Annotated in this window: 30 protein-coding genes; 20 read left to right on the top strand and 10 right to left on the bottom strand. The window is 63.3% G+C overall.

Annotated elements, in window-relative coordinates; genetic code table 11:
* Positions 1-324 precede the first annotated feature (324 nt).
* Positions 325-3,312, bottom strand: a complete 2,988-nt coding sequence (locus GE027_RS18230; RefSeq protein ID WP_202617461.1) for an FAD-binding and (Fe-S)-binding domain-containing protein — start codon at positions 3,310-3,312, stop codon at positions 325-327.
* Positions 3,313-3,617: 305 nt separating this feature from the next.
* On the opposite strand from GE027_RS18230, the gene GE027_RS18235 reads away from it, so the two are divergent.
* Positions 3,618-7,073 (top strand): PSD1 and planctomycete cytochrome C domain-containing protein, encoded by a 3,456-nt coding sequence (locus GE027_RS18235; RefSeq protein ID WP_237607636.1) that lies wholly within the window; start codon positions 3,618-3,620, stop codon positions 7,071-7,073.
* A gap of 49 nt (positions 7,074-7,122) precedes the next feature.
* Positions 7,123-8,571 (top strand): DUF1501 domain-containing protein, encoded by a 1,449-nt coding sequence (locus GE027_RS18240; RefSeq protein ID WP_153558657.1) that lies wholly within the window; start codon positions 7,123-7,125, stop codon positions 8,569-8,571.
* 416 nt (positions 8,572-8,987) lie between these two features.
* On the opposite strand, the gene GE027_RS18245 is transcribed toward GE027_RS18240, so the two are convergent.
* On the bottom strand, positions 8,988-10,190 hold the full coding sequence (locus GE027_RS18245) for a ribonuclease D (protein ID WP_237607637.1): 1,203 nt from the start codon (positions 10,188-10,190) through the stop codon (positions 8,988-8,990).
* A 250-nt stretch (positions 10,191-10,440) separates the two neighbouring features.
* Between GE027_RS18245 and GE027_RS18250 the strand changes: the two genes are divergently transcribed.
* The 4 genes from GE027_RS18250 (at position 10,441) to GE027_RS18265 (ending at position 14,284) form a co-directional block, all read left to right on the top strand.
* On the top strand, positions 10,441-11,181 hold the full coding sequence (locus GE027_RS18250; protein ID WP_153558658.1) for a (5-formylfuran-3-yl)methyl phosphate synthase: 741 nt from the start codon (positions 10,441-10,443) through the stop codon (positions 11,179-11,181).
* Between the two features lie 98 nt (positions 11,182-11,279).
* Positions 11,280-11,510 (top strand): hypothetical protein, encoded by a 231-nt coding sequence (locus GE027_RS18255; RefSeq protein WP_153558659.1) that lies wholly within the window; start codon positions 11,280-11,282, stop codon positions 11,508-11,510.
* 4 nt (positions 11,511-11,514) lie between these two features.
* Positions 11,515-12,975 (top strand): succinylglutamate-semialdehyde dehydrogenase, encoded by a 1,461-nt coding sequence (locus GE027_RS18260; RefSeq protein WP_153558660.1) that lies wholly within the window; start codon positions 11,515-11,517, stop codon positions 12,973-12,975.
* Positions 12,956-14,284: an N-succinylarginine dihydrolase gene (locus GE027_RS18265; RefSeq protein WP_153558661.1), complete on the top strand. Its 1,329-nt coding sequence runs from the start codon at positions 12,956-12,958 to the stop codon at positions 14,282-14,284. The genes GE027_RS18260 and GE027_RS18265 overlap by 20 nt, the downstream gene beginning before the upstream one ends.
* Before the next feature lie 482 nt (positions 14,285-14,766).
* Here the strand turns inward: GE027_RS18265 and panD are convergent, their stop codons facing one another.
* From panD to GE027_RS18290, 5 genes are all read right to left on the bottom strand, one after another.
* Positions 14,767-15,183, bottom strand: a complete 417-nt coding sequence (panD, locus tag GE027_RS18270) for an aspartate 1-decarboxylase (RefSeq protein ID WP_153558662.1) — start codon at positions 15,181-15,183, stop codon at positions 14,767-14,769.
* Positions 15,184-15,230: 47 nt separating this feature from the next.
* Positions 15,231-15,602 (bottom strand): response regulator, encoded by a 372-nt coding sequence (locus GE027_RS18275; protein ID WP_153558663.1) that lies wholly within the window; start codon positions 15,600-15,602, stop codon positions 15,231-15,233.
* Positions 15,603-15,813: 211 nt separating this feature from the next.
* Positions 15,814-17,838: an outer membrane protein assembly factor BamB family protein gene (locus GE027_RS18280; protein WP_153558684.1), complete on the bottom strand. Its 2,025-nt coding sequence runs from the start codon at positions 17,836-17,838 to the stop codon at positions 15,814-15,816.
* 780 nt (positions 17,839-18,618) lie between these two features.
* A complete protein-coding gene (locus GE027_RS18285; RefSeq protein WP_153558664.1) occupies positions 18,619-20,832 on the bottom strand; it encodes an outer membrane protein assembly factor BamB family protein in 2,214 nt (737 codons plus the stop codon).
* Positions 20,833-20,908: 76 nt separating this feature from the next.
* Positions 20,909-21,292, bottom strand: a complete 384-nt coding sequence (locus GE027_RS18290) for a cupin domain-containing protein (protein ID WP_153558665.1) — start codon at positions 21,290-21,292, stop codon at positions 20,909-20,911.
* Positions 21,293-21,856: 564 nt separating this feature from the next.
* On the opposite strand from GE027_RS18290, the gene GE027_RS18295 reads away from it, so the two are divergent.
* From GE027_RS18295 to leuD, 7 genes are all read left to right on the top strand, one after another.
* Complete coding sequence (locus GE027_RS18295; protein WP_153558666.1) at positions 21,857-22,738, top strand: hypothetical protein; 882 nt, start codon at positions 21,857-21,859, stop codon at positions 22,736-22,738.
* Between the two features lie 168 nt (positions 22,739-22,906).
* On the top strand, positions 22,907-23,857 hold the full coding sequence (gene arsM / locus GE027_RS18300) for an arsenite methyltransferase (protein WP_153558667.1): 951 nt from the start codon (positions 22,907-22,909) through the stop codon (positions 23,855-23,857).
* A gap of 151 nt (positions 23,858-24,008) precedes the next feature.
* Positions 24,009-25,865, top strand: a complete 1,857-nt coding sequence (gene glmS / locus GE027_RS18305) for a glutamine--fructose-6-phosphate transaminase (isomerizing) (RefSeq protein ID WP_153558668.1) — start codon at positions 24,009-24,011, stop codon at positions 25,863-25,865.
* Between the two features lie 65 nt (positions 25,866-25,930).
* On the top strand, positions 25,931-26,122 hold the full coding sequence (locus tag GE027_RS18310) for a hypothetical protein (protein WP_153558669.1): 192 nt from the start codon (positions 25,931-25,933) through the stop codon (positions 26,120-26,122).
* A 12-nt stretch (positions 26,123-26,134) separates the two neighbouring features.
* Positions 26,135-27,145, top strand: coding sequence for an NAD-dependent epimerase (locus GE027_RS18315; protein ID WP_153558670.1), 1,011 nt, complete (start codon positions 26,135-26,137; stop codon positions 27,143-27,145).
* A 342-nt stretch (positions 27,146-27,487) separates the two neighbouring features.
* On the top strand, positions 27,488-28,897 hold the full coding sequence (gene leuC, locus GE027_RS18320) for a 3-isopropylmalate dehydratase large subunit (protein WP_153558671.1): 1,410 nt from the start codon (positions 27,488-27,490) through the stop codon (positions 28,895-28,897).
* Positions 28,898-28,958: 61 nt separating this feature from the next.
* Complete coding sequence (gene leuD, locus GE027_RS18325; protein ID WP_153558672.1) at positions 28,959-29,558, top strand: 3-isopropylmalate dehydratase small subunit; 600 nt, start codon at positions 28,959-28,961, stop codon at positions 29,556-29,558.
* Between the two features lie 467 nt (positions 29,559-30,025).
* Here the strand turns inward: leuD and GE027_RS18330 are convergent, their stop codons facing one another.
* Complete coding sequence (locus GE027_RS18330) at positions 30,026-32,986, bottom strand: PVC-type heme-binding CxxCH protein (protein WP_162006806.1); 2,961 nt, start codon at positions 32,984-32,986, stop codon at positions 30,026-30,028.
* A 182-nt stretch (positions 32,987-33,168) separates the two neighbouring features.
* On the opposite strand from GE027_RS18330, the gene dprA reads away from it, so the two are divergent.
* The 5 genes from dprA (at position 33,169) to GE027_RS18355 (ending at position 37,722) form a co-directional block, all read left to right on the top strand.
* A complete protein-coding gene (dprA, locus tag GE027_RS18335; protein WP_162006807.1) occupies positions 33,169-34,260 on the top strand; it encodes a DNA-processing protein DprA in 1,092 nt (363 codons plus the stop codon).
* A gap of 14 nt (positions 34,261-34,274) precedes the next feature.
* Positions 34,275-36,341, top strand: coding sequence for an ATP-dependent DNA helicase (locus GE027_RS18340; protein ID WP_153558685.1), 2,067 nt, complete (start codon positions 34,275-34,277; stop codon positions 36,339-36,341).
* Between the two features lie 74 nt (positions 36,342-36,415).
* Positions 36,416-36,580 carry a hypothetical protein gene (locus GE027_RS18345; protein WP_153558675.1) on the top strand — a complete coding sequence of 55 codons (165 nt, stop codon included), beginning with the start codon at positions 36,416-36,418 and terminating at the stop codon, positions 36,578-36,580.
* A gap of 3 nt (positions 36,581-36,583) precedes the next feature.
* Positions 36,584-36,898, top strand: coding sequence for a hypothetical protein (locus GE027_RS18350; protein WP_162006808.1), 315 nt, complete (start codon positions 36,584-36,586; stop codon positions 36,896-36,898).
* 311 nt (positions 36,899-37,209) lie between these two features.
* Positions 37,210-37,722, top strand: coding sequence for a hypothetical protein (locus GE027_RS18355; protein ID WP_153558677.1), 513 nt, complete (start codon positions 37,210-37,212; stop codon positions 37,720-37,722).
* Between the two features lie 911 nt (positions 37,723-38,633).
* Here GE027_RS18355 and lnt read toward each other — a convergent pair.
* Positions 38,634-40,400 carry an apolipoprotein N-acyltransferase gene (gene lnt / locus GE027_RS18360; RefSeq protein ID WP_153558678.1) on the bottom strand — a complete coding sequence of 589 codons (1,767 nt, stop codon included), beginning with the start codon at positions 40,398-40,400 and terminating at the stop codon, positions 38,634-38,636.
* Between the two features lie 42 nt (positions 40,401-40,442).
* A complete protein-coding gene (locus GE027_RS18365; protein ID WP_153558679.1) occupies positions 40,443-42,278 on the bottom strand; it encodes a phospho-sugar mutase in 1,836 nt (611 codons plus the stop codon).
* Between the two features lie 228 nt (positions 42,279-42,506).
* Between GE027_RS18365 and glmM the strand changes: the two genes are divergently transcribed.
* Positions 42,507-43,862, top strand: a complete 1,356-nt coding sequence (glmM, locus tag GE027_RS18370) for a phosphoglucosamine mutase (protein ID WP_153558680.1) — start codon at positions 42,507-42,509, stop codon at positions 43,860-43,862.
* Between the two features lie 2 nt (positions 43,863-43,864).
* Positions 43,865-45,580, top strand: a complete 1,716-nt coding sequence (locus tag GE027_RS18375; RefSeq protein ID WP_153558681.1) for a leucine-rich repeat domain-containing protein — start codon at positions 43,865-43,867, stop codon at positions 45,578-45,580.
* Positions 45,581-45,712: the final 132 nt, after the last annotated feature.

A 45,712-nucleotide genomic window follows, 5' to 3' on the forward strand; every position in this document is an offset into this window, starting at 1 on the left:
GCGGTACGGAAGCGGATCGTTGCAGCGGTCCAGCAGCGTCTCGACTCAGACTGACTCCCCCTCACCCCCAGCCCCTCTCCCCCAAAGCTTGACTCGCTAAAGCTCGCCGCGCTTCGGGGGAGAGGGGAGCAAGAGAGTGCGTGGGGAGGACGCGGCGAAGCGCGTCGCGATTCGGGGGAGAGAGAAGCAAGAGAGAGCGCGGGTGCGGGCCCCCAAAACACCCCTTTCTCCCCTCTCCCCGGGGCGCGGCGAGCCTAAGCGAGTCCAAGATCCGGGGAGAGGGGAGCAAGAGAGAGAGCGCGGGATGGGAGTGGGAGGTGGTTCTTACTCTTTCACCACGCGGACGACTTCCACAAAATGTTTGGCTTCGACATCGAGACAGTCTTTTAATTGATGCCGGCAGCTGATCCCGCTGGCGACGATCGTTTCGCCTCGATCGGTCGCTTCACGCACCGCCGGGAATAATCGGTCCTCGCCGATCTGCCGGGACAGGTCGTAGTGCTCGTAGCCAAACGAACCGGCCATGCCACAGCACCCCGAGTCGACTTCCTGGCACTCGCTGCCGGTCATCTGATCGAATAACTGATGCGTCGCGGCGGTCCCGAACAACGCTTTCTGGTGACAGTGACCGTGTAACAATACGCGCTCGGAGTCACTCTCCAGCTGCACGCCTTCCCGCGCCAAGAAGACGTCGATCATCACGATCTGACCGGCCACGCGCTGAGCGACCACTTGGTCGTCGATCAAGTCCGCCAGATCGTCTACCAGCGCCGACGCGCAGGACGGCTCGAGGCAAACGATCGGTAGGCCTTCGCGAGCGAACACGTCCAGGTTCTCGAAGACGCGTTCACCCAGCTGCTTGGCTTCGCGCACCAGTCCTTTGGACAGGCGTGGACGCTGGCAGCAACCGGCCCGCGCCAAACGCACTTCAAAGCCGGCGGATTCCAGCAATTCGATGGCTGATCGGCCCACGCCCGGTTCAAAATAATTGGCGTAGGTGTCGTCGAACAAAACCACCGGACCACGGTTGCGAGGACCTGGCTGCAGAGGTTCCCGCTGGAGCGACTGCTCCAGCGTCTCGCTGGCAAACGCGGGCAGGGGACGGCGGCGATCGATCCCGGTCAGGCGCTCGAGCACCGCTCGGCCACCGGGGAAGCGGCCGGCGAAACTGGTCAGCTTGGCCGTGCGTCCGGCAAAGCGCCGGGCGGCATCGGGCATCCGGCCGAGCAGCTTCGCGGCCAAAGAGATGCCTTTGCGATCGTGCCGCATCTGCAAGGCTTCGCTCTTCAGCTTGGCCATGTCCACGGCGTTGGGACATTCACTCTTGCAGGCTTTGCAGGACAGGCACAGCGACAGCACGTCGTGAATGCCGTCGGAGCCGAGGGCCGCGACCGGATCCGACCCCAGCTGACCGGACATGGCCAACCGCAGGGCGTTTGCTCGTCCGCGCGTGCTGTGTTGTTCGTCGCGGGTGGCCATGTACGAGGGACACATCGTGCCGGAGCCGATCTTGCGACAGGCGCCCACGCCGTTGCACTGTTCGATCGCAAGCTGCAATCCGCCCTGGTCGGCGTAACGATACAGCGAGGCCGCTTCGGCTTCGGCCGCGTGAGCCTCGTAACCGGGTTGTTGGTAGCGGAGGTTCTCGGTCAACTTCTGGGTGTCGATCACTTTGCCCGGGTTCATCAGTCCGGCCGGATCGAACAGCTGCTTGACTTCGCGGAACGCCTGGTACAGGTCGGGGCCGAACATTTGCGGCAGGTATTGTCCGCGGAGCTGGCCGTCGCCATGCTCGCCGGACCACGACCCGCCGTACTGCATCACCCACTGGAATGCCTGGTCGGCAATCTGCTGCATGGTGCGGGCCTGCTGGGGATCGTGCAGGTCCAGGGCCGGCACCACGTGCACCACGCCGACCGAGGCGTGGGCGTACAGGCTGACCCGATCGATCTCGTGCTCGGCGCACAGCTTCCGGATCTTGGCGATGTACTCGGCCAGATGTTTGGTGGGAACGCAGGCATCCTCGATAAAGTCGCGTCCCTTGTTGGCACCGCGAACATTGGAGATCAGTCCCAGCCCCAGCTTGCGAGTCTCCCAGACGTCGCGCATGCCCTTGGCGTCGGAGAACACGGGCCAGGAGTAACCGATGCGTTTTTCGCGCATCGCCGTGGCGAATTGTTCGCAGCGTTGGCGTGCCTCCGCCGCGTCCCGGCCAAAGAACTCGACGATTTGCACCGCATGCGGATCGCCGCTGACAAAGTAGGCCATGTCCCGTGTGGCGGGATTAATTTTCGCCTCCCGCATCACGGTCGCGTCCAGCAGTTCCACCGTCGACGGGTGAAACTGCAGCATCGTATCGACCGACTGCAGGGCGGTGACAAGATCATCAAAATGCACCACGCACAGGGCGGTGGCGGAGGGCAGGGGAGTCAGCCGCACTTTGGCGTCCAGCACCAGCGCCAGCGTGCCTTCGCTGCCGACGATCAGATTCGAAAGGTTCCAGCGGCGTTGGCCTTGGTTGTGTTCGCGTCGCGGACCGATGTCGCCGGTGTAGCCCGCTCCGTCGACGAACTCATCCAAGTTGTACCCCGACACGCGGCGGAGCACCTTGGGATAGCGGCGGAGGATCTCGTCGTGATGGGCGTCGATGATCTCGCCCACACCGCGGTACAGTTCGGCTTCGCGCGGGCCGGTGTTTTCGCCCGCAGCCCGCCGCTGCCACTGTTCCGCGTCGACCTCGTCCAGCTCGCACACCGTCCCATCGCTCAGCATCACGCGGCAGGACAGCACGTGATCGATCGTCTTGCCGTAGACGACGCTGCGTGTGCCGCAGGTGTTGTTGCCGATCATCCCGCCGATGGTGGCTCGAGAACCGGTGGCCGGGTCCGGGGCAAAGTGCAAGCCGTGCGCGGCGACCGCCGCGTTCAACTGGTCGCGTACCACGCCGGGCTGGACGCGAGCCCACTGGCCCTGGACGTCCACCTCGAGGATCTGGTTCAGGTACTTTGAAACGTCCAGCACGATGCCCGGACCATAGGTCTGTCCGGACAACGACGTCGCTCCGCCGCGGGGCGTGATCGGCACACCACGGCGGTGGGCCAAGCGCATCGTTTGCAGGATGTCCTGTTCGTCGCGCGGCACGACGACACAGGCGGGCATGACTTGAAACAGCGAAGCATCGGTGGCGTAGACGCCGCGCAGCACGTCGTCGACGTAGACTTCGCCTCGCACACAAGCGGACAGATCACGTTTCAGTTCGTCCAGCTGGTGGCGTTCACTGCTGGAAGGTGAGGCGAGGGTTGCGTCAGTCACGAGAGCAAAGTCGATAGAGGGGGCATTATTTGTTCAGGCCTCATTCTAGAGCATCCGAAGCAGACTTGGAGCGGCGTCGGGAAAGCGGTTTTGCCGGCACAGACCAGCGCGGATTCGTTTGTTTTGTCGGGTATCGAGGGCTATGATAGGAGCACAGGGCATCCCCTTCCTACCACCGTGCGGCGTTCCACCTGCCCGTCTTTCGCGCCGCCTCGTTTTCCTGTCCCTACCACTGCAGTCGGTCTATGTGCGTGGAATATCGGTTCCGGTGCTCGCCGCGAACGGCTTTTGTTGTTGTCACCGCTGTGCTCTCGGTCGCGGCGTCCTTGGACAGCCGGGCCGCCGAACCGGCGGTCGATTTCAATCAGGACATCCGCCCGATTCTTTCCAACCACTGCTTTGCCTGCCACGGTCCCGACGAAGAACAGCGGGACTCGGGCCTGCGTCTGGATACCGAGGACGGCTTGCTGGGGGTCGTCGAGGCCGGCTCGCCCGATGACAGCGACTTGATCGCGCGGGTGTTCGCCGAAGACGAAGGCATGCTGATGCCTCCGCCAGAGGCTCACAAACCGCTGTCGGCCGAGCAGAAAGAGAAACTGCGGCAGTGGGTTCAGCAGGGCGCGGCGTACGCCTCGCATTGGTCGTTTGTGGCTCCCACGCGGCCCGCCGACGAGAGCATCGATGCGTTCATCGACGCCAAACTGGCGCAGGCCGGGCTGGAGCCCAGCGGTCCGGAAGACCCGCGCCGTCTGTTCAGGCGTCTGGCTTTCGACCTGACCGGCTTGCCTCCCAACATCGAAGACCTGGAACGCTTTGCTGCCGATCCGTCGCCAGAGGCCTACGAGGCGGCCGTCGACCGCATGTTGGCCTCGCCCCGCTACGGCGAACACATGGCCCGCTTCTGGTTGGACTTGGTGCGTTACGGCGACACCCACGGACTGCACCTGGACAATTACCGCGAGATGTGGCCGTACCGGGACTGGGTCATCCAGGCCTTTAACGACAACCAGCCCTTTGATCAATTTGGCATCGAGCAACTGGCTGGCGATCTGTTGCCGGACCCGACGCGCGAGCAATTGATCGCCAGCGGGTACAACCGTTTGAACGTGACGACCAGCGAAGGCGGTTCGATCTATGACGAGGTGTTCTTTCGCAACGTCGTCGATCGCGTCGATGCGTTCGGCACGGTGTTCCTCGGCCTGACCACCCAGTGCGCCACCTGTCACGACCACAAGTTCGATCCGATCACCCAGAAGGATTACTACTCGCTGTACGCATTCTTCAACAGCCTGGACGGTCGCGCCCTCGACGGCAACGCCAAGGATCATCCGCCCAACATCCGCGTCCCCCAGCCCGAGGACGAGCGTCAGCTGGCCGCGATCGCAGAGCAACTGGCCAGCCTGGATGCGGAAAGCCGCCAACCGATCGACACCGTCGATGCCCAACAAGCTCGCTGGGAGGAGTCGCTGGAGCGCGAAGGCGAACTCCGCTGGCACGTGCTGCAGCCCGAGACGTATTCGCTGCAAGACGACTCGACGCTGACCCTGGCCAGACTGGAAGACGGTTCGCTGCAAGCCACCGGCCAGCCGCCGGCCAAGGACACCCTGACGCTGGAAGCACCGCTACCGGATGGGCCGGGCCTGCGGCTGCTGCGACTGGAAGTCCTGACCGACGGACCGAAGGGCCTGGGCGGTTTGAGCCCCAACGGCAACGCCGTGTTGTCGGAACTTGAAATCGAAACCAAGTCCACCGCGACCGGCGGTGAATGGTTGCCGATCAAGGTGGCCTACGGCGAAGCCGACTACGAACAACCCGATGGCAAATTCGCCTTGGCCTACGCCTATGACGGCAAGGTGGCCGCCAACGAAGGCTGGGCGATCGGCGCCCACCTCAATCCCGGTCCGCGGACCGCTTGGTTCGCCACTCGCGGCTTGCTGGGCGAAGGCGACGACGCTCGGCTGCGGGTGCGACTGAAGTTCCAGTCGCAGTACGCGGGACACCAGTTCGGCCACGTGCGGTTTTCGGTCAGCGACCAGATCCCGCAAGCCGCGCCGGAAAAGCAACTGAAACAATCCCCCTGGCATCTGGCCGGGCCATTCCCCGTGGAAAGTGCCCAGCCCGGTTACGACCGCAAAATCGGTTCCCTGAAAGGACCGCTGGATCCGGCCAAGACCATCCGTTACCAGGATCAAGACTACGCGTGGCAAGCCAAGGAATCCTTTGGCGACGCGGTTCCCAACGACCTGCCGGTCGTGGACGACCAACCGTCGGTGACCTTGCTGCACCGTACGATCACCGCTCCGGCAGCCCAGAAAACCAGCCTGCTGCTGGGCACCGACGACGGCGTGCAGGTCTGGTTGAACGGCAAACAGGTGGCCATGGTGCGCGAGGCTCGGCCTCTGATCCCGCTGGAAAACGAATACCAACTGGACCTCCAACAGGGCGCCAACGAACTGTACTTGCGAGTGGTCAATCACAGCGCCGCATCGTCGTTCTCCTACGCCCTGCGTTCGCCCTCGGCACCGGTTCCGGAAGCGATCAAGACCGTCGCCGCGATGCCGGCCGAGAAACGGTCCGCCGCCCAGTCTGCGGCTCTGCAGAGCTACTACCGGCAGGTCGCTTGCCTGCATCCGGATTGGTTGGCCCTGCAGGACGAACGAGCCGGGCTGGTCAAGCGCCGAGAACAGATCCAGGAATCGACACCCATCACTTTGATCTGGAAGGAAACCGACAAGCCGCGACAGGCGCACCTGATGCAGCGAGGGCAATACGACCAACCGGGTGAGGAAGTTCCGCGGCGGGTGCCGGAGTTCCTGCCGCCGATGGACGAGGACGCGCCGCGGGACCGCCTGGGGCTCGCCCGTTGGTTGTTCGCGCCGGACCACCCGTTGACCGCGCGCGTGGCCGTCAACCGTTTCTGGCAACAGGTGTTCGGTACGGGCATCGTGAAGACCAGCGAAGACTTCGGCTCTCAGGGCGACCAACCCAGCCACCCGCGATTGCTGGACTACCTGGCCGTGGACTTTCAAAGCAACGGCTGGAACGTCAAACGCTTGATGAAGCAATTGGTCATGTCCGAGGCCTACCGCCGCAGCAGCGCCGCCACACCGGCGATGATCGCAGCGGATCCCGGCAACCGCTTGCTGGCTCGTGGCCCGCGTTTCCGTCTGGATGCGGAGATGCTGCGGGACCAGGCTCTGGCGGTCAGCGGACTGTTGGTCGAAAAGATCGGTGGTCCCAGCGTCAAGCCGCCGCAGCCCGATGGCCTGTGGTTCGCCGTGGGCTACTCCGGCAGTAACACCGTGCGGTTCAAAGCGGACTCGGGCGACAAGATCTATCGGCGCAGCGTGTACACGTTCTGGAAACGCACCAGCGCCCCGCCGCAGATGTCCACCTTTGATGCGCCCAGTCGCGAATCCTGCACCGCCCGCCGCGAACGCACCAACACGCCACTGCAGGCGCTGTTGTTGATGAACGAGCAACAGTACGTCACGGCGGCAAAACGCTTGGCGGCCGAGGTCTTGGGAATCAAGGCCAGCGACCGGCAACGCGTCGACGAATTATTTCATTCCGTCGTCCTGCGACCGCCCAGCGATGCCGAAGCGGCCGAACTGGTCAGTCTGTTGGAGGACGCTCGGAGGATGTACGAGCAGGACCCGGCGGTCGCCGAATTGTTGGTGGGCAGCCCCGAACCCGAGCAGGCCGCCTGGACCATCCTTGCCAATACGCTGCTGAACCTGGACGAAGTGGTCAGCAAGTAGACCTGAACGCTTCCTCCCGGCACACGACCTTTTACCGAGGCGAAAATCCATGAATGAATTGACTCGTCGACATTTTTTCTCGCGCACCTCCGCCGGCTTGGGCGCCGCCGCCCTGGCGACGCTGGAAGCCCAGCTCGCCTCCGCCTCGCCTTCGGTTTCTTCTGCCGCCGCGGCCGGAGGGTTGCCGAACCTGCCGCACCACGAACCCAAAGCCAAGCGGGCGATCTACCTGTTCATGTCCGGCGCGCCGAGCCAGATGGACATGTGGGATCCCAAACCCGCCATGGCCGACTGGTACGACAAGGACCTGCCCGAGTCGATCCGTCAGGGGCAGCGATTGACGACCATGACCAGCGGCCAGGCCCGCTTTCCGATCGCGCCGAGCATCTACAAGTTCTCGCCCCACGGCCAGGCCGGCACGATGGTCAGCGAACTGCTGCCGCACCTGGCCAAGAAGGTCGACGACATCGCCCTGGTGCATTCGATGCACACCGAAGCGATCAACCACGACCCGGCGATCACCTACATCTGCACCGGCGACCAGTTGCCCGGCAAAGCCAGCTTGGGTGCCTGGTTGAACTACGGGCTGGGCACCGAGAACGAGAACCTGCCGGCGTTCCTGGTGATGACGGCCACCTGGTCGGCCCGCCGCGATGCCCAGGCGCTGTACAACCGCCTGTGGGGCAACGGCTTTTTGCCCAGCAAGTACCAGGGCGTCGCACTCCGTAGCGCCGGCGACCCGGTCTTGTACCTGTCGAACCCGGACGGGGTCAGCGGCGCCGTGCGGCGGCGCATGCTGGATTCGCTCAGCCGCTTGAACGAGCAGGAATACGCGCGGCGATCCGATCCGGAAACCACGGCCCGGATCGCGCAGTACGAGATGGCTTACCGGATGCAGACCAGTGTGCCCGACTTGATCGACATCTCGGACGAACCGCAGCACGTGCTGGACCTGTACGGCCCCGACGTGACCACACCCGGCACGTTTGCCCATTGTTGCCTGATGTCGCGGCGAATGGCCGAACGCGGCGTTCGCTTTACGCAGATCTTCCATCGCGGCTGGGACCAACACGGCAACCTGACGGGCGACCTGCCCAAACAGTGCAAAGACGTCGACCAACCCTCGGCCGGCTTGCTGACGGACCTCCAGCAGCGCGGGCTGCTGGACGACACGCTGGTCGTCTGGGGCGGCGAGTTCGGCCGCACGATCTACTGCCAGGGCGGGCTGTCGAAAACCAACTACGGCCGCGACCACCATCCCAAATGCTTCTCGATCTGGTTGGCCGGAGCGGGCATCAAGGGCGGCGTCGTGCACGGCAAGACGGACGAGTTCAGTTACAACATCCTTGAAGGAGCGCACCACATCCGCGACCTGAACGCCACGATCCTGCACCTGATGGGCATCGACCACAAACGCTTTGTGTTCCCCTTCAAAGGCCTCGACCAACGCCTGACCGGCGTCGAGGAAGCCTACCTGATGGATTCGATCCTGGGTTAGGAGAATAACGCCGTAGCCGAACTCGCCGTAGCTGAACTCGCCAGAGTTTGGACAGTGCGATCGCAGATCTCCTGACTCAAACGGATTCTATGTACGAATAGATTCCTTTTCTCCCCTCTCCCCCGAAGCCTGGCGAGGCTAAGCGAGCCAGGCTTCGGGGGAGAGGGGCCGGGGGTGAGGGGGGGATTGCAGAGCAGCACACTATTACCGTATTTCGATGCTGTGCACGGCTGGGAAATGGAATGCAATGAGTCATCCAGTTGCACCTGAGCCCCCTCACCCCCAGCCCCTCTCCCACCACTGCTTCACTCGCTGACGCTCGCGGCGCCGCGGGGGAGAGGGGAGAAAATGTTGTTTTTCGCAAAACTCAGATCTTGCAACAGCGCCGCCCCTGCCCGAACTCTAGCGACGAGCAGCTACGGCCGGTTCACTTCGATAAACTCCAGCGGGTCGTCGGCATCGCGGTCGGCGACGCGGATCGCCAGGTTGCCCGCCAACAGATCGCGAAACGATTTGCCGACCACCTCCGCGCGCCAGCCCTGCAGCAGATACGGTTTCTTGCCGCTCGACTGCTCGCTCAATTCGTAAGCGACCAGCTCGCGAACGTTTTCCATGTTGCCGACGATCGCCGGTGCCATCTGGTGTTGTCGACAAACACAGTTGATCGACATCGACAGGAACTGGGCCAACAGGTTCGAGAACCGGCGCCGGTTGCTGCGAGGTCGCTTTGGCAAATCCGCCTCGGGCACCTCCAGCGCCTTGCGAACCGCTGCGGCGATCTCGTCGTACAGCCGCGCCAGATTGCGACGCTCCATGCCGCGGACCGAGCGGATCCGGTCCACTTGATCGGTTTCTCGCTTGGCCAGTTCGATCACCAAGTCGTCGCGAAGGACCCGGCGCGGTGGTTGGTCGACCGCTTGTGCGCGGTCCTCACGCCACAGCCACACCTGCCGCACGATCTCCATCTGCCGTGGCGACAGGCCGGACATCCCGCTGACGCGGCGCCAGTTCTCCTGCTCCTCGCCGTTGATCACCGCTTGCTGGAGGTCCGCGATCTCTTCCTCCAACCATGACTGCCGCTGGAGCTGGTCGACCCGAGCGGCCAGCTTCTTCTGCATCGATCGCAGCTCGGTGACGTCCTGCAGCGCGTACTTGATCTGGTGCCGGCTGAGCGGACGATGGCGCCAATTGGTTCGCGATTCGCCCTTGGCCAGCGTCTTGCCTTCGAGCCGCGAGACCAGCGTTCCCAGCGACGCGGGGTACTCCAGGCCGGTAAAGCCCGCGGCCAACTGGACGTCGAACAGGCCCGCGATCGGCTTGCCGGTGAACCGGTAACAGAACCGAATCTCTTCCCGGGCCGCGTGCGCGATCACGGTCCGGCCCGGCGTACTGATCAAATCCCAAAACGGCTGCGTGTCGGGCATCGTCAGCGGATCGACGACCGCCAAGCGGTTGCCCGAGGCAATCTGCAACAGACACAGCTCGGGGCGGTAACGGTCTTCGGAAACGAACTCGGTATCAAAAGCGATCCAGTCTTCGCGAGCGATCGTGTCGCAGAATTGATCGAGTTGCTCGCGGGTCGTGATGGATTCGTGCTGCACGGTATCGATCTGGTCCAAGCAAATTGGGGGGACGAAACGGTGATCGTTCTCTACAAAATGAGACGCCCCCCCGAACACCCTAATTCCTCGACTTTAGCGGCCCTGGGCCGAATTCACCACGGGACTAAGCTCGTCACAGGGAGTGCATCGGATTCCAAGGAAGGTCATCGAAGGCGTCAGGACTTCTTTTTCGCGGCGTCGAACCGCCGGGTGCGAGCTGGCGCGGCCAGCGTACAGGCCGGTGGGTGCCTTTCGAGAGCTCGGCCGCTTGCAGTATCCTTTGGGCAATATGAATGCTGTGGATACCGATGCGAGTCGACGAACGACCGGATTGCTGATCAGTGCGACAAACCTGGCGGAGGTCGTTTTGGCGGCGGACCGGGGCGTCGATATCGTGGATATCAAAGACCCCCACCGCGGAGCCCTGGGCGCGGCCGATCCGCAGCTCTGGCGTGCGGCTGCCGAGGCGCTTCCGCCGCATGCCCGCCTGTCCGCCGCCCTCGGTGAAGCGACCGAGGCCGCTTCGGCCGCGCAGGTGCCGGCTCGATTCGCGTTTGCGAAAGCCGGTCCGGCGGGCAGCGCAACGGTCGACCGGCTGACCCATCACTGGCATCGGATCCGCGACCAGCTCCCGCCGCCGGTCCAACAGGTTGCCGTAGCCTATGCGGATCACGAGGCCGCCGACTGCGCGCCGCCCGAAGCGATTCTGGCCGCTGCCGCTCGCCGGGGACTACGCTGGTTCTTGATCGATACGTTCGTCAAAGACGGCCGCAGCACGCTGGACCACCTGGACGTCGCGCGGCTAGAAAACCTTGCTCGCTCGGCTCGCCAAGCCGACATCCGGTGGGTGCTGGCCGGTTCGCTGCGGCTGGACGAAGCGGAACGCTGGGCGACGCTTCGGCCTCACTTCGTCGGCCTTCGCGGGGATGTCTGCGAACGTTCCCGCACCGGCACGCTGGTCGCCGACCGAGTCGAACGCTGGAAACAGTACCTGGCCCGACTAGAATAGTTGGGTAGAGCCCCTTCCTGGGCCCGGCAGCCCGATCCTTCCGCTGCGGGGCAGGGTGCTGTGCCGTGTTGTGGTTTTCTTGTGAGTCGCGTGCTGTTATGGGTTTCATCGAACTGACCGGTAAAACATTGCTGGACGTCGTCAATGAGGGCGAGGTGGACCTGAGCCAGTTGCATGCCGCCGGCGTCGTGGGCGATTCCATCTTGCGCGTCAACCAACACGGCGAGATCGAGCTGCGTACCCGAGCCGGCTGGAAGCTGGTGGGCGGATTGATTGGCAATTTTGAGACTCGGCTGCGTTCGATCACCGGCTTGGATTGGGTATCCTAGATGGATGCTCAACACACATTTATGGATCGATGGCCGAGACGTCCCCGGCGATGGCGAAGCGCTGTGCAGCCGTAACCCGGCCGATCAAACACCGGTATTCCAAGGCGCCGCAGCTTCCTCCGCACAGGTCGCCCAGGCTTTTGAGGCCGCCTGCAAAGCCGGCCCACGCTGGGCCGAGCGGCCCCAGGACGAACGCGATGCGATCGTCCTGCAGTATGCTCAGAAAGTAGAACAGCGGGCGGACGAGCTGGCCGAGCTGATCACTCGCGAGATCGGCAAACTGCCCAGCGACGCTCGCAGCGAAGTCGCCGCGGCGGTTGCCAAAGCCCAGATCAGCATCGATGCGCTCAAAGAGCGTCGTGGCGACATCGACCAACCACTGCCCGATGGCCGGCGGACAGTGCGTTACCGGCCCCTGGGTCCGGTCCTGGTTTTGGGACCTTTTAATTTTCCCGCACACCTGCCCGGCGGCCATCTGATCCCCGCGCTGCTGGCCGGCAATCCGGTGGTGTTTAAACCCAGCGAACTGACGCCGGCCGTGGGACGCTGGATGGTCGACCGCTGGACCGAGGCGGGATTGCCCGCCGGCGTGTTGAATCTGATCCACGGCGATGCCACGGTGGCGGCCACCGCGGTGGACGATCCGCGCGTCGCCGGCGTGTTCCTGACCGGTGGGTACGCGGCGGGCCGAGCCATCCACCGCCAGTTGGCCGGACGCCCAGAGGTGTTGTTGGCACTGGAACTGGGCGGCAATAATCCGGTCGTCGTCGCCTCGCCCCCGGACCCTGCGGCGACCGCCGAGCAGTTGCTCCAATCAGCCTTTGTCTCCGCCGGCCAACGCTGCACCTGTGCGCGGCGGTTGATCGTCGTCGACAACGAGGCCGGGCGGCGAACCGTTGACGCGCTGGTGCAGAAGATCCGCACCCTGCGCTGCGGGCTGCCCACCGAGGACCCCGAACCGGATATCGGCCCGATGGTATCCAGCCGGCATGCGAACCTGCTGCTGCAGGCCGAAGCCAACTTCCTCGCCTATGGCGGCGAGCCGTTGGTCGAAGCTGGTCAGGAAGCCGGCTGCGGGGCGCTGGTGCGTCCGGGCATCGTCGACATGACGAATTGCCACGATGCGGTCGACCAGGAATGGTTCGGGCCGCTGCTGCAGCTGTACTGGGTCGCCGACTTCGATCAAGCGATTCGCCGGGCGGCGGACACGCGTTACGGTTTGGCGGCCGGTTTGTTTGGCGGCGATGAAGCGATGTTCGAGCGGTTTCGGCAGCGGGTTCCCGCCGGCGTGATCAACTGGAATGCTCCCACAACCGGAGCCAGCGGTCGGTTGCCCTTCGGCGGCGTGGGAGCCAGCGGAAACCATCGACCGGCCGGCTACTACACGATCGATTACTGTAACGATCCGGTGGCCTCGTTGATCCGCAATCCCCGGGACGGACAGGATGACGATTCAGGAAATTAATTTCGATGGACTGGTCGGCCCGACGCATCATTTCGGCGGCCTGGGCGTGGGCAACCTCGCTTCACGACAGCACGGAGGCCACGTCGCACGGCCCCAAGCCGCCGCCCTGACGGGCCTACGAAAAATGCAACGTGTCGCGGCATGCGGAGCGCCACAGTTCGTGTTGCCGCCGCAGTCGCGTCCCGACTTGGACTTTCTGCGTGCGATCGGTTTCAGCGGCCCTACGCAAAGCTTATTGGCCGAGGCGGCCGAGCAGGCGCCGCGTCTGCTTGCGGCGGCCTGGAGCGCTTCGGCGATGTGGACAGCCAATGCCGCGACCGTCACCGCCGCCCCGGACAGCCGTGACGGACGTTTGCACCTGAGCGTCGCGAACCTGACCAGCAGCACGCACCGGAGTCTCGAACCGGGCCAAACCCATCGTCGTTTGTCGCAGATCTTTTCCCCCACCTCCGCCGCCGTGCACGGCCCCCTGCCATCGACGTGGGGGCTTCGCGACGAGGGAGCCGCCAACCACATGCGCTTGTTCGACGACAGCGGCACTCGGGGCGTGGAGCTGTTCGTCTGGGGTGCGGACCGGGAAACAAACGATCCCACGCTTTCCACCAGCCCGCATCCGGCTCGTCAAACGCTGGAGGCCAGCCGTGCGATCGCGCGTCGCCATCGCAGCCACAACGCGATCTTTCTGCGGCAAGATCCGCGGGCGATCGCTGCCGGAGCGTTTCACAACGATGTGGTGGCGACCAGCTGTCGCAACGTCCTGCTGGCGCATGAACGGGCGCTGGCAGATCTCGATGCGCTGGACGCTGTTGCGGAAACCTACCGACGAGTGTGCGGGCAGACGCTGCACGTGGAACTGGTCCGCGAAGAAGCCTTGCCGCTTGCCGAAGCGGTTGCCTGCTATCTGTTCAACAGCCAGTTGATCGTCGATGCCGCCCGGCCCGGCGACGCCATGACGCTGGTGTGCCCGTCCCAGGTCGCCGACTCGCCCGCCGCGACCGCCGTCGCAGAGCGTTGGCTGGACGGTCCCGGTCCGATTGAAAACGTGGTGTATGTGGACCTCCAGGAGAGCATGAGCAACGGTGGCGGGCCGGCGTGCCTGCGGTTGCGGGTGCCGATGGATGCCGCTCAATCGGCCAGCCTGCCCCAAGCTCTGCGGCTCGACGACTCGCTGGCCGAGCGGCTGGAAGAGGTGATCGAACGGACGTACCCGGAAGAGATCACAGCCGAGGACTTAGCACGAGAAGAGCTCGTAGAACATTGCCAGGAAGCCTACCGAGCCGTGTGTGAGGTGCTGGAAATGATTCCGTAGCTGAAGTCGCCAGACTTTGGGACGGAGATTTGAGATTTGCTGACTCCGGCGGAATCTATGTAGGGGCTCGGAGCGGTAGAAAACATGGTTTTCTCCCCTCTCCCCCGCGGCGCCGCGAGCGTCAGCGAGTGAAGCAGTGGTGGGAGAGGGGCCGGGGGTGAGGGGGCTCAGGTGCAACGGAATGCTTGTTTGCGTACGCCTTTCCGATTCCCGCACCGCATCGAAATACGGAAGTGGTGTCGCTCTGCTGGTCCCCCTCACCCCCAACCCCTCTCCCCCGAAGCCTGACTCGCTTAGGCTCGCCAGGCTTCGGGGGAGAGGGGAGAAAACGATTTTTTCATACACAGATTCCGCCGGAGTCAGGAGATGTGAGATTTTCCGACTCCGGCGGAATCTATGTAGGGGCTCGGAGCGGTAGAAGGCAATGTTTTCTACCGCGCGGCCGCGATTCGGGAACGTTCCGGCGGCATCGGCGATTGTGCTCAGGAAGCACTCGGATCCAGCGGCCGTTCGGGGCGGCGCTGGGGGCCGGGGATCTCGGGGCCGGTATGGGTGATGCGGTTCTGTTGGTCGACGAAGATCAGCCGCGGCTTGTGTTCGCCCAGCTGCGTTTGTTCGACGTACGCGTAGGTCGCCACGATGACCTGGTCGCCGGGAAAGATCAGATGGGCCGCCGCGCCGTTGGCGCACACGTCGCTGGAGCCGGCCTGGCCGCGGATGGCATAGGTTTCCAGCCGCGTCCCCCGGGTAACGTTCCAAACGTGCAGCGATTCATAGGGCACGATATCGGCCGCCGCCATCAATTCCGGTGGAAGCGTAAAGCTGCCTTCGTACGCGACATCGGCGCCGGTGACGGTGAGTCGATGGATTTTGGCACTAAGCAGTTTCTTGGTCGACATGGTCGTCCCTAGGAGATAACACTCGGACAAACGCCGAGAGAAGTAAATCAGCCGAGCACGGCCTGCAGCCGCTCCTGCGTCTGCGGATCATTCAGCGACAGTTTGCCAAACCCGCGGATCGCCCCTTCGGCCACCGCCGTGTCCTGGTGTTCGTCGTAGTTGGTCACCAGCATCACGGGCACATCGGCAACCTCGGGATCGGCTTTCAACGTCCGGATGACTTCCAAGCCATCGGTGTAGTCCCGGTCCAGTTTGCGATTGACCGTGACCAACGCGACGTCCTGTTGTTTCAGCGCGGCCAGCGTGTCTTCGGCCCCGTGGGTCTGAACGACTTTGACGTTAAACGACGACTTGAGCATCTGGCGGATGGAGTTGAAATCCGGGCCGCAGTTTCCACAGTCGACAACGATTTTAGTCATGGTTGATAAATTCAAAGCAAGAGGATCGGGTGACCGGCCTGGTTCTATTATTGGCTTTCGGCCACGTTAGAAAAGCCCCGGACAGACCGCAACCGCGTCCAGAACAAAGGGGCCAGAGCGAGAGAATGCAGCGGCGATGCCGGGCGGGGCGGCCGCAGCCGAGTGCCCGCTCTCGGCCAAGGCGCGAGAGCGGGAACCGCATGGCGAATGACTACTCCTGTTTGCTGATCGCAAACAGTTTGTCTTTGGTGCTGATGTACAGGGTGTTGTTCGCCGCCACGACCGTGCTGTACACGCTGCTGCCCATGTAGATCTCTTCCAGGGGCTCGCTGTGGTCTTTGCCGAACTTGAACACAGCCACTTCGCCGTCTTCATCGCCCATAAAGACGTGTCCATCGGCGATCAGCGGGCTGCCCCAGCTCTGGGCCAACATGTCGTAGGTGAAGTGGACAATCGGCTTGCCATCGTCGGTGCCCTTAGCATCGAGACAGTGGAAGATGCCCGAAAAGTCGGCCACGTACAGCACGTCGTCTTTGATCGCCACCGTTCCACAGCTGCGGTGCATCTCCTCTTCGAAGTCGATTTCACCGTCGCCGTTTTGGTCGACCACGCTGTAGTGCCAGACGACGCCCGAGTTGGGGTTATCGACGGCCACTTCGCCATCCTCGGGCTTGACCGCTTGGATCCGCCGGTGCTCCAGCGGGACCCGTCCGTCGCCTTCGACCTTCAGCGCCAACTGCGGGCTGATGTCGCCGCGTTTGGTGGGATCGATGCACCACAGGTGCCCTTCGCCTTCGCCATGTTCGGGGTCCTGGCCGACGGCCAAGTACACCAAACCGTCGTAGGCGACCGGGGTGGCGATCAAGTTGTTTCGCGTGCCTTCACCACCGAGGATCCATTCCGATTCCTTGGGGTTGCAGTCGAATTCCCACAGCAGTTCCGGCTTGCCATCTTTGCCGCGATCGGCTTTGAAGCTTCGGAGCCAGCCGTCGCCACCGGCGAACAGAACCTGCGGCACGCCCCCGAGTACGGCGACCGTGGGGCTGGACCATTGACCGTGCAGGATGTTGCGGCCCGGGGAATCGTCCTGCCAGATCAATTCGCCCGTGTTCTTATCCAAACAGATGAAACTGGGCGCGGCCGGGGCCGGCAGGTTGATATGCGTCTCGTCCAAGCCGTTGCTGGTGTTGACGAACAACAGGTCGCCGTAAGCGGTCACCGAGCAGGAAGCCATGTTGTGTTGGCTCACACCCAGCGGCTCGGACATCATGTCGAACACCCAGATCACGTCGGCGTCTTGCTTGTCGTGGACCGAGAGGGTTTTGAAGATCGACAGCCGGGGACCGGCGACTTTCAGGTCCAACGTTCGTTCGACGCCGGCGACCTCGCCGGTCAGCTTCCACTGGCTGCCCTCTTCGACCGTTTCGATCGAGACGTTCTCGCCCAGTTTGTGGCCTCGCTGGTCCAGTAGTTCGGCCAGGGCATCGGAGACGTTGCCTTCGCCCAACGCTTCGACCGTGCCCTGGTAGGCTTCGTCGGCTTTCGCCAGATCGGCCACGCGAGCGACTTCGTCTTTGACCGGCCCGTCGTCTTCACCATCGTGGAATCCGCGGGTGTCCAGGCAGCGGACCTCGCCACGACTGGTCACAAACCACAACCGCTCGCCTTCGACGTAGGCGGCACTACAGATCCCCTGCAGCGGCCAGTCGTGCACGCGGCCGGTGATCAGCTTTTCGCTGCTGTGCTGCCACAACAACTCACCGGTTTCTTCGTCGAACGCCAACAGGCATCCCAGGTCGATATCGTTGGGATAACGCGGCAGATGACCCGCCCCGTTGTTGGTCCCTACGTACACCTGGCCGCCGGCGACAACCGGGTTGCCGTAGGTCTGGCTGCCCAGGTTCGCGATCCACTTGATGTTTTCCGCTTCGGAACTGTCCCATTCGCCGGTGCGGCGATCAAAGCGGCCGACGTTCCAGGTGGTGGGGATGTTTTCCACGTTGGGCGTGTTGTTGCGCAGCCGCGTCCCGCCCCACTGCGGCCAGTCGCCGCCGGCCTGGAGAATTTCTTCCGGGTCGTTCACTTCGTCGGAAACCAGTTGGGTCGCCGTTTCGACTTCGCCGGCAACGTCCACCGCAGTTTCGGGTTTGGCTTCGGGTTTGGCTTCGGCTTCGGGTTTGGCTTCAGCTTCCGGCTCGCTGGACGCGACCGTTTCGGCGGCCGTTTCCGGCTTCATTTCCGGCTCCGCAGCGGCTTCCGGTTCGGGTTCCGGCTGAGCTTCCGGTTCGGGTTTCGCTTCCGGTTCGGGTTTCGCTTCGGGCTGAGGCTTGGGGGCCGGCTTGGCGGCTGCGGCTACGCGAGGCGCGGCCTCCACCTCTTCGACAACCGCCGGGGCGGGGCGACCGAAGGGCGATTCCGCCGGGGCGGCCCCCGGTCGCATCGATCCGGTGGTGGTATTGGAGCCAAAGGGACGCATCCCGGCGGCGGTGGCGTTGGATCCAAAGGGACGCATGCCTGCGGCCGTGGCGTTGGATCCAAAGGGACGCATGCCTGCGGCGGTGGCGTTGGATCCAAAGGGACGCATGCCGGCGGCGGTGGCGTTGGATCCGAAGGGACGCATGCCGGCGGCGGTGGCGTTGGAGCCGAAGGGACGCATGCCGGCGGCCGTAGCGTTGGAACCGAGCAGGGTCTGATTGGATCCCAAGGTGGTTCGGTTGGACTGGCTGGCGGGCCGGAAGTTATTGATGTCGCCGACGGTCTTGACCGGCGCCGGCTTCGATTCGGGCTCGCCCGCATCGACATCCAAGTCCAGCGACACGTCGACGTCTTCGTAGCTGATCTCATCAGCCGGGGGCCGACAGCCCCCGAGGGTCGTAGCGGCCACACTGCCCAGCAGCGCGGCGCCGATCAACATCGACCAAGCAGAGAGTTCGTTCTTCATCAGTCTCGATATGGAAAAAGTGGATTGGAAGGCCAGGAGGGAAGGGGTGAACGATTCGAAAATCGCCCATCGCCTTTAATCATTGGCGGTGACCTGCAAATTGTCCAAGTACAACTCGGCGTTCTTGGCGTTGCCGGTCAGCCCGGGGCTGCCGGTCAAATTCGGGGACTCATCGCGGGCGGTGATGGTCCACTCGTTGGGTTCGGGCTGGTCTTTGGGCCAGACCTTGCCCGAAAGCACGGCAACTTTCTTGCCATCTTCTTCAACGATCTCGGCCCGCAGCTTCATGCGGTACCAAGTGTCTTCTTGCCAGGGATAGTCGATCGTGGAGGCCATCCGCAACTGCGTTGGCCAGGTATAGATCTGCAATTCCTGGTTCTCGCCCTGCAGTTCCAGGGCGTAGCCGTGGGCCGAGACACCGATATCGGGCAGTTTGTTGTCCTGCCGCTGGCCGCGAGCGTCGACGGCGATGGTGTAATTGGCCAAATCGCTCGGTCCCATCCACGCCCGACTTCGGGCTCCCTTGGGAATGGTCGTGATCTTGACCAGGGCGGGCGAACCGTCGACGGTGCGAATCACGTGGCGGTAACGGGCCCCGATCCAGGTTTCCGGAGCGTCGTCGGCGTCGTCAAAATCGAAGGACCAGGGCAGCGGGGGGATCGATCGCAGGCGAGCGTCGCCTTGCAAGTCGCCCACCGACGCGGTGATTTTGACGGCGTGATGACTGTCGTCCTGCGGTGCGGTGTAGGTATTGCCGTCGAACGAACCGCCGCCGGTCGCTGTGAACTGGGCCGACTGGTCGCTTTCGATGCGTTGGCCCAGGGCATTGTACAAGCGAACCTCAAAGTCCACTTTGTCTCCGGGACCGATGGTCGATTCGGCGGGTACGATCTGGACCCAAGCGGCGTCCGGATTCTGCTCCACCGGCGTCGTTTCTCCCTCAGCCTGCCGGGGCTCGGCGGCCTCGGCGCCCGAGTTTGCGACGCAGTACATCGCCGATTGACCGGGGAAGTACAGGCGGCCGTTGGCGGCGATCGGCGAACCGTTGAAGGCTTCGTTGCGGATCCGGCCGCGGTTGAGCACTTCGACGCCATCCTCGGTGGGCTCGGCAATCGCCCAGCGACCGTTTTCGGTCAACACGTACAGTTTGCCGTCGGCCATCAACAAACTGGCCCACTGGCGGCTGTCGCCCAGGGTGACGCGTTCTTCGATGAATTCACCCGACTCGATATCGATGACGTACATCTTGCAGCGGTCGTCGATGATGTACAGCCGGCCGTCATGCGCGACCGGAGCACTGCGTCCGACCACCAAACCTTCGATCTTCCAAAGCTCTTTCGCCTGGGTCTGATCACCGCTGCCGGAAATCTCCAGGGCCACGACCGCGCCCATCGACGTTCCGCTGACGTTCTCTTCGCTGTGGCTGGCGATCACGGTGTTGCCGACCACCAGAGGCGTGGCGAACAGGCCGCGACGCGACAATTCGTAGTGCCACAGCGGTTTGCCGGTTTGCGGCTGGAACCCCCAGACCGAGCCGTCGCCGGCGCCGACGACCAACTGCTGTTGGCCATCGATCGTGACCAGTGACGGCGCCGAATACGTGGTGTCCTCGGGCAGATCCCGCGTGCCGTTGAACCACACGATCGTTCCCGTGCGCTTGTCAAAGGCGATGAAGCGGTGGTTGGGTTTGGCGCGTTCGCCGTAATTAATAATGATCCCGCTGATGATCACCAGATCGTCGGCGATGATCGGGAAATTCGTCCGTCCCCCGTAGGTGCTCAGCATACCGAACTGTTCGTGTAGCGGCAGGCTCCACACGGTTTCGCCGGTCTCGCCGTCGATGCACAGGAAGTAGTCGCAGACGCCCAGGGCGTAGACATATCCGGTTTCCGGGTCACAGACCACGCTGGACCACCCGACGCGGGTATCGGGCACGTCGCTGAGCCAGACGTTGAAGCGGTTCTCCCAGAGGATTTCGCCGGTTTCGGCATCGGCGCAGACGACTTTCTCGCCTTCGCGCTTGGTGCCCGGTTCGCTGCGCATGATGCTGTACAAGCGGCCGTTCATGACCGTGGGCGTGGTCCGGCTGGCCAACGCTTCGCTCTTCCACAGCAGGTTGCTGTCCTCGCCGCCCTTGGGATCCCAGTCGGCCGGAAGGTTGGTTTCAGGGCTGATGCCGTCGTACAGCGGGCCTCGCCAATAAGTCCAGTCGGCGGCCGAGACGGCGCTCATACCACACAGCACAGTCACGGCTGCAAGCACGAGTGATAGGAAACGGTGTTGTGTCATGGGCAAAGTTCGCTCGAACATGGTGGGAGAAAGGGACAGAAGGACTCGAGTTCAATCAGTCTGTGGGCGGGTTCCATCAGTCTGTGGGCCCGCCGGGTGTGGGCCCGCCGAGGAATTCGTCTGCGGGATCGAATTTGGGCGTACAGAAGATAACGACTTCCATCTGCCCGACGGCTCGATGCGGAACGCCCGGGGGAATCAAGATGGCCATCCCTTGCCGGACCGGGTGCAGGGTCCCGTCCAGTTCGATCGCCGCATCGGATTCACAGCGAAGGATCACGTAGACCTCGGTTTGGCGGCGGTGAAAGTGGACCTGGGCGTTTTGATCAATGGAGGTCAGATGGACGGTGGCGGGGAAATCGGTTCGTTCGGCAAAGGCTCGGCGAGCCACTCCGCAGGGGCAAGGCAGGGGGGGCAGGGCTCGCAGATCGACCAGCTGGGCGGTGGGTTGCTGGTCCATAGGTGGGTGGGAAGGGGTTAAAACGAAGCGATTACGGAAAGCTTGCCCCCTATATTATACCGATTCTGACGGTCCGGCTACGGACAACCCGAAAGTTGTCGTTTGAATAAGCAAAAAGCTGGAAATCGCGCCATCTGGTAAAGCTTATCAAGCACTCAAAAATACGCCGGAAAGCTAACCGAGCGAGGGCTTTGGTCCGATACCCTATGTTGTCGCTCGAACGAAGCGGATTGAATCCACTCACCATGGACCATCCCCCAACACCTTCGCTCGCACGACAAGACTTAGGGACCTCGCCATAGGATGGCGTTGTACCAACCAGTGATCCGAAACAACGGCGTCGCGATTTCGACGGCTACGGCCGCCGACTTCCAGCCCTTGCTAGCAGAGCGAAGTCAGCGGGCCGAATGTCCGCATTCGGCTGGCAGGTGCTAGCGGTAACCGGGGTCTGATCGATGGCAACTTCGTCCACCGACCATATCCTTTTACCAGCTGGACGCTCCGCGGTTGCCAAGACACTGCATGAACTGACATTCACGCTTTTGCGTTTAGGAGACGATCTCCATGAAGCGGACCATTCTCGTTGCAACCCTGATGCTCGGCAGCTCGATCTGCTCGCAAAGCTTTGGGTTTGATTTGTTGGACCGGATGCTCGGTCTGAAGGGCTGTGGCAGCCACAGCTCGTGTTGCGAAGCTCCGGCTTGTGACACCGTTTGCGAACCGGCTTGCGGCTTGGAAACGGCTTGCGGCGACTGCTGCGAACCGGCTTGTGGTCTGGAATCGGCTTGCGGCGACTGCTGCGAACCGGCTTGCGGCCTGGAATCGGCTTGCGGCGACCACTGCTGCGAACCGGCCTGTGGCTTGGAATCGGCTTGCGGCGACTGCTGCGAACCGGCTTGCGGCCTGGAATCGGCTTGCGGCAACCACTGCGGCGAACCGGCTTGCGGATGCGAGCCGAGCTACGGCTGCGACAGCCACTGCCACGGCAAAAAGAAGGGCTTGTTCGACAAGCTGTTCGGCGGCCTGAAGTGCTGCGATAAGGGCTGCGACAGCGGCTGCTGCGAAGTCGCTTGCGAACCGGCTTGCGGTTGCGAAACCGCTTGCGGTGACAACTACTGCGAACCGGCCTGCGGCTGCGAATCGCACTACGGTTGCGACAGCGGCTGCGACAGCGGCTGCCTGAGCAGCAAAGGCTGCGGACTGCTGGACAAACTGTTCGGTGGCAAGAAGAAGCACGGCTGCTGCGACATGGGTTGCGACAGCGGATGCGGATGCGGAGCTCCGGCCTACGCCGCTCCCATCGCTCCGGCTCCCGCCCCGGTTTCGGCTCCGGCTCCGGCCGCCGAGCAAGCGGCTCCCGTCGCTCCGGCTCCGGTTGTCGACCCCAGTGCTAACCTGCACAGCAAGCGTCGCGTCATTCAGGCCAGTGCCCAATACGTTCGCTGAATAAGCGAAACGAGGGCTCTGTAACCTCTAGACGTGACCCCAAAAGCGGCCCGCTCGGTGTATAACCAGAGCGGGCCGCTTTTTTTTGTGCGCCGATCGTGAACACAGTAGCTCGGCCGAGCTACGATTCTTTTTGCCGCTTCCGCTCGCCTACGGAGCTCTCCCGTCATGTCGGATTCGCCCACTCCCATCGTCCGAGAGTCCTACGGCCGCACCGCCCAGAGCGGTTTGTCGAGCGACGACCCCGGCGTGCACCGCGTGGCCCAAGCGTTTGGATACTCGGCCGAAGAACTGGCCGCCATTCCGGCCGAAGCCAACATGGGATTGTCCTGCGGCAACCCGTTGGCCACGGCCAATCTCCGCGCCGGCGAGACGGTCGTCGACCTGGGCAGCGGCGGAGGCCTGGACGTGTTTCTCGCCGCCCGCAAGGTCGGCCCCTCGGGACGCGCGATCGGCATCGACATGACGCCGGAAATGATCGAATTGGCCCGCCGCAACGCCGCCAAAGGCTACGCCGGCCAAGCCTACGAGAACGTCCAGTTCCTGCTGGGCCGGATCGACCAAATCCCGCTGCCCGACGCCAGCGCCGATGTGATCATCTCCAACTGTGTGATCAATCTGGCCGAAGACAAAGAAGCGGTCTTTGCGGAGATGTTCCGGATTCTTAAACCCGGCGGCCGCGTCGCCGTATCGGACATCGCCCTGAAACAAGCGCTGCCCAGCGAGCTGGCCGAAAGCATCGCCGCGCACGTGGGCTGTATCGCCGGAGCGATCTCGCCGCAGGACTTCCAGCGAGGCCTCAGCGGAGCAGGCTTTGCCGACATCGCCATCGTCGACACCGGCGCCGATCTGAACAGCTACGCCCTGGCCGACGGGCAAGCCGGTTGCTGCACGCCGTCCGACATGTCCTCCGGGGCGAGCGACGAATCTGCTGGCGGCCTGCCGGTCGCCGGTTGTTGTTCATCGCCGCCGGAAGGTTCGCCGGCCAAGGATGGCGAATCGTCGCCGCCGGGCCTGCACCGTCAGCTGGCCGATCTGCTTCGCCGCTACGACGTCAACGCGCATGCCGCGGCGGTACGCGTATTCGCGCTGAAACCGACCGCTGGACCCAAATCCTGATTTTTCGGCCCATAAAGATTGCACCACCCCCCCACGAGGAGCTAAATTCTGGGATTGCGGTCCGCCGCGAAAGTTTGCGAGAAGGCGATGGTTCGATCACTTTTTCGCAGTTGCGACCTTTGCCGGTCCCTAACGAAAACGGTCCAAGATCATGTGCGGTATCGTTGGATATGTTGGCCCCAAGACGGCAGGCACGTTCCTGATCGATGGCCTGCGGCGACTGGAATATCGCGGCTACGATAGTTCGGGAATCGCCGTGCTGGGCGACGACGGCGTGGCCCTGCATCGTGCGGTCGGCCGCATCGACAACTTGGTCAGCGTGATCGGGAGCCAATCGCCGAGCGGTTCGCTGGGCATCGGCCACACGCGTTGGGCCACGCACGGTCCGCCCACCGAAGGCAACGCCCATCCGCACCGCGGCGGCAACGGCGAAGTGGTACTGGTGCACAACGGGGTGATTGAAAACTTTCAACCGCTCCGCGAAGAACTGGTCGCCAAGGGCTATGCCTTTCAGTCTTCGACCGACAGCGAAGTCATCGCGCACCTGATCGCCGACGCGCTGGCGACCAGCCCTCGAGATTCTGAAGACGCCGAGCAGCGTTACGTCGATGCGGTCCAGCAAACGGCCAACCGTCTCCGCGGCACCTACGGCTTGGCGGTCCTGTTTGCCGACTGCCCCGAGATGCTGATCGCCGCCCGCTTTGGCAGCCCCCTGGTCGTGGGCGTGGGCCGGGGCGAACACTTCATCGCCTCGGACGCTTCGCCTCTGGCCGGGCACACCGACCGCATCGTGTACTTGGCCGACCATCAACTGGCCATCCTACGGCCGGGCAGTTTGACGGTCCTGCACCGCGACAACGGCAAGATCAGTCCCGACGTCCAGATGCTGGAAACCGAAACCGAACAGGTCAGCCTGGACGGCTACGACCACTACATGTTGAAAGAGATCTACGAACAGCCCGACGCGATTCGCAACGCCATGCGGGGCCGGCTGGACGACCAGAACGCGACGGCCCTGTTTGGCGGTTTGAATCTGACGCCCCAGCAACTGCGCAGCGTCGACCGCATCATCCTGACCGGCTGTGGCACCAGCTGGCACTCGGCCCTGGTCGGCGAATACCTGTTGGAGGAGTTCGCGCGGATTCCGGTGGAGGTGGAGTACGCCAGCGAACTGCGGTACCGCAACCCGCCGATCGAACCGGGCACGCTGGTCTTCGGCATCACGCAAAGCGGCGAGACGGCCGACACGCTGGCCGCCCTGGTGGAAACCAAACGCAAGGGTCACCGCACGCTGGCGATCAACAACGTCGTGGGCAGCTCGATCGCGCAGGCGGCCGACGGCGGGGTGTACCTGCATGCCGGACCGGAGATCGGCGTGGCCAGCACCAAGGCCTACACCTCGCAGTGCTGCACGCTGGCGATGCTGGCCCTGTATTTCGGCCGCTTGCGACACCTCAGTTACGAAGCCGGCAAGAGCTATATCGAGAACCTGCGGCGGCTGCCCGCCGCGGTCGAACAAGCCCTTTCCTGCGATGCTCTGGTGCGAGGCATCGCCGAAAAGTACCAATCGGTCAACACGTTCTTGTACCTGGGTCGGCAGTACAACTTTCCGACCGCCCTGGAAGGGGCGCTGAAGCTGAAAGAGATCAGCTACATCCACGCCGAAGGTTATCCGGCGGCGGAGATGAAACACGGCCCGATTGCTCTGGTCGACCAGCACACGCCCAGTGTATTCATCGTGCCTCGCGGGACGACTTACGAGAAAGTGCTGGCGAACATGGAAGAGGTGAAGGCACGCGGGGGCCCGATCATCGCGATCGCCTGCCAGGCCGACCCGGCCATCGACTCGCTGGCCGATGACGTCGTTCACGTGCCGGCGATCCCGGAGTTCCTGCAGCCGATCGTCAGCGTGATTCCGCTGCAACTGTTGGCCTACCACGTGGCCTTGATGCGCGGTTGTGACGTCGACAAACCCCGTAACTTAGCAAAAAGTGTCACCGTCGAGTAGCGTCGGTTGACGGACCAATTAACCTGAAGTACCTATTCCTGATCCCATCCGTGGAGGTTCTAAAAATGAAGACGACCGGCCTGAGCTACAACTCGCGCAAAGCCCTGACCGTGCACATTGGTGAACAGGCGGGAACCGAGATCGCCAATTTGATCCAGCGGATGGCGACGGAAATCGATGAACTGCGGCGCACCAAAGTCAGCGTCACGCGGATCGTCCCCAACCAGAATCGCTCCTTTGCTGACGAACCAGCCTAACCCAACTCGACTATGACGACTTACTTAGTAACCGGTGCGGCCGGGTTTATCGGATCCAGTCTCTCACGGTTGCTGCTCGACAAATCGATTCAGGTTGTCGGCCTCGACAACCTGAATGACTACTACAGTGTCCAACTGAAAAAAGATCGTCTGGCGCGGCTGCAGCAGCGCGACGGATTTCGCTTTGTCCAGGCCGATCTGGCCGATCGCCCGGCGATGACGCGACTGTTCGAAGAACACCGCTTCGACCGCGTGGTCCACCTGGCCGCCCAGGCCGGCGTGCGGTACTCGCTGACGCACCCCCACGCCTACACCGAATCGAACATCGAGGGCTTTCTGAACATCCTCGAAGGCTGTCGCCACAGCCAGGTGCCGCACCTGACCTACGCCAGCAGCAGCAGCGTCTACGGGGCCAACACCGAGATGCCGTTCTCGGTCCACCACAACGTGGACCATCCGGTCAGCCTCTACGCGGCGACCAAGAAAGCCAACGAATTGATGGCCCACACCTACAGCCACCTGTACGGACTGCCGACGACCGGACTGCGGTTCTTTACCGTCTACGGTCCCTGGGGCCGGCCCGACATGGCCCTGTTTTTGTTCACCAAAGCCATCCTCGCCGGCCAGCCCATCGATGTCTTCAACCGCGGCGAAATGCGCCGCGACTTCACCTACATCGACGACATCGTCCAGGGCGTGTTCCGCACCGCCGAGCAGATCGCCGAGCCCAATGAGCAGTGGTCCGGGGCCAGCCCGGATCCGGCCTCCAGTAAGGCTCCGTACCGGATCTACAACATCGGCAACAACCAACCGGTCCAGCTGAACCACTTTATCGACGTCATCGAAAAAGCGATCGGCAAACCGGCCAAGCGGAATCTGATGCCCATGCAGCCCGGGGACGTGCCGGCCACCTACGCCGATATCGACAGCCTCGAAGCGGCCGTGGGCTTTCGCCCCCAGACCAGCATCGAAGAGGGCATCGAGCGATTCGTCCAGTGGTACCGCGAGTACTACGGCGTCTGAGCGGCAACGCCGATTAAACCCTCCCACCGGGCATTGGTGTCAACACACGTCGGCGTTCAAGATACCACCCTCCCTTTGGGAGGGTCGCGAGGAACGAGCGGGCAGGGCTTGCACGGTGACTTCACCCACAATGTAGGATCGAATTCCAACTAACGCCCTCCCCGGTCCCGAGAGACCGACCTTCCCAGGGGGAGGGTGATGGGATGTGTAGACACCAACGTCCCCGGGGAGGGCCTCCCGCAGCCCCGCCCATTGGACTTTTTCGCTCTGCGGCTAGAATCAGGAGACGTTTCACTATCTCTACCTGATTCTTAATAGGGCGTTTGCCGACGCCAGCATACAATGAGTAATTCGCCGCAGACGATGTTTGAAAAGATCTGGGACCAGCACGTGGTCCATGCCGAACCCGGCAAACAGGCGATTCTATACATCGATTTGCATCTGGTTCACGAAGTCACCAGCCCCCAGGCCTTCGAGGGGCTGCGGATCAACGGACGCTCTGTCCGGCGGCCCGAACGGACGATCGCCACGCCCGATCACAACGTTCCCACCTCCGACCGCAGCCTGCCGATCGCCGACCCGATCGCCAAAAAACAGATCGCCACGCTCCGCGAGAACTGCCGCGAGTTCGGCGTACAGCTGTTCGATATCGATGACGTCCGCCAGGGCATCGTCCACGTGATCGGCCCGGAAAACGGCTACACCCAGCCCGGCATGACGATCGTCTGCGGCGACAGCCACACGGCCACCCACGGCGCCTTCGGCGCTCTGGCCTTCGGCATCGGTACCAGCGAAGTCGAGCACGTGCTGGCTACCCAGACCCTGCTGCAGTACAAGCCCAAGACGTTCGAGCTGCGGGTCGATGGCGAACTGGCTCCCGGCGTCACGGCCAAGGACATGATCCTGTACCTGATCGGCCAGATCGGCACCGCCGGCGGCACCGGGTACGTGCTGGAATACACCGGCCAGTGCGTCCGCGCCCTGTCCATGGAAGAACGCATGACCGTGTGCAACATGTCGATCGAAGCGGGGGCTCGCGCCGGCATGATCGCCCCGGACGAGACGACCTTCGAGTACCTTCGCGGCCGGCCCAACGTGCCCGCCGATTTCGAGGCCGCCGTCGAGCGCTGGAAACAACTGCCCAGCGATCCCGGCGCCCAGTACGACAAAAGCCGCACCTTCCAAGGTCGCGACATCCAGCCGCAGGTCACCTGGGGAACCAACCCCGGGCAGGTCCTCAGCGTGGCCGACAAAATCCCCAGCCCCGGGGACTTCTCCGACGCCACGGACCAGAAAACCACCGCCGACGCGCTGGAGTACATGGGCCTGACGGCCGGCACGCCGCTGACCGACGTGACCCTCGACCGCGTCTTCATCGGCTCCTGCACCAACGCCCGGATCGAAGACCTGCGGGCGGCCGCCGCGGTGGCCAAAGGACACCGGGTCAGCGATCGCGTCAGTGCGATGGTTGTGCCCGGCAGCGGACAAGTCAAACGCCAAGCCGAGCAGGAAGGCTTGGACCGGATCTTCAAAGAAGCCGGTTTCGATTGGCGCGAGGCCGGCTGCAGCATGTGCCTGGCGATGAACCCAGACAAACTGGAACCGGGCGAGCGCTGCGCCAGCACCAGCAACCGCAACTTCGAAGGCCGTCAGGGCAAGGGCGGACGCACCCATCTGGTCAGCCCCGCGATGGCCGCCGCCGCCGCGGTCTCCGGTCACTTTGTCGATATCCGTGACTGGAAATACCAGTAACCCGCACCCACGCACGCTTCGCACCGGCCCTTTCCAGCACTTCCGAAAAACCATCTGTCCCATGCAAAACTTCACCATCCACACCGGCGTCGTGGCCACCATGGACCGCGCCAACGTCGACACCGACCAGATCATCCCCAAGCAGTTCCTCAAGCGGATCGAACGCACCGGCTTTGGCCAGTTCCTGTTCTACGACTGGCGCTACGAAGCCGACGGCAAGACGCCGAATCCGGCCTTCGAGCTGAACCGAGTGAACGTCAAAGGGGCTTCGATCCTGGTCACGCGTCGCAACTTCGGCAGCGGCAGCAGCCGCGAGCACGCCGTCTGGGCGCTGGACGATTTCGGCATCCGCTGTGTGATCGCACCGTCCTTTGCCGACATCTTCTTCAACAACTGTTTCAAGAACGGCTTGCTGCCGATCACGCTCAGCGAAACCGACATCGACCAGCTGTTCCAGCGTGCCGAGGCCAATTCGCCGTACCAGTTGACCGTCAACCTGGAAGACCAAACGATCAGCGACGGGCAGGGTTTCGAGCGATCCTTCGAAGTCGAACCGCATCGCCGCCACTGCTTGATGCACGGCCTGGACGACATCGCCCAGACGCTCGAGCACGAGGACAAGATCACCGCGTTCGAACAAGCCCGCGGGTCGTTTGGTTGATGGTTGATGGTTGATGGTTGATGGTTGTTGGTTGTTAGTTGTTAGTTGTTAGTTGTTAGTTGTTAGTCGACGCGCCTCGTAGCCGAACTCGCCAGAGTTTGGACGGGGTGCACGTAGCCGAGCTCGCAAGAGTTTGGACAGGTGGCTGCGAGAGCGATCCCGATCGACGCACGAGCAACCTCGCCCCAAGGGGGCAAATGCGGTGTTTTCTTTTCGCACATAGATTCCGTTAGAGCCAGCAAATCTCAAATCTCAAAACGAGCACGAGCACGAGCACGAGCACGAGCACGAGCACGAGCACGAGCACGATTTAAACTCGCCACTTCCAAACCCTGGCGAGTTCAGCTACGGGTCTCAACCAACAACCAACAACCAACAACCAACAACCAACAACCAACAACCAACAACCAACAACCAACAACCAACAACCAACAACCAACAACCAACAACCAACAACCAACAACCACCTACTGCTGCAGGTAACCGATCAGATCGCGGATCTGTTTGTCGGTCAGCGGTTCCAAGAGGCCGTCGGGCATCATCGAAACGCTCGAAACCCGGTGCTCGTCGATCTCCTCGACCGGCACGACGATTCGCTCGTTGATCGTCCGGAGCGTCAGCGAGCGTGCGTCCTGGCGGACGAATAATCCGGTCAGCACGCGGCCGTCGCGCGTCGTGACGACGTGCAGCAGGTAGTCGCGCGAGACCGCTCCGCTGGGCGAAACCAGGTTCTCGAGCAGATAGTCCAGATTGCGGCGTTGGGCGCCGGTCAGATCCGGCCCCAGCTCCGCGCCTTGCCCCAAAAACTTGTGACACGCCCCGCAGTGCTGCTGAAACAATTGCCGGCCATGGGCTAAATCGGCGTCGGCCAAAACGTCGGCCGTCAACCACGACTTGTAGTGCTGGATCTTGCGAGCCTGCTGGGCGGTGGTCGGCTCGAGCTTGCCCCAGAGCGTCTCGACGCGGCCGGCCAACGCTGGATCTCCCAAACGCCGCAGCTGCCGCGCGGCAAACGCCGTCAGGTCCGCGGCCGGAATATGTCCTTGTTCCATCGCCGCGACCAGCGTCTCGGCCCACGTTAGCCGCGTCGCCAAGGTCTGCAGTGCCTCGCTTTTCTCGGCGGCCGACCAGGCCGAATACCGCCCCAGGATCTCTTTGGCCACCGCGGGCGATGGGTAATGCACCAGCGCCCGCAGCGCCGTGGTCCGCAGCTCCGCGTCGTCGAGCATCGCGATCAATGCCGGCTCCAGTTCCGTCGGCCGCGCGGCCGCCAAAACTTCGATCGCTTGCCGGCGTCGCCGCGGCGATGCCGTGACGTCAGTCGCTTGGCCGATCAACGTCCGCCGGACGTTCGGATCGCCAAATCGCAGACCCAATCGCGTCGCCCGCTCGCTGACGGCCGCTTTCTCACTGGCCAGCAAACGGCCGTACGCCTCCGGCCAAGCGGCGGGCAGCGGAACATCGCGACGTCCCTCCAGCCCCGCCAGCAAACCGTCCAGCAAATTAATCTGCGCCGCTGCGTCCAGTTCGCGATCGGTCAAGCGCGACACCAACATGGCCACCCCTTCGGCCGCACGGTCGCTGTCGGCGATCCGCCGTGCTATGTGCCGACCAACCGTGGGGATCTGAGATTGAAGCGCCAGCGAAACAAACCGCGTTAGGTCCTCGCCGATCAGCGGCTCGACACCGTACCAGATCATCAGCGGCAGGTTCGCGTCGCGGGCGTCTTCGCCACGGCGGGCCAGCTCCGTGGCGATCGGCCAGCGATGTTCTAAAGGCAATCGCTGCAGAGCGCTGGCCAGCGACAACCGCACCAGCGGCGAAGCATCTCGGGCGGCCAACAGACGCAGCCGCTCGGCCAACGCCTCCGGTGCATCGGCCTGTTCGCACAGCAACGTCACGGCCCAGGAGCGCAGGTTCTCGTCGTCGGCCTCCAGCAGTGCGATCAGCGTTTCTTGTTGCAGAGCATCGCAGGCGTGCAGGGTCCACAACGCGCGCAGCCGCCGCGGCACTTCGGAGTGATCGTGCAGGTGCTTGCGCAGCCGCTCGTAAGCCGCCTTCAGATCCTGTCCGGCCGCCGCCCGCTCCTGCAGGATCCGCCGGGCGTGCCGCACGTACCAGTCGTTGCGGTGCAGGTGCAGGTCGGCCAATTGTCGCGAAGACAGAGCGGCGAGGTCGTCGTGCTCCCGTTCGGCCGCATCGCCATACGTGATGCGAAAGATACGTCCGGTCTGCCGCTGGGTGTTGCGGGTGTGGTGGCATTCGCCGGTGTCCGACCAGTCGCTGACAAAGATTTCGCCGGCGGCGCCTTGGGCCAAGGTCACGCCGACGAACCAGGGATCGGCCGAACGAGCAAAGTCCGGCCCGTGCGAAGCGACGTATCCCGAACCCTCGCGGCGCAGCAGATCGTTGTTGATCCGTTTGCCGTGGATGTTGTTGGTGAACAATTGGTTGCGGTAGCGAGGCGGAAACGCATCGGCCAGATAAATTAATGTGCCGCAGTGAGCATGACCGCCGCCGGCGCCGTCCTCGGCCGCCGACCCCAAGCCGTTTCGCGGATTGCCGATGCCCACGAAATGCAGGTGGTCGGCGATCGTGTCGATCCGCTCGTAGGCGTACTGGCTGGACGCCCGGCCGCGCCAGGGTTCGTAGTGCGCCCCCTGGATCACCTGGAACAGATGTGGGTTCACACAGTTGCAGACAAAGGCGTGTCCGTAATCGTTCCAGTCGATGCCCCAGGGATTGGTCGTGCCATCGGCGTACGCTTCCCAGACGTCGCGGACCACGTGGTAACGGTACACACCCCCGTCGAACCGCGTCCGTTGGTCGTCGCCGTCGCCCGGGCGCCCGATCATCGACCAATTGGTCCGGCCATGGGTTCCATACAACCATCCGTCGGGCCCCCAGGCCAGGGCGTTGGCCAGGTTGTGAGCGTTGGCGTGCGTGCCAAAGCCATCTCGGATCACTTGCGGAGGCCCATCGGGCACGTCGTCGCCGTCGCGGTCGGGTAGAAATAATAATTGCGGCGGCGACACCACCCACACCCCGCCAAACCCCACTTCGATGCCCGTGACGTAGTTCAAGCCATCGTAAAAGAGCGTGCGCCGATCGTGCCGTCCATCGCCATCGACGTCCTCGAGAATCACGATCGAATCGCCCGACTCATTCGTCTTGACCGGATAGTTATCGGCTTGGGCGACCCACAGCCGGGCGCGGTCATCCAGACAGAATCCGATCGGCTGCCGCACCGCGGGTTCGCCGGCAAACAGGGTGACCTCGAACCCCTCGGGAACGCGCATCGTCGCGGCCGCTTCCAAGGGCGGCAAGGCGGCCGGAGCAGGCTCCTGAGCCCCGACACCGGACGTCAGGAGCAACCAGCCCAGGCCGGTAATCCACAATCGGAACGAGCTGCTTTCGACGTATCGCATGGACGGAAAGGGGGAAGAACGACAAGAAAGGCATGGCAGGAAGGGGCGTCCTGCCATTGTAGCTCCTACCCGCCGGCGAACTTGCCACGGGCGGATGCCCCCCGATAGACTGACAGACTCACCTTCTTCATCGCGGTTGGGGGCAAGGCGGTATGCAGACGGACTCGCAACGAACGCCGACGGTGACAACCTGGTTGCGGCTGACGATGGTGCCGGGGATCGGTCCGCGGATCCTGGCCGATTTGCTGGACTGCTTCGACACACCCGAAGCGGTGCTGGCCGCCGACAGCCGGCAACTGATGGGCGTGCCCGGCGTCGGCACCACACTGGCCCATCGCATCCGTCACGCGGCCGATCATGTGGACACCGAAGGCATCCAGGCCTGGTGCGAGCAGACCGGCACGACGATCCTGCTGCGCTGCGCGCCCGAGTACCCGCGGGCGCTCACCGAGCTGCGGGACGCGCCCCCGGTGCTGTTTTGCGGCGGCCACTTGCAGGCGCAAGACGCCCTGGCCGTCAGCATCGTCGGCACCCGCCACGCCACGATCTACGGTCGTCGTCAGGCCGAGCGTTTGGCTTATGGCTTGGCCCGAGCCGGCGTGACGATCGTCAGCGGGCTGGCTCGCGGGATCGATACGGCGGCCCACCGCGGCGCCTTGGATGCGGGCGGACGAACCATCGCGGTGCTGGGCGGCGGGCTGGGAAAGATCTATCCGCCGGAGAACGCCGAGTTGGCCGAAACCATCCGCGGCCACGGCGCCCTGCTCAGCGAGTACCGGCCGGACGCCGCGCCACGCGGAGGAATGTTTCCGCAGCGTAATCGCTTGATCAGCGGCCTCGCCATGGCCGTGATCGTCGTCGAAGCTCCGGACCGCAGCGGCGCGCTGATCACCGCCCGGCTGGCCGCCGAGCAGGGTCGGGACGTGTTCGTCGTCCCCGGCGGCGTCGACAGCCGCGCCTCCCGCGGTTGCCTGCAATTGATCCGCGACGGGGCCACGATGGTGCGCGGCCCCGAAGACGTGCTGGAGGATCTGGGCCCGGCGGTCGATAGCATTGAAACCGACTCCGGACACACCCTGCGAAACGGTTCGGAATTGTTGCTGAACGACCAGGAACGGGCGGTCTTGCAGGCGATCGAGCCGCAGGCTACGGCGATCGACGCCGTCGTCGCCCGCAGCACCTTGCCAGTTCATCGTGTACTGGCGACGATTACGGTTCTGGAATCGCGCAAATTGGTCCGCCGGCTGAGTGGACAATACGTCGCCCGGGTTTGACAGAAGGATGTATGGTGACGCCACCCCTGGATGCCGCGGCAATTTTGGGCCCTGAGGGTCGCATTGCACAGCGCTTACAAAACTACGAACACCGCCCCCAGCAGATGGAGATGGCCGAGGCGGTCGCCGCTGCGCTGGCCGCGGGCAAGCACCTGATCGCCGAAGCCGGCACCGGAACGGGCAAGAGCTTTGCCTACCTCGTCCCGGCCATCCTGCATGCCACGGCCGACCAACATGACGATTCGTCACCGTCCTCCAACCAGAACCCCGACAAAGCCAAACGGACACGGCGGGTCCTGATCAGCACCCACACGATCAGCCTGCAAGAACAGCTGATCAACAAAGACCTGCCGATCCTGAACAGCGTTATTCCGCGCGAGTTTTCCGCCGTGCTGGTCAAAGGACGCGGCAATTATCTGTCGCTGCGGCGGATGCAAACGGCTCGCGCCCGCGCCACCCAGTTGATGGGCTTTGACCGCCAGATCCAGCAACTGCAAGCGATCGAACAATGGGCCAAGACCACCTCCGACGGCAGCCTCAGCACGCTGCCGGTGCGTCCCGACCGCGACGTCTGGGACGAGGTCCAAAGCGATTCGGGCAATTGCTTGGGCCGCAAGTGCAAGACGTACAAAGAGTGTTTTTATTTCAAAGCTCGCCGCCGCGCGACCGGCGCGCAGATCTTGATCGTCAACCACGCCCTGTTTTTCAGCGACCTGGCGCTGCGGCAACAGGGCGTCAGCATCCTGCCCGATTACGACGCCGTGGTCCTGGACGAATGCCATACGATCGAAGCGGTCGCCGGCGACCACCTGGGCGTGCGCGTGACCAGCGGCCAAGTCGATTACATCCTGAACAAGCTGTACAACGACCGTACGCAGAAAGGCCTGTTGGTCGCGCACGACCTGCAGGGCATGCAAAAGGAAGTCGAACAGTGTCGGCACGCCTCGACCAATTACTTTGCCGACCTGCTGGACTGGCAGGAGCGTCACGGGGCCAGCAACGGGCGCGTCACCCAAGCCAAAGTCGTTCCCAACGCGGTCAGCAAGACGCTGGAGAAATTGGCCGGCCGTCTGCACAGCTACGGCCGCGATCTGAAGAACGAATCGGACGCCAAAGATTTTACCTCGGCCCACGACCGTTTGATGCTGTTGGCCGGTCAACTGCGCAGCTGGAACGAGCAGACCCTCGGCGCGGCGGTGTACTGGATGGAACGGACCCCCACCAGCCGCGGCTTGCCGCGGGTCACCCTGGCGGCCGCTCCGATCGACGTCGGCAGTGTGCTCCGCGAACAATTGTTCCAACCCAAAGAGGACGAGGAAATCTCACGCCCGCGGTCGGTGATCCTGACCAGTGCGACGTTGGCCGTGGGCAAGGAACGAGACTTTTCCTTCTTTCGCTCGCGGGTCGGACTCAGCGGTGGCGGTTCGCTGCGCGTAGGCAGCCCGTTCGATTATTCCCAACAAGCCAAATTGACGCTGGTGACGGATCTGCCCGATCCTTCGGCCCAGCGCCAGGCTTTCGAGAAAGCTTTGCCGGCCCAGATCCAGCACTACATCGCCCAGACCGGCGGCCACGCCTTTGTGCTGTTTACCAGCTACGACCTGCTGCGGCGCTGCGCCTCGGCGTTGGTGCCGTGGTGCGGCCGCCAGGGGATGAACCTGTACAGCCAAGCCGGCGACCAAACCCGCACCCAGTTGCTAGACGCCTTCCGCAAGAATCCCCGCAGCGTCCTGTTCGGCACCGACAGTTTTTGGCAGGGCGTCGATGTGCCGGGCGATGCCTTGCAAAACGTGATCATCACCAAGCTGCCGTTCAGTGTTCCCGATCATCCGCTGCTGCAAGCGCGCTTGGAAGCGATCCGCGAATCCGGTGGCAACCCATTTCGCGATTATCAATTGCCCGAAGCGGTGATCAAACTGCGACAGGGATTCGGGCGGTTGATCCGCACGGCCACCGATTCGGGCATCGTGGTGATCCTGGACCCTCGGGTTCACAGCAAGCACTACGGCCGCACCTTCGTGCAGTCGTTGCCGACGATGGAAACGGTTCACGCCCGCGCCACCGATGCGATTCGGGTGTAGGAAGGCAGGCAGGAATCATTGCGGGCGCGGCGCACCCTTTCCCGGTGACCAGTGGAACGCTCGCGACCGGACTTGTGGCTAGCAATAGCGAGGCCATCCTCGATCGCGCGGCTGAAATAATCGAAAAAGCCAGTCCCCAATTGGTCCTGGTCCTCACTGTGCTATCGGATGTCATCAAAGACATCGGCCCGAAAGACTTGGGCGAAATGGCCGGGATGATTGTGTACGAAGTCATGTAGACGGTGCTATTTTCCGTGGTGACCGCGCCTCTCGGTGGGGCAGGAGGTGCCGCTCGGTTGGCGATAGCCCCCATCAAGGTCCTTCGCCATGCCGCCCAGATGGAAGCGTTTGCCAATCACGCCACGACTCTGCTAAAATTAGCCGGTTACTTTGAAAATGCCGGCAATTTGGGAACGCTAGCAAAAGCTGGCAACACAAGTCGGATTGTCGATCTTGCAGATGAAGCCAGCGATACCTTGCGCGGTGTCCAGGCTCCAAACAGTGCAGGGACTGTCATTGACTATCTCGTCCCGCAGGAGCTGCGAGGCAAGCCGTGAATTGGCGTAGTAACAAGTTCTTCGGCCACACGTTCAATCAACACGGAGCAGGGCCGAAGATTACACGTCGGCTTACCGGACGCGTTGGAGGTACCGGACAGCCACAAGGTCAATGGCTCGATAATTAGCGTGCCGCCGAGTTCCTGAACGACCTGCCTGATATCGGAGAGGCGGCGACTGTTCGGATTCCGCAAGGTCTCGGTCGTGTGATAATGCCTGATGGATCGTTCGTTACTGCGGAATGGGCAAGAGTCGTTGTATCTCCGCCCGGCTTCCGTACCGCGTTCCCAGTCATCCCGTAAGGAAGAAACATGTTTTGCAAACTACAAATTTCCGACGTGGAAAAAACTACGTTTCCGGCGGTGGAGTTCGACCCAGAATACGATGATGCTCGTTCGGTCATCGCCTCGATCTGTGATGGACTCGATGAAGCTGGGACTGCGACATTTATCGTGTCTGGATTCGGAGACTCTGCTTGGCCTTTCGATGTCGCAACCGATTTAGTGACACTGATTGAACAGCTGCCAGAAGCCCTGACAGTTTTGGAATTGCGATCAGGCGAGTTCCGCATCGACTTTTACGAACAAGGAATCGAACGTCTGATCTTCTTCAATTGCAGCGGCGATGTGACGGAGTTGCGGTGCCAATCACGGACGGATTGGGAGCCAAGCCCGAATGAAATGAGGGTGCGTTCAAGTGAACTTGCGGCAATGTTGAGTGCGGTATACCGCCAGTTCATGAATGTTGCGATGGCAACGCCAATGCCTGATGCGGCTAGAAAAGCACTAACCGAGTGGGCGGTGATGCGAAACGTTGCCGCTTGACTGACGCCTTGCGTTCTTCGCCGGTCGCGAAGCGACCGCGGCGACGATACGAAGTCGTCGCAGCCACGGGCCGGAAGCCCGCCACGCTGGATGACCGCGCACCGGAGCGATAGCGACCGAACGGAGGGAAGACGCAGCGACGAGGAACGAGGAGCGGAGACCGCACCGGAGTGACCGAGCCAATGCCGAGACCACCACGAGCCGACGAGGCGGGCGGATTGCACCGTGCCCTCAATCGAGGCAAGTTGCGTGCTACTATCTTTCACAAAAACGCCGAAGACTGGCGGTGGAGTTCGTTGTGGCGTTGGCTTCGCAAGCCCTAGCCCCCGCCGCCGCTGCTGTCTCCTTGGCTGTTGCCGCGCGGCTTCCCGGTTGGGTCAAGCGTGTCAACACGCCCCTTTCCGAGGGCGAACTGGCAGCCGTGCGTCTTTCGGCCCAGCGTGGCAACCCCTTGGGTGACGAAGGCTGGGTCGAGTCGACGGCACGTCGACTTCACTTGGAATCACCGTTCGCCAAGAGGCCGACAGCGAGTTCGTTTTCCCAAGATGGACATCAAAGACGCCTGCCCCCTTTGATTTGTCCGGACGGGTTTCCTGTGCGGAGACGACCTCGGTCGGAATCGCAGAGCGATTGATTGTGGTAGCCCCAAAGCGCGAGCCCGGGGGAACACCAACAAACCATCCGAAAAGCCCTGGAAGGGCGACATGAGACCGTGCCAATATGCACGGGTGGCTACAGCAGTTCATGTCGTCCCTCCGGGACTTGCGCGCGGTGGTGGGGTGTCCGTACCCTGGGTTGGCACCCAGGGCTACCACATGTCGCCACTGCCGTGGCTGCCACGCCGCAATTGCATCGGCCCTACAATGCTTCAGCAACCGATGGGACATGCCGGAGTTGTTTCCGAACGGTTCCTAAAAAGAATCTGCCGCTCGCCGCCGCTGGACCAACCCGACAACTGCCAAGACCGCCACCACCAAGGCCAGCCCTCGCACCGGCCAGTCGCCGACACTTTGGTACCAACCCCAGCGCCCGTCGACCGTGGGCGTCGCCAGGATGTGACCGTGAGTGTTTTTCTCCAGCGACGCCACCATGCGTCCGCTGCCGTCGACCCACATGGTCGGCCCCGTGTTGGACGCCATCAACAACGGCCGCCGCGTGGCCACGGCCATGAACTGTGAACAACGCTGGTGGTGCTCGAGAATGGGCGAACCGCCGAACCAGGCATCGTTGGTCAGGTTGACGATCACATCAGGCGGTGTGCCGTCGGCCGTCAACTCACGCACCGCTCCGACGGTAACATGTTCGACGGCCGTTTCGAAACAGATGTTCGGGGCGATTGCCGTGCCCTGCAGATCAAATACTTTGGCCTGCTCGCCCGGCGTCACGCGAGGCAGGGCGGCCAACTGGTACAGCGCCGGGAACCATTCGAAAAACGGGATGTACTCGCCGAACATCACCAGATGCCGTTTGCCATACCAATCCACCACGCGGCCATCGGGACCGACAAACACCGCCCCGCTATGGGTATGCGCACGCTCCGCAAAGCGCATCGTACTGCTGCCGACCAACAGCGATGGCGGCGTCGACCGAACGCCGGCAAAGGTCAATCGCCGCTGCACCTCGCCGGCGTTCTGCTGCCAGATTTCGGCATTGGTTTCGATGCGGGTGGCGAACTGTGCTTGGTCCATGGCCGCCTCCGCAGGAACCACCGCGTCGGGCTCGAGCATCATCCAGGGCAAGCCGCGGGTGAACATCGATTCGGGCCAGACCACCAGATCCACTTGCCGACCGCCGGCGGAGCGCATGGCGGCCTGCGACCCCTGAAGGTACGAGTCGAAGATTTCCGCCTGACGCGACGGCGTCATGATGTAGGTGACCGGTTCGTTGCGCTGGATCAACGCGACACGCACGCCCAACGGCCGAGCCTCCGCCGTCGCTTCGACCTGTCCCAATCGATAGCCACCGTAGACCAGCGTGCCGACGACCAACACGCCGGCGAAGGCGAAACCGCCAAAGCGAGCCAGCGGTCCGGGGGCCGGCCCTCCCCGGGCCTGAGAGCCCGACCCTCCCGCTGCGCTGGAGGGTGTTTTAATGGCGCGAGCGACCGCGGCGGCAACCGCGGCCAAGACAAAACTGACGGCATAGCTGCCCTGCAGATCCGCCACCTGGATCACCAGGGGAAGAGCCGCCTGGGAATGCCCCAGCAAACAGGCCGAGAAGCCCGTGAACGCGTAGCCGCGAATTAATTCCAGCCCAACCCAGACCGTGGGCACGACGATGACCGCGGGGATGCGCAGCCGCAGGCCGACGCGTGTAACGCCCACGAACACCGGCACGTAAGCCCCCAGGTACACGCACAACGTGATCCAGCCCAGGAACATGGCCGGATGCGCAAAGCACAGCCCGTACAGGGCGACCAGCCAGAACGCCGCGCCGCCCAGCCACAGCCACCCGACCTCACGCCGATTGGGCGCTTGCGGGGCCAGGGCCACCAGGGTCCACGGCCCGAGCGCCACCCAGCCCAGCGGCCACCACCCCAGCGGCTCCATCGCCGCCCACAACAGCGCCGCACCGGCCAGCGCCAAGTTGCGTACCGCCGGCCGCGCCCGGCGTGGCTTGTCGCTCACGTCCCCGGGTATGCTTGCCGGTTCCGGCGACGCCGCTTCGGAATCGTCCATGATATGTTTCCTGTGCTCGCACGCTCGCCACAACGAGCCGAGTTAGATATTGCCGGCGTAATCCTGCACGTCCTTGACCAGACCGTCGATCCGGGCGGCCAATTCTTCGCGGGCCTTCTGCAAGTCCTGCGACTGCTCCGCCGGCAAACAGCTGAAGATATAGAATTTGACTTTAGGTTCGGTACCCGAGGGACGCACGGCGACGTAGTTGCCGTCCTGTTGGAGATCCATGATCACAACATCGCCCACCGGTCCATCCAGCGGCCGGGCCTGGCCACCGCCGACGGACAGGATCTGGCTGCTGGCGTAGTCGCGAACCTGTTTAACGCCCATTCCGCCCAGCGTCTTGGGCGGATCGCTGCGGAAGGCGGCCATCAATTTTTTCATATTGGCCATGCCCTCGCTGCCTTCCATGAACACGTTGATCAGGTGTTCGGCATGGTAGCCGTGACGTTGGTACAGCGTGTCCAGATACTCGTGCAGCGACCGGCCATCGGCGCGCAGCTGGGCGGCCAATTCACTGATCAGCATGCAGGCCACCGGCGCGTCCTTGTCCCGCGCGTACTGCCCCACCAGGTAACCGTGCGATTCCTCGGTGCCGAACACGAACTTGTCGGGCCCTTCGCGGTCGATCACTTCGGCGATCCATTTGAAACCGACCAACAGATTGCTCTCGCAACGAACGTCGTACTGCTGGGTAATCTTGGCGACCAGTTCGGTGGTCACCAAGGTCTTAACGATGTAATTCGATGCGTCGAGAGTACCGGCCGCCTTGCGGCGCGACAGGATGTACTCAGTCAGCACCGCGCCGATTTGGTTCCCGGTCAACGTCGCCCAGGGACCGCTGGTATCGGTCGTCGTCGGCGCGGCCACGCCCATGCGGTCGGCATCGGGGTCGGTGGCCAAGACCAGGTGAAAGCCGTTGGCCTTGGCGTGTTCGATCGGACCATCGAACACGGCCGGGTTCTCGGGGTTGGAAACGTGCCCGGGAACATTGGGAAAGTCACCGCTGGGTTCGGCGTGCGGACCGTACACTTCGACGTCGTTGAAACCATCTCGCTTGAGCAGTGGGATCGTGGCAAAGGCGCCCACGCCATGCAGCGGCGAAAACAATACTTTCACGTCTCGCGGACCACCCAGCTGGCAGGCGACCGCGGCTTCTAGGTAAGCCGCATCGACCTCGGCGGTGCAGATCTCGATGCGTCCGTCATCGACGGCCTTTTGAAAATCCACCTGCTCGATCGCTTCGCAGGCCATCACCTGTTCGACCACTTGTTTGTCGTAGGGCGGCAGCACCTGGCCGCCGGTGGACCAGTAAACTTTCACGGCGTTGTCCGACGGCGGGTTGTGGCTGGCCGTGACCATGATCCCACACGTACACCCCTTCAGCCGCACGGCGAAGGACAGCTGCGGCGTCGCACGGTACTCGTCCAGGAAATACACCTTGAAACCGGCGGCGACCATGATCGACGCACACAGCTCGGCAAACTCGCGTGAGCGATGGCGTGTGTCGTAAGCGATCGCACAGGACAGGTCCGTCGAATCGACGTTCTGTTTGACACAGTTGGCCAGGCCCTGGGCACTTTCGCCGATCGTCCGAGCGTTGATGGCGTTGGAGCCGAAGGGGTACATGCGGCCTCGGCGACCACCGGTTCCAAACGGAATGACCGTCCAGAACACGTCGTCCAGCGTCTGCCACTTGCCCTCGGCGATGTGTTGTTGGATCGGTTCGCGATACTGGGCGTAACGGTCTTCGGTCAACCAACGTTTGATGTTGTCCACGGCCGCGGCCGTCAGCCGCCCTTCGGCGGCCGCTTGTTCGAGTTGTTTCAGCGAGTCGGCAATGTCGACAGCATCGGTGTTTTCGGCGCGAGTCATGTTCAGGCTTTATTGGTCGGGAGGCCGGAGGATTCGGTCAGGAGTCCAGAGGACGAGAACGGTCGCGAGGGCAAACCCGCGCGCGTCCGATTTTAAGCCTTTTCCTGCTGCGGGGAAACTCGGCGGGTCGCCGCTCCAAGTCGTGATCGCTAGGATTGACCGCGATTGTTTTCTTCGCACACAGCCCGATTCCCCGTCCACAACCCCCAGGCCCACCAATAGAGCCCTATGTCGAAATTGATCATCAGCGTCAGCGGTTTGCGAGGCATTGTCGGCGAAACCCTCGATCCCCTGGTTGTGGCTCGCTATGCAGCCGCGTTTTCGGTTCACGCACCGGCCGGCCCGATCGTGGTGGCCCGCGACGGCCGTGCGACCGGACCGGTGCTGCGCGACGCCTTGACCGCGGCCCTGCGCGCGGCCGGACGCGAGGTGATCGACGCCGACGTGGCCGCCACGCCGACGGTGGGCGTTCTGGTGCGGCACCTGCAAGCGGCCGGGGCGGTGATGATCTCGGCCAGTCACAACCCGCCGCCCTATAACGGCATGAAACTATTCGGCGCCGACGGCCGTGTCCTGGACGCCCGCCAGGGAGCCACCGTTCGTGATACTTATCTTGCGGAAACCCCCGCCTGGGTTCCGCACGACGGCCTCGGATCGCTCCGCCGCGAAGCCGACCCGCATACGCCGCACCTGGAAAAGGTACTGGCCACGGTCGACGGTCCAGCGATCCGAAAACGCAACTTCCGCGTCCTGCTGGACAGCAATCACGGGGCTGGCAGCCTGCTGGGCAAACGCTTGCTGGAAGCCCTGGGCTGTGACGTGGTGGCCCTGGGCGACACGCCCGACGGCCTCTTTGACCACACGCCCGAACCGACCGCCGAGAACCTCCGAGAGGTCGCCGCCCAGGTTCGCGAGGCGCACTGCGATGTCGGCTTCTGCCAGGATCCCGATGCCGATCGACTGGCCCTGATCGATGCCGACGGACGCTACATCGGCGAAGAGTTCACGCTGGCCCTGTGCGTGCAGCGCGCCCTGGAGCATCCCGAAACCACCGGGCCAATGGTCATCAATTGCGCCTCCAGCGCGATGTCCGAACAACTCGGTCGCCAAGCGGGCGTGGAGGTGTATCGCAGCGCGGTCGGCGAAGCCAACGTGGCCGACCTGATGATCGAAAAAGACGCCAAGTACGGCGGCGAAGGCAATGGCGGTCCGATCGACCCCCGCGTGGGATACGTCCGCGACAGCTTTGTCGGGATGGCTCAGATCCTGGACCTGCTCCAGAGCAGCGACCAGACCTTGGCCGAGCTGGCCGACGCCATGCCGCGGTATGCCATCCATAAAACCAAAGCCACCGTGCCGAGCGAAAAACTGGACGACGTGCTGGATGCGATTGCCGGGGAGATGACCGACGGCCACCAGGATCGACAGGATGGCCTGCGGGTCGCCTGGGACGATGCCTGGCTGTTGGTTCGCGGCAGCAACACCGAACCGATCGTGCGGCTGATCGCCGAAGCGGAAGACGTCGGCAAGGCGGCCGCCCTGTGCCAGCGAGCGTCGCAAATCGTCCAACGAGTTACAATGTAGGCATGCGATATCCGTTTGCCTGTACGTTGTGCGCGATCCTGCTTGTCGGTTTCCTTGGCCCGGGCAGCGCAGCGGCGGACCTGCCGCCGCACCAGCGTCCGGATTGCCAGCGGGTGTTCTTTCCGCTGGCCGCGGGGCAGACGGACGCGGCCAGCGCTACCGACATCGCCGCCAGCCGGCGTCTTCTATCCGAAGCGGCTGCGGCGCTTTCGCACAGCGACGACTTGGCCGCCTCGGAGGTGGCCTACCGCAAACTGTGGCAGGCGCATCACGCCAACCCGGCCGAACCCAACATCCGCCGCGTCCTGGGGCTGCCCGCCGAAGCGCACGTCACCATGACGCTCCGCCCGGGCCGCGCCGCACCGCCCATTCTGCGCTGGCGACGCGGCCGGTACCTGCAGTGCGACACACCGCACTTCAGCGTCCACTCCCAAGCCGATCGCGAGACCACCCGCGCGGTCGCCCAACAACTGGAACGCTTCTACTGGATCTGGACTCAGGTGTTCTTTCCGCTGTGGCAGGACCGCGCCGACGTCCGCCGCGCAGTGCAAGGGCAGGGCAGGATCGCCAGTGGCGGCAGGCGGATGCGAGTGGTGCTGTACCGCGACCACCAAGCCTACGTGGCGGGGCTGCGTGAACACGTGCCCGGCATCGAGCGTTCGACCGGTTTCTATTCCGATCGACAACAGTGCACGTTCTTGTTCGCCGGCCAGGATGCCGATCCGGCAACCTGGCAACACGAATTGACCCATCAACTGCTGCGCGAAGCCACGCGATCGCGGCTGCGCGTGCAGGATCGACCGGGCGAAGCGACCGAGTTTTGGCTGGTCGAAGGCATCGCCAGCTACATGGAATCGGTGCGCTTCGCGCCCACGTATGCTCTGGTTGGTGGCTGGGAATCGCCGCGGATGCAGTTCGCGCGGTATCGCTGGCTGGCCGCGGGCGATCGCATGACGCTGGCCGAACTGGTGCCGCTGGGACGAGCCGAAGTGCAAGCTCGCGAGGACATCGCCCGCTGGTACGCCCACAGCGCGGCCTATGCGCACCTGTTCATGGACGGCGGCATGCCGGAGGGTCGCGATCGGATCCTGGCGCATTTAATTCAGCTGTACGACGTCACGCGGTTGCCCTCGGAAGCGGACGTCGATGCGGCCGCCCTGGATGTGCAAGCGGCCACCGAGCGGATGCCGCATTTTTTAAGGCTCGATGACGCCCGGCTGTACCCTCCCGATCCCCAGATTCCATTGCATTCGATCTGCCTGGGCCATACGCGCATCTCACCGGCCGCCCTGCAGCGGATCCCGCCTCAAACGCAACTGCGATGGTTGAACCTGGCCGGCGTGCCGGTCAATACGCAAGACGTATCGCGGCTGCTGGCCGAAACCGGCCAACTGGATCAATTGAGTTTGGAAAACACACGGATCGACGACGCGATCGGCAATGTTCTCGCCAACGCGACGGCCTTGACGGAGCTGGACCTCAGCTTCACGCCCATCGGCGACGCGGCAATCGAGAATCTATCGCCGGCGGCGCCGCTGGAAACCGTTTACCTGACCGGCACGCAAGTCGGAGAAGCCGCCGTGAAGTGGCTCCTCCGCCGCGACACCGTTCGTCAGATCGACGTCCAGCGCACAAGCGTCGATGCGGCGGCGTTGCAGACGTTACGCGAACAACACCCACAAGTGCACTTCAATCCGCTGCAGTTGGTCCAACAGTAGCTCGGCTGTCCCCAGCCGAGACGAGCACGAGCAGAGGTGGGGAGCGAGCTTGTCACTGACGCTCGGGTGGATGCCGATGCCTTGCTGTGCTGAATCGCGAAGCGATGGCGGTTGATAGCCTCGGATGCCAAT

This window comes from Roseimaritima sediminicola (genome assembly GCF_009618275.1).
Classification (GTDB): Bacteria; Planctomycetota; Planctomycetia; order Pirellulales; family Pirellulaceae; genus Roseimaritima; species Roseimaritima sediminicola.

What these genes read in the sequence shown, in the direction of transcription:
- GE027_RS18240 (WP_153558657.1), top strand. Translation starts at nt 7,123, where the DNA reads ATGAATGAATTGACTCGTCGACATTTTTTCTCGCGCACCTCCGCCGGC.
- GE027_RS18255 (WP_153558659.1), top strand. Translation starts at nt 11,280, where the DNA reads ATGGGTTTCATCGAACTGACCGGTAAAACATTGCTGGACGTCGTCAAT.
- GE027_RS18260 (WP_153558660.1), top strand. Translation starts at nt 11,515, where the DNA reads ATGCTCAACACACATTTATGGATCGATGGCCGAGACGTCCCCGGCGAT.
- GE027_RS18265 (WP_153558661.1), top strand. Translation starts at nt 12,956, where the DNA reads ATGACGATTCAGGAAATTAATTTCGATGGACTGGTCGGCCCGACGCAT.
- panD (WP_153558662.1), bottom strand. Translation starts at nt 15,183, where the DNA reads ATGTCGACCAAGAAACTGCTTAGTGCCAAAATCCATCGACTCACCGTC.
- GE027_RS18275 (WP_153558663.1), bottom strand. Translation starts at nt 15,602, where the DNA reads ATGACTAAAATCGTTGTCGACTGTGGAAACTGCGGCCCGGATTTCAAC.
- GE027_RS18280 (WP_153558684.1), bottom strand. Translation starts at nt 17,838, where the DNA reads ATGAAGCCGGAAACGGCCGCCGAAACGGTCGCGTCCAGCGAGCCGGAA.
- GE027_RS18285 (WP_153558664.1), bottom strand. Translation starts at nt 20,832, where the DNA reads ATGACACAACACCGTTTCCTATCACTCGTGCTTGCAGCCGTGACTGTG.
- GE027_RS18290 (WP_153558665.1), bottom strand. Translation starts at nt 21,292, where the DNA reads ATGGACCAGCAACCCACCGCCCAGCTGGTCGATCTGCGAGCCCTGCCC.
- GE027_RS18295 (WP_153558666.1), top strand. Translation starts at nt 21,857, where the DNA reads ATGAAGCGGACCATTCTCGTTGCAACCCTGATGCTCGGCAGCTCGATC.
- arsM (WP_153558667.1), top strand. Translation starts at nt 22,907, where the DNA reads ATGTCGGATTCGCCCACTCCCATCGTCCGAGAGTCCTACGGCCGCACC.
- glmS (WP_153558668.1), top strand. Translation starts at nt 24,009, where the DNA reads ATGTGCGGTATCGTTGGATATGTTGGCCCCAAGACGGCAGGCACGTTC.
- GE027_RS18310 (WP_153558669.1), top strand. Translation starts at nt 25,931, where the DNA reads ATGAAGACGACCGGCCTGAGCTACAACTCGCGCAAAGCCCTGACCGTG.
- GE027_RS18315 (WP_153558670.1), top strand. Translation starts at nt 26,135, where the DNA reads ATGACGACTTACTTAGTAACCGGTGCGGCCGGGTTTATCGGATCCAGT.
- leuC (WP_153558671.1), top strand. Translation starts at nt 27,488, where the DNA reads ATGAGTAATTCGCCGCAGACGATGTTTGAAAAGATCTGGGACCAGCAC.
- leuD (WP_153558672.1), top strand. Translation starts at nt 28,959, where the DNA reads ATGCAAAACTTCACCATCCACACCGGCGTCGTGGCCACCATGGACCGC.
- GE027_RS18330 (WP_162006806.1), bottom strand. Translation starts at nt 32,986, where the DNA reads ATGCGATACGTCGAAAGCAGCTCGTTCCGATTGTGGATTACCGGCCTG.
- GE027_RS18355 (WP_153558677.1), top strand. Translation starts at nt 37,210, where the DNA reads ATGTTTTGCAAACTACAAATTTCCGACGTGGAAAAAACTACGTTTCCG.
- lnt (WP_153558678.1), bottom strand. Translation starts at nt 40,400, where the DNA reads ATGGACGATTCCGAAGCGGCGTCGCCGGAACCGGCAAGCATACCCGGG.
- GE027_RS18365 (WP_153558679.1), bottom strand. Translation starts at nt 42,278, where the DNA reads ATGACTCGCGCCGAAAACACCGATGCTGTCGACATTGCCGACTCGCTG.
- glmM (WP_153558680.1), top strand. Translation starts at nt 42,507, where the DNA reads ATGTCGAAATTGATCATCAGCGTCAGCGGTTTGCGAGGCATTGTCGGC.
- GE027_RS18375 (WP_153558681.1), top strand. Translation starts at nt 43,865, where the DNA reads ATGCGATATCCGTTTGCCTGTACGTTGTGCGCGATCCTGCTTGTCGGT.